General features: G+C 56.5%; 46 protein-coding genes, 3 tRNA genes and 1 pseudogene (1 of these 50 only partly in view). 23 read left to right on the top strand and 27 right to left on the bottom strand.

All coding sequences use genetic code 11. The annotated features are described in order from the left end of the window. Together HMPREF3039_RS12585 and HMPREF3039_RS12580 are read left to right on the top strand one after the other, a co-directional pair. Positions 1-1,400: the 3' portion of an efflux transporter outer membrane subunit gene (locus tag HMPREF3039_RS12585; RefSeq protein WP_067572531.1), read on the top strand. The gene continues 34 nt to the left of window position 1, outside the view; only the last 1,400 of its 1,434 coding nucleotides appear in the window; its start codon lies beyond the left edge, outside the window; the stop codon is at positions 1,398-1,400. Positions 1,401-2,102: 702 nt separating this feature from the next. Continuing rightward, the gene (locus tag HMPREF3039_RS12580) at positions 2,103-2,867 is read left to right on the top strand and encodes a PEP-CTERM sorting domain-containing protein (RefSeq protein WP_067572529.1); all 765 of its coding nucleotides are present in this window, start codon (positions 2,103-2,105) and stop codon (positions 2,865-2,867) included. A 92-nt stretch (positions 2,868-2,959) separates the two neighbouring features. On the opposite strand, the gene HMPREF3039_RS12575 is transcribed toward HMPREF3039_RS12580, so the two are convergent. Beyond that, positions 2,960-3,580 (bottom strand): hypothetical protein, encoded by a 621-nt coding sequence (locus tag HMPREF3039_RS12575; protein WP_067572527.1) that lies wholly within the window; start codon positions 3,578-3,580, stop codon positions 2,960-2,962. A 117-nt stretch (positions 3,581-3,697) separates the two neighbouring features. Further along, a complete protein-coding gene (locus HMPREF3039_RS12570; RefSeq protein WP_067572525.1) occupies positions 3,698-4,234 on the bottom strand; it encodes a YcxB family protein in 537 nt (178 codons plus the stop codon). Between the two features lie 220 nt (positions 4,235-4,454). On the opposite strand from HMPREF3039_RS12570, the gene HMPREF3039_RS12565 reads away from it, so the two are divergent. The 15 genes from HMPREF3039_RS12565 to dapF all read left to right on the top strand — a co-directional run bounded on the left by HMPREF3039_RS12565 (position 4,455) and on the right by dapF (position 24,201). Further along, complete coding sequence (locus HMPREF3039_RS12565; RefSeq protein ID WP_067572523.1) at positions 4,455-4,898, top strand: PTS sugar transporter subunit IIA; 444 nt, start codon at positions 4,455-4,457, stop codon at positions 4,896-4,898. After that, the gene (locus tag HMPREF3039_RS12560; RefSeq protein ID WP_067572521.1) at positions 4,895-6,685 is read left to right on the top strand and encodes a chloride channel protein; all 1,791 of its coding nucleotides are present in this window, start codon (positions 4,895-4,897) and stop codon (positions 6,683-6,685) included. Before HMPREF3039_RS12565 ends, HMPREF3039_RS12560 begins: the two co-directional genes overlap by 4 nt. Positions 6,686-6,821: 136 nt before the next feature. Continuing rightward, positions 6,822-7,832, top strand: a complete 1,011-nt coding sequence (locus tag HMPREF3039_RS12555) for a transposase (protein WP_067572519.1) — start codon at positions 6,822-6,824, stop codon at positions 7,830-7,832. A 105-nt stretch (positions 7,833-7,937) separates the two neighbouring features. Beyond that, positions 7,938-8,387, top strand: a complete 450-nt coding sequence (locus tag HMPREF3039_RS12550; protein WP_067572517.1) for a GNAT family N-acetyltransferase — start codon at positions 7,938-7,940, stop codon at positions 8,385-8,387. 323 nt (positions 8,388-8,710) lie between these two features. Further along, positions 8,711-10,066 carry an NADP-specific glutamate dehydrogenase gene (gdhA, locus tag HMPREF3039_RS12545; RefSeq protein ID WP_067572515.1) on the top strand — a complete coding sequence of 452 codons (1,356 nt, stop codon included), beginning with the start codon at positions 8,711-8,713 and terminating at the stop codon, positions 10,064-10,066. Positions 10,067-11,137: 1,071 nt separating this feature from the next. Beyond that, complete coding sequence (gene gadC, locus HMPREF3039_RS12540) at positions 11,138-12,586, top strand: glutamine/gamma-aminobutyrate antiporter GadC (RefSeq protein WP_147550226.1); 1,449 nt, start codon at positions 11,138-11,140, stop codon at positions 12,584-12,586. A gap of 28 nt (positions 12,587-12,614) precedes the next feature. Next, positions 12,615-13,556, top strand: a complete 942-nt coding sequence (glsA, locus tag HMPREF3039_RS12535; RefSeq protein ID WP_067572511.1) for a glutaminase A — start codon at positions 12,615-12,617, stop codon at positions 13,554-13,556. 479 nt (positions 13,557-14,035) lie between these two features. Beyond that, entirely contained in the window at positions 14,036-14,824 is a 789-nt protein-coding gene (locus HMPREF3039_RS13415; protein ID WP_082770273.1) for a PEP-CTERM sorting domain-containing protein, read from the top strand. 143 nt (positions 14,825-14,967) lie between these two features. Further along, on the top strand, positions 14,968-16,377 hold the full coding sequence (locus HMPREF3039_RS12525) for an alanine/glycine:cation symporter family protein (RefSeq protein ID WP_082770274.1): 1,410 nt from the start codon (positions 14,968-14,970) through the stop codon (positions 16,375-16,377). 88 nt (positions 16,378-16,465) lie between these two features. Further along, positions 16,466-16,541: transfer RNA gene (locus tag HMPREF3039_RS12520), tRNA-Glu, on the top strand. A 566-nt stretch (positions 16,542-17,107) separates the two neighbouring features. After that, positions 17,108-18,145: a hypothetical protein gene (locus HMPREF3039_RS12515; protein ID WP_067952173.1), complete on the top strand. Its 1,038-nt coding sequence runs from the start codon at positions 17,108-17,110 to the stop codon at positions 18,143-18,145. A 921-nt stretch (positions 18,146-19,066) separates the two neighbouring features. Beyond that, entirely contained in the window at positions 19,067-20,143 is a 1,077-nt protein-coding gene (gene prfA / locus HMPREF3039_RS12510; RefSeq protein ID WP_067572504.1) for a peptide chain release factor 1, read from the top strand. Between the two features lie 16 nt (positions 20,144-20,159). After that, complete coding sequence (gene prmC / locus HMPREF3039_RS12505; protein WP_067572503.1) at positions 20,160-21,080, top strand: peptide chain release factor N(5)-glutamine methyltransferase; 921 nt, start codon at positions 20,160-20,162, stop codon at positions 21,078-21,080. Positions 21,081-21,100: 20 nt separating this feature from the next. Continuing rightward, on the top strand, positions 21,101-23,317 hold the full coding sequence (gene priA, locus HMPREF3039_RS12500; RefSeq protein WP_067572501.1) for a replication restart helicase PriA: 2,217 nt from the start codon (positions 21,101-21,103) through the stop codon (positions 23,315-23,317). 59 nt (positions 23,318-23,376) lie between these two features. Next, positions 23,377-24,201 (top strand): diaminopimelate epimerase, encoded by an 825-nt coding sequence (gene dapF, locus HMPREF3039_RS12495; protein WP_067572499.1) that lies wholly within the window; start codon positions 23,377-23,379, stop codon positions 24,199-24,201. Positions 24,202-24,253: 52 nt separating this feature from the next. Here the strand turns inward: dapF and HMPREF3039_RS12490 are convergent, their stop codons facing one another. Beyond that, the gene (locus HMPREF3039_RS12490; RefSeq protein WP_147550197.1) at positions 24,254-24,883 is read right to left on the bottom strand and encodes a hypothetical protein; all 630 of its coding nucleotides are present in this window, start codon (positions 24,881-24,883) and stop codon (positions 24,254-24,256) included. Positions 24,884-25,230: 347 nt separating this feature from the next. Here HMPREF3039_RS12490 and HMPREF3039_RS13935 point away from each other — a divergent pair, with 347 nt between their 5' ends. The 5 genes from HMPREF3039_RS13935 to HMPREF3039_RS12465 all read left to right on the top strand — a co-directional run bounded on the left by HMPREF3039_RS13935 (position 25,231) and on the right by HMPREF3039_RS12465 (position 28,548). Further along, positions 25,231-25,479 (top strand): hypothetical protein, encoded by a 249-nt coding sequence (locus HMPREF3039_RS13935; protein ID WP_147550200.1) that lies wholly within the window; start codon positions 25,231-25,233, stop codon positions 25,477-25,479. Between the two features lie 172 nt (positions 25,480-25,651). Then, positions 25,652-25,726 (top strand) — tRNA-His (locus HMPREF3039_RS12480). A 61-nt stretch (positions 25,727-25,787) separates the two neighbouring features. Then, positions 25,788-26,459 (top strand): ubiquinone/menaquinone biosynthesis methyltransferase, encoded by a 672-nt coding sequence (locus tag HMPREF3039_RS12475; RefSeq protein ID WP_067572492.1) that lies wholly within the window; start codon positions 25,788-25,790, stop codon positions 26,457-26,459. Continuing rightward, complete coding sequence (locus HMPREF3039_RS12470) at positions 26,456-27,961, top strand: MATE family efflux transporter (protein ID WP_067572490.1); 1,506 nt, start codon at positions 26,456-26,458, stop codon at positions 27,959-27,961. Before HMPREF3039_RS12475 ends, HMPREF3039_RS12470 begins: the two co-directional genes overlap by 4 nt. A gap of 511 nt (positions 27,962-28,472) precedes the next feature. Beyond that, a tRNA-Ile gene (locus tag HMPREF3039_RS12465) sits at positions 28,473-28,548 on the top strand. A 733-nt stretch (positions 28,549-29,281) separates the two neighbouring features. On the opposite strand, the gene HMPREF3039_RS13930 is transcribed toward HMPREF3039_RS12465, so the two are convergent. The 3 genes from HMPREF3039_RS13930 to HMPREF3039_RS12455 form a co-directional block, all read right to left on the bottom strand. Beyond that, on the bottom strand, positions 29,282-29,713 hold the full coding sequence (locus HMPREF3039_RS13930) for a hypothetical protein (RefSeq protein WP_147550203.1): 432 nt from the start codon (positions 29,711-29,713) through the stop codon (positions 29,282-29,284). A gap of 152 nt (positions 29,714-29,865) precedes the next feature. Then, positions 29,866-30,387 carry a hypothetical protein gene (locus HMPREF3039_RS12460; RefSeq protein ID WP_067572488.1) on the bottom strand — a complete coding sequence of 174 codons (522 nt, stop codon included), beginning with the start codon at positions 30,385-30,387 and terminating at the stop codon, positions 29,866-29,868. Between the two features lie 340 nt (positions 30,388-30,727). Continuing rightward, positions 30,728-31,186 carry a hypothetical protein gene (locus HMPREF3039_RS12455; RefSeq protein ID WP_067572486.1) on the bottom strand — a complete coding sequence of 153 codons (459 nt, stop codon included), beginning with the start codon at positions 31,184-31,186 and terminating at the stop codon, positions 30,728-30,730. A gap of 807 nt (positions 31,187-31,993) precedes the next feature. Here HMPREF3039_RS12455 and HMPREF3039_RS12450 point away from each other — a divergent pair. Continuing rightward, positions 31,994-32,959 carry a retropepsin-like aspartic protease gene (locus HMPREF3039_RS12450; protein ID WP_067572618.1) on the top strand — a complete coding sequence of 322 codons (966 nt, stop codon included), beginning with the start codon at positions 31,994-31,996 and terminating at the stop codon, positions 32,957-32,959. A gap of 14 nt (positions 32,960-32,973) precedes the next feature. Here the strand turns inward: HMPREF3039_RS12450 and HMPREF3039_RS12445 are convergent, their stop codons facing one another. The 21 genes and pseudogenes from HMPREF3039_RS12445 to HMPREF3039_RS12350 all read right to left on the bottom strand — a co-directional run bounded on the left by HMPREF3039_RS12445 (position 32,974) and on the right by HMPREF3039_RS12350 (position 57,468). Further along, a complete protein-coding gene (locus tag HMPREF3039_RS12445; protein WP_167506815.1) occupies positions 32,974-34,041 on the bottom strand; it encodes a glycosyltransferase family 2 protein in 1,068 nt (355 codons plus the stop codon). Positions 34,042-34,046: 5 nt separating this feature from the next. Next, complete coding sequence (locus tag HMPREF3039_RS12440; RefSeq protein WP_067572482.1) at positions 34,047-35,216, bottom strand: glycosyltransferase family 4 protein; 1,170 nt, start codon at positions 35,214-35,216, stop codon at positions 34,047-34,049. A 7-nt stretch (positions 35,217-35,223) separates the two neighbouring features. Beyond that, positions 35,224-36,111, bottom strand: a complete 888-nt coding sequence (locus HMPREF3039_RS12435) for a glycosyltransferase family 2 protein (protein WP_197457197.1) — start codon at positions 36,109-36,111, stop codon at positions 35,224-35,226. A gap of 5 nt (positions 36,112-36,116) precedes the next feature. After that, positions 36,117-37,235 (bottom strand): glycosyltransferase, encoded by a 1,119-nt coding sequence (locus HMPREF3039_RS12430; protein ID WP_067572478.1) that lies wholly within the window; start codon positions 37,233-37,235, stop codon positions 36,117-36,119. Continuing rightward, a complete protein-coding gene (locus tag HMPREF3039_RS12425; RefSeq protein ID WP_067572476.1) occupies positions 37,232-38,272 on the bottom strand; it encodes a glycosyltransferase family 2 protein in 1,041 nt (346 codons plus the stop codon). The genes HMPREF3039_RS12430 and HMPREF3039_RS12425 overlap by 4 nt, the downstream gene beginning before the upstream one ends. Further along, on the bottom strand, positions 38,269-39,381 hold the full coding sequence (locus HMPREF3039_RS12420) for a glycosyltransferase family 4 protein (RefSeq protein WP_067572473.1): 1,113 nt from the start codon (positions 39,379-39,381) through the stop codon (positions 38,269-38,271). The genes HMPREF3039_RS12425 and HMPREF3039_RS12420 overlap by 4 nt, the downstream gene beginning before the upstream one ends. A 2-nt stretch (positions 39,382-39,383) precedes the next feature. Beyond that, a complete protein-coding gene (locus HMPREF3039_RS12415) occupies positions 39,384-40,571 on the bottom strand; it encodes a glycosyltransferase (RefSeq protein WP_197457198.1) in 1,188 nt (395 codons plus the stop codon). Further along, positions 40,568-42,082: a lipopolysaccharide biosynthesis protein gene (locus tag HMPREF3039_RS12410; RefSeq protein ID WP_067572469.1), complete on the bottom strand. Its 1,515-nt coding sequence runs from the start codon at positions 42,080-42,082 to the stop codon at positions 40,568-40,570. The genes HMPREF3039_RS12415 and HMPREF3039_RS12410 overlap by 4 nt, the downstream gene beginning before the upstream one ends. Continuing rightward, positions 42,079-43,269 (bottom strand): glycoside hydrolase family 88 protein, encoded by a 1,191-nt coding sequence (locus HMPREF3039_RS12405; RefSeq protein WP_067572467.1) that lies wholly within the window; start codon positions 43,267-43,269, stop codon positions 42,079-42,081. The genes HMPREF3039_RS12410 and HMPREF3039_RS12405 overlap by 4 nt, the downstream gene beginning before the upstream one ends. After that, a complete protein-coding gene (locus HMPREF3039_RS12400) occupies positions 43,266-44,435 on the bottom strand; it encodes a polysaccharide pyruvyl transferase family protein (RefSeq protein WP_067572465.1) in 1,170 nt (389 codons plus the stop codon). Before HMPREF3039_RS12400 ends, HMPREF3039_RS12405 begins: the two co-directional genes overlap by 4 nt. Then, the gene (locus HMPREF3039_RS12395; protein WP_067572463.1) at positions 44,428-45,453 is read right to left on the bottom strand and encodes a glycosyltransferase family 2 protein; all 1,026 of its coding nucleotides are present in this window, start codon (positions 45,451-45,453) and stop codon (positions 44,428-44,430) included. The genes HMPREF3039_RS12400 and HMPREF3039_RS12395 overlap by 8 nt, the downstream gene beginning before the upstream one ends. A 5-nt stretch (positions 45,454-45,458) precedes the next feature. Beyond that, positions 45,459-46,610: a glycosyltransferase gene (locus tag HMPREF3039_RS12390; RefSeq protein ID WP_067572461.1), complete on the bottom strand. Its 1,152-nt coding sequence runs from the start codon at positions 46,608-46,610 to the stop codon at positions 45,459-45,461. Further along, positions 46,607-47,761, bottom strand: coding sequence for a glycosyltransferase (locus tag HMPREF3039_RS12385; protein WP_067572460.1), 1,155 nt, complete (start codon positions 47,759-47,761; stop codon positions 46,607-46,609). The genes HMPREF3039_RS12390 and HMPREF3039_RS12385 overlap by 4 nt, the downstream gene beginning before the upstream one ends. Before the next feature lie 21 nt (positions 47,762-47,782). Beyond that, a complete protein-coding gene (locus HMPREF3039_RS12380) occupies positions 47,783-50,167 on the bottom strand; it encodes a GumC family protein (RefSeq protein ID WP_067572458.1) in 2,385 nt (794 codons plus the stop codon). A gap of 4 nt (positions 50,168-50,171) precedes the next feature. After that, positions 50,172-50,957 carry a polysaccharide biosynthesis/export family protein gene (locus tag HMPREF3039_RS12375; protein WP_067572456.1) on the bottom strand — a complete coding sequence of 262 codons (786 nt, stop codon included), beginning with the start codon at positions 50,955-50,957 and terminating at the stop codon, positions 50,172-50,174. Between the two features lie 32 nt (positions 50,958-50,989). Then, a complete protein-coding gene (locus tag HMPREF3039_RS12370; RefSeq protein WP_067572454.1) occupies positions 50,990-52,987 on the bottom strand; it encodes a UDP-N-acetylglucosamine 4,6-dehydratase family protein in 1,998 nt (665 codons plus the stop codon). Then, complete coding sequence (locus tag HMPREF3039_RS14620) at positions 52,984-54,102, bottom strand: aminotransferase class I/II-fold pyridoxal phosphate-dependent enzyme (RefSeq protein ID WP_067572616.1); 1,119 nt, start codon at positions 54,100-54,102, stop codon at positions 52,984-52,986. Before HMPREF3039_RS14620 ends, HMPREF3039_RS12370 begins: the two co-directional genes overlap by 4 nt. Before the next feature lie 435 nt (positions 54,103-54,537). Beyond that, positions 54,538-54,771: pseudogene (locus HMPREF3039_RS14615) on the bottom strand (serine acetyltransferase); the annotation flags it as partial. Next, a complete protein-coding gene (locus HMPREF3039_RS12360; RefSeq protein ID WP_269447943.1) occupies positions 54,768-55,349 on the bottom strand; it encodes a sugar transferase in 582 nt (193 codons plus the stop codon). The gene HMPREF3039_RS12360 and the pseudogene HMPREF3039_RS14615, both read right to left, overlap by 4 nt. Before the next feature lie 26 nt (positions 55,350-55,375). Further along, on the bottom strand, positions 55,376-56,497 hold the full coding sequence (locus HMPREF3039_RS12355) for a glycosyltransferase family 4 protein (protein WP_067572450.1): 1,122 nt from the start codon (positions 56,495-56,497) through the stop codon (positions 55,376-55,378). Beyond that, positions 56,494-57,468 (bottom strand): EpsG family protein, encoded by a 975-nt coding sequence (locus HMPREF3039_RS12350; protein ID WP_067952168.1) that lies wholly within the window; start codon positions 57,466-57,468, stop codon positions 56,494-56,496. Before HMPREF3039_RS12350 ends, HMPREF3039_RS12355 begins: the two co-directional genes overlap by 4 nt. Between the last annotated feature and the right edge of the window lie 203 nt (positions 57,469-57,671).

The following is a 57,671-nucleotide window of genomic DNA, read 5'->3' as shown; positions in this document are numbered from 1 at the left end:
TGCTCGGGACCGCCGTGACGGCTTCCTCATGCATGATGGGCCCCGACTTCAAGCCCGTGGACATGCCCATGCCCGCGGCATTCAGGGGCGCCGGAGCATCCACGGAGTCCATCGCGGACCTCCCCTGGTGGAAAGTATTCAAGAACAAGGACCTCCAAGACCTCCTGACGGACACCTACAACAACAACCGCGACCTCAAGGCCGCCATGGCGCGCGTGGAAAAGGCACGCCAGTACATCACTGTGACGGAAGCCCCGCTCTTCCCGTGGGCGGACTACGCCGGCGGCCTCAGCAAGGGGGCCAACTACACCAGCGGCAACATCGTGCAGACCACGGGCACCACGCTGACGCCCGGCATGATTGACGGCGGCATCTCCTGGGAACTGGACATCTGGGGCAAGACCCGCCGTCTGACGGAAGCGGCGCGCGCGGATTACCTGGCTTCCGAAGAAGGCCAGCGCGCCCTGATGCTCTCCCTGCTCCGCCAGGTGGCCGACTCCTATCTCCAGCTCCTCCAGCTGGACGAACAGCTCGCCATCGTGCAGAAGTCCGTGGAATCCTACTCCGAATGCCTCCGCCTGTTCGACGAACAGTTGGAAGGCCAGGTGGGCGACAAGCTCCAGGTATCTTCCGCCAAGGCCGCCCTGGCCTCTTCCCAGGCGCAGATTCCCGCCATTGAGGCGCAAATAGCCAATCTGGAAAACGCCGTCTCCGCCCTGGCGGGACGCGCTCCCGGCCACATCCGCCGCTCCGGAAGCCTCCGCGACATTTCCTACAACATCAAGGTTCCCGCCGGCATCCCGGCCTATATCCTTTCCAGAAGGCCCGACGTGCGCCAGAGCGAATACCAGCTCCGCGCCGCCAATGCCGACGTAGGAGCGGCCATTGCGGACTACTTCCCGACCATCTCCCTGACGGCTGCCGGAGGCATCGCCTCCAGCGACCTGCGCCATGTGCAGGGACGCCGAGGCGGCTGGGGCATTGGAGCCAACCTGACGGGGCCCCTCTTCCAGGCGGGCAGGCTCACAGCCTCTGAAAAGGCGGCCAAGGCGGAATTCCTGGCGGCCAAGAACGACTACGAACAGACCGTGCTCAATGCCCTGTCCGAAGTCTCCAGCACGCTGATCCAGCGCACCAAGCTCCGCGACATTACGGCCATCCAGTCCGAAGCCGTGGAAGCCTACCACACGGCCGTGAAGCTTTCCTTCGAACGCTACCGCACCGGCCTTTCCAACTACATTGAAGTGCTGTACGCCCAGCAGAACCTGTATCCGGCCCAGATCCAGCTCTCCCAGTACTACTATCAGCACGCCAGCACGCTGGTGTCCCTGTACACGGCACTGGGCGGCGGCTGGAACATGAGCCACAAGGCTATCATGGACGGCCCTTCCAGGCGATAAAAAAAGCCTGTCCCTCAAAATGGGGGATTCTTTGACTGTTCTTTCATCCCCCGGCAAGTACAACTTGCCGGGGATTTTTCTTTCCGGTAATGCGGAGAAACGAATTTTCCCTTCCTTTCCGATCCTGCCGGGCAGAACGGCCCCTTCCCCCTCTTTTCCGCTAAAGGCGCTTTATAATTCCGGGACAGGAACTCAATGAATTATCCCCTGCCATTTCCGCCGCATGATGCCGGGCGGCGGGGATTCTTTCTTCATCTCCTTCTTTTTTCCCTTTCCCAGCCCGGTTGCCGGGTATAAGGGCTCCATTCCGAAATTGATTTAAGGTTAATTCATTGAAATTTAAAATACTGATAAATTCTCCATCTTGTTTTTCAGGAATTAATTATCCATGGTTTTTATATTCCATAATTATGCACAACCCAATACAGTTCCTAATCTTACAGAGAATTTTCAATGCCGCGGCGAATTCTTAATCCGCCAACAATTAAAAATATTAACGGTGAATGAATTATTTATCATAAAATATTGATTTCCATGGAAATTTTACATATCTGGTCTTTTTTTTAAATTCATTTCCCTATGATTCTCTAGCCTTTATCACTGTTTACTGAAGCGGATGTTACAGGCGGATTAAGAATCCGATAAAAAAACGGATGTTCTCCTGCCCAGGAAACATTTTTCCAATCTGCTAGAGCAATCAATATGAAGACCAAATACCTGTTCCTCCTGGCCGCCATTCTGGGAAGCAGCCTGTGCTGCGGCGCTTCCATCAATGGTCTGAATCCTGCTTATTCAAAGGATTATACCATCTACGACGGAAGCGACGGAGATACTCTGAATGTCTCTTCTCCCACCACCGTTCCGGTGAGCGGAACCGCTTCATGGACCATGGCATTCACCATTTCCGGTCCGGAAGCCACCTCCGGAACGGATGTGGGCCTGCTATTCACCTATAACACCACCTCCAATTACAAGAACCTGGAAGGAATGGGCTTTCAGTTGACGGATTCCGGAGACCTTACGCTGTGCGTGGGAGGCTTTAACTACAACGGAGGCACCGCTGCCACCTCCCCCTGGAAAACGAATACCCTGTCCGGCTATTCCGCGGAACAGCCCCTTACCCTGTTTTACACTTACAGTAATGGAAATGTCACCATTTCCGCCATGCTGGGCAATGATACGTCTTCACTAACCACTCTTGCATCTTTGAACGGCACCGGCGTCAGGTTCGGCAGCGTCACCATGACCCAGCTCAACTTTTCCGCCAAGGACGGTTCCGGAACCACCTGGAGCGTCCCGAACGGGGTCACCGGGGAATATACCCTGAACAACTTTGACCTGTATATGGGAACCCTGACAGAAGACCAGATGAAGGAATACGCTCTGAGTGCCGTTCCGGAACCGGCCGCGGCCTCGCTCGGACTGCTGGGATTGGGCCTCCTGCTCGGCCGTCGCCGCCGCAGTTGAAACCGGGCAACGAGCCGCCTTTCCGGCAATGCGGACCCGGGATTGCCTGCCGGGACAATGCGGCAGAAGCATTGTCCCGCAAAACAGTAAAATCAGGAACGCCTTTTCTTAAACAACTCCAGGGCAAGCTGGGACCAGGTTTCCAGTTTATTAAACATATCCCCGGACAATTCTTCCGGAGTTACAAAGCGCAGATTGTCCAGGGCGGATTCATTGGCGCGCACCCGGTCCGTATCCAGTTCGAACAAATGGACGATGCCGAGGTGCACGGCGCCCACTTCATTGGAATCGTCGTTGATCACGCCGAGAACGCGCTGGGTGCAGCCGCCGTCGATGACGAGTTCCTCGCGGATTTCACGCTCCACGCCGGCCAGATAGGTGGAAACGTCGTCATGGCCGGACTGGCGGTCCACCGGATTGATGTGGCCACCTATGCCGATGGAGCCCTTGTCATGCAGGCGGGCCTCTCCTCCCGAACCGCCGCGGGTGTAGTGCAAAATGCGGCCCTGGTGGCAGAAGATGGCATAGGCGATGATCTGCTTGTGGGACGGATCGTTCTCCGCAGCTTCCCGGTCCATGAAGGAGGCTATTCCGGGCTTCATGAACGCGTCCAGATAATGTTCCCCGCCCTCGCGGTGTCCCTGGAAATAACCGGCTTCCTCAAAGACGGCGCGGGGAACCACCAGTACCTGTTCTCCATTGTAACGTGACATGGGCCTACCCTACCCGTTTTGCACCTCCGCTCAATCAAAAAGCCCGGAAAATGCGATTTTTCAGATGCTGCGCTTTACCCTTTTCCGCAGCTCCGGCATCCGTCCAGCGCCTCCCCATCAGTAAAGTTCCTTCACCTCCACCCCGTGATTGCGGAACCGGTTCATGATGCTTTCCATTTCCTCCGCGCTCATGATGTGCAGAGGGAGCCACAGCACCAGTTTTTTGCCGAACAGGAAGAGAAGGGCCTGGCGCGTCCTGCAGAGCGTCGTGAAGCGGTCATAGGGAATGTTCAGGGGGTCCACGCCTTCACTGGAAAAAGTCAGGTAGTCTTCATGGAAAACGTAGTCTTTTTCCTGATAATACAGCGGCACTTTCTTGTTGGCGGCCAGGGCGGCCTTCGCCAGAAAGGGGACGTAAAACCAGGACAGAATGATCGCCGCCAGGGCCCCGGCCAGGGAAAACCACGCGAACGGAGGCAGCGGGCGCAGGGAAAAGGAATACAGGGTCATCAGCACAAAAAAGCCGGTAATCGTCAGGTCCAGCGGCTTTTTCCATTTGGGGCGCACCGCATTGTACCACATCACCAGCACCTGGATGGCCAGTTTGTCGGACGGCACGGGTTTGACGAGTTTGATTACCTCCGAATCCTGCATAACGGCGGCAGGGTAGCCCTATTCCCGGAGAAGAGAAAGCCCAAAACACGCCGTTTCATGACGGAACCGCCCCAAAAGCCTTCCTGAAGCCGCCGGGCATGGCGCTTTTTTCCGTGACGGGACGCCGGACCGCCTTCCTTCCCCGTCCGCAGGCCAGAATTTCCTTGATAATCATGGCTCCCCTCCTAGAATAAAAAGCCAAAAGCCTTTAGCAGACCCGGTGGCAGACAATCTTCAAATTCACGTACGCACACTCCAGCCCGACACAACACAGGAACAGGCTCTGGAAACCCTGGTGGATTCCATGGCGGAAGTCCTTGATGAAAGGCAGTCCAGGCATATCAAGAATGCCGTGCTTCTGCGTGAAGAAACGCAAACCACCTATCTGGACCACGGGCTGGCGGTACCGCACGGCCGCACCACGGCCCTGGATTCCATGTACGTCTCCGTAGGCATCAGCCCGGAGGGCATCCGCTGGCCGGATGGCGCCCAGACCGCCCACCTCATTGTCATGCTGGGCGTCCCTACTGTCATGGTCACCGGTTACCTGACCACCATGCAGAAGCTGCTGCGCTGGCATAAAAACGCCCCGCTGGGCCCCCGAGGGGAATGGACGGGAGATGAAGCCGCCCTGCTGGCATCCCTTCAACAAGCCCTGCAATGACGAACGAGGAAGATCAGACCGCAGGCAAGACGCACATGTCCTGGTCCTGGCTCCGCATGGCGCTGAACCTGCGGGAGAAAATCAAGCTGGGAGACAAGCAGGTCATCTTCATCTGGGCGGCCCTTGTTGGCGCCCTGGGCGCCCTGACCGCCCTTCTTTTTGAAATGGGCGTGGAACTGGTGCAGGACCTGCTGACGGGCCGCCACGGCTACAGGCAAATACAGGCTTTCCAGGAAATGGCCTCCCAGGACTGGGCCTGGTGCGTTTTCGTTCCCGCGGCGGGGGGCCTGCTGGCCGGCCTCACCCTCCTGTTCACGCAGCGCTTCGTACCGGCCAAGGCCACGGAATACATGGAAGCCGTGGCTCTGGGCAACGGCTACGTGCCGCCCAAGCCCAGTCTCTTGCGTTCCCTTTCCGCCGTCTTTTCCATCGGGTCCGGCGCTTCCATAGGCCGTGAAGGCCCGCTGGTGCAGTCCGCCGCGGTGGTGGGGTCCGCCCTGGGACGCTTCTTTCACCTTTCCGCCCCGCGCCTGAGGCTGGTGGTGGCCTGCGCCGCCGCCTCCGGGATGTCCGCCGCCTTCCACACGCCGCTGGCCGGCGGCCTGTTCGTCAGCGAGATTGTACTGGGAGCGCTGACCATTGACTTCCTGGCCCCCCTCCTGGTCGCCAGTTGTGCGGGTTACTTCACGATGGGGCTTTTCCATGAACCGGCCCCCATCTACCAGCTCCAGCAGGAAGTTTCCCTGACGGGCAACCAGCACGTGCTCTGGTGCGTCCTGCTGGGGTGTCTGGCCTCCCTGCTGGCCAGTGTCTGGCTGCTGGTCCTGAAAAAATCCCGCCAATACCTGAACGGCAAAAGACACTGGCTGCCCGTGCGCCTGATGGCCGCCGGCATGCTGGTGGGCGTCATCGCCATCTTTTACCCGGAAATCGTAGGCAACGGGAAAAACATCATCACGGCGCTGATCCACTACGAGTTCGACACGACAAAGGCGGCCATCCTGCTGGCCCTGAAAATCTGCACCGTTGCCATCGTCTTCGGTGTCGGTACCGTGGGGGGGGCCCTGACGCCCAGCCTGACCATCGGCAGCGTCTTCGGCTTCCTGTTCAGCGCGGCGCTCACGCAAATGGGCGTGCCGGGGGAACACGCCATTGCCTATTCCCTGGTGGGCATGGCCGCCTTCTTCACCACGGCGGCCAACGCTCCCATCACCTCCCTGGTGCTGGTGGTGGAATTCACCATGGCCGGGCAGATGATGTTCCCCCTCATCATCGGCGTGCTGGTCTCCTACGGCACGGCGCGGCTGACCAAGGCCCAGTCCATGTACCACGATTCCCTGGCCTTCGGCCCCCGGAGCACCTTTGACAAGCCGCTCGCCCAGGTACAGCTTCAGGACGTGGCGCGCAAGGATCCGCCCGTAGTGCATCCGCTGGACAAATTCGGAACCATTGCCGCCATGCTCATCAAGAATCCCGCGCAGCCCATCTTCGTCACTTCCCCCGCCGGAAAATACCTGGGCAGCGTGGAAGCGGAAGACGTGGCGGCCTTCGCCCGCAACAAAGAACTGGCCCAGGCCGTGCTTGCGATGGATGTGCTGCGCAACGACATGCCCACCCTTCCCGCGGACATGCACCTGCCGGAAGCCCTGGGCATTTTCTCCCGCCCCCATTGCGGAGAATCCCTGGCCCTGGTGAATCCGGACAACGACCATCTTCTGGGCGTCGTCAACAAGACGGACCTCTATCTGGTGCTCTCCGAAATCATGCGGAGGGAAAAGCTCCAGTAGCCCGTGTAGCGCACATGCCGCCACTCCGCACGAGGCATGAAAATTCGATTTTCACCTCATCTTTTTTTACACGCAGGGGTCAGATTAAAAATCACAACAATCTTGCATTTCCGCCTCCATCCGCTACTCTTCCGGCATGAGCCGGACCCTGAGAATCGAATACCCCGGAGCGGTCTACCATGTGCAGAGCGAAGGCAACCGCGGAGACGCGATCTACCTGGACGATGAAGACAGGAAGACGTTTCTGAGGACCTTCCAGGAGTCTGCCAGAAGATGCGGCTGGACCGTTTACGCCTACGCGCTGATGGCCAACCATTACCACCTTCTCTTCCAGACTTCCAGGGCCAATCTGGTGGACGGCATGAAATGGCTGCAAACCGCCTATACCCAGCGTTTCAACGCGCGCCACCGCATGCGCGGCCACCTCTTTGCGGGCCGCTACCACGCGATGGTGGTGGAAGCGGACAACGCCCACTACTTTTCCACCATCATTGACTACATCCATTTGAATCCCGCGCGCTCCGGGCTGGCGCGCCGCCATACCTTCCTCTCCGGCTGCAAGTGGACCAGCCTCCCGGCGTGGCTGGACGCCCCTGCCAGGCGCCCCAAATGGATTCATCCGGAGCGCGGCCTCGTGTGCTTCGGCTGCACGGACACGGAAGAAGGGCGCCAGAAATACCTTAATCACCTGATGGGCCGTTTTGAAGCGGAACGCATGGACGAACGCTCCCTGATTCCCGTGGGGCATGTGGGTCCGGGAACCGTCCAGCGCGGCTGGTGCTACGGCTCCAGCGCCTTCCGGGCCAAACTGGTGAGCGAACTCCCCAGGCTGGCGCGCAGAAAACCCGTCACCACGGGTGTCCGGGCCTCTGAAATAGGGGAATACCAGGCGGAAATCATCGTTAAAAACGGCCTGAAAGCCTTCGGCCTGTCGGAAGAAGAATTGCTCACCACCCCGTACAGCCACCCTTCCAAGCTCGTCATTGCGCTGGCCGTGCGGCAAAGCACCATGGTACCCTACGCATGGATCAGCAACCGCCTGCACATGGGCATCCCCAAATCCATGGGAACCCTGCTCCACCGGGCCAGGAAAATGGCGGAAACGGACTTGAAAACCAGGGCCTGGATAGAACGGCTGACAGCCTGACCCGGCAGAACGCCCATACGGCAGGAAACTGCAGCAACGGACGGCTTTCAGGAGCAGATACTGGAACAGAATCATCATCAACTGTAATTCAAGGGAGGAAACGCAATGGAATATCGGCAGGCAAACGGGGAGGATCTGGAAAACTTCATGAATGTACGCATGGAATTTGCCTCGTCCATGGGAGAAATTCCAACCAGGGAACGCTTCCGTGAAGAGACGGAGGCCTATTTAAGGGAGCATCTGGGGAAAGATGATTTATTGATCTTTATTGCCGCGGACAAGGGACGGATGATCGCCACCTGCATGGCCTGTATTTTCATGACGGCTCCTCTCCCCTCCTGTCCCTCCGGAAAAATTGCAGTATTACTTAACGTCTATACTGTGAAGAACCATCGCAGGAAAGGCCATGCTGAAAAATTATTAAGGCTGACTTTGGAGGAACTCAAAAGGCGAGGCGTCCGGAAAGTCATTCTTGATCACACGGACGATGGATTTCCTTTATATAAAAAACTGGGCTTTGAAACAAGCGAACGCCACATGTCATTAAGGCTTTAAAACTGTCTGCCCTTCACGGTTCTTTCATGCCGGATGGAAAAGATGCAGAGGGAAAGCAGCGCGGCAAGGCCTATTTACGTCCGGCCCGGAACAAATCCCGGCGACTCCCTCCGCGTTCCATGATATCCAGACGCCATGAAACTCTCCAACAAGGGGTCAGATTAAAAATCACAACATGGAAAGATATTTTCTATTTTCCTGCTGACCCCTCCTGTTCATCAAAGAAAAAAAGATTGCTAGCCAGCGCCGCAGAATGATAAACGGAAGGCGCACGCGCGGAACCAGCCGCGCACGCAGCGTTAACCCAAATACAATACAGAGAGATGGCACAGACATATTCCCAGCGCGTACTCGACTTGGTCAGATCCAAGAACGGTCACGAAAAAGAATTCATCCAGGCTGTTCAGGAAGTGCTCAGCACGATCGAACCGGTTCTGGCCGCGAATTCCAAGTACGAAGATCACGCGATTCTGGAACGGATCGTTGAACCGGAAAGAACCATCCTGTTCCGCGTGCCGTGGATCGACGACCACGGGAAGGTCCAGGTGAACCGCGGATACCGCGTGGAATTCAACAGCGCCATCGGGCCGTACAAGGGCGGCCTCCGCTTCCATCCCAGCGTGAATCTGGGCATCCTCAAATTCCTGGGCTTTGAACAGGTTTTCAAAAACTCCCTCACCACTCTTCCCATGGGCGGCGGCAAGGGCGGCTCCGACTTCGACCCCAAGGGCAAGAGCGACAATGAAGTGATGCGCTTCTGCCAGAGCTTCATGACGGAGCTTCAGCGCCACATCGGTGCGGATACGGACGTTCCCGCCGGGGACATCGGCGTAGGCGGCCGCGAAATCGGCTACCTTTTCGGCCAGTACAAGAGAATCCGCAATGAATTCACCGGCGTTCTCACCGGCAAGAGCCTCAACTGGGGCGGTTCCCTGATCCGTCCGGAAGCGACCGGCTACGGCTGCGTTTACTTCGCTCAGAACATGCTGGCCACCCGCAACGACGACCTGCAAGGCAAGGTGTGCCTGGTGTCCGGCTCCGGCAACGTGGCCCAGTACACTGTTGAAAAGCTCAACGAGCTCGGCGCCAAGCCCGTTACCATGTCCGACTCCAACGGGTACATCTACGATCCGGACGGCATTTCCCCGGAAAAGCTCGCCTGGGTCATGGACCTCAAGAACACGCGCCGCGGCCGCATCTCCGAATACGTGAAGCAGTTCCCGAAGGCACAGTACTTTGAAGGCCAGCGTCCCTGGAGCGTCCCGTGCGACTGCGCCTTCCCCTCCGCCACGCAGAATGAAATCAACGGGGAAGACGCACGCACCCTCATCAAGAATGGCTGTACGCTGGTTGCCGAAGGCGCCAACATGCCCACGGATCTGGAAGGCATTGAAACCTACCTGTCTGCCAAAATCCTGTACGGTCCGGCCAAGGCAGCGAACGCCGGCGGCGTAGCCACCTCCGGTCTGGAAATGTCCCAGAACAGCCAGCGCCTGTCCTGGACGCGCGAGGAAGTGGACCACAAGCTCAAGAGCATCATGGCCAACATCCACGCCAACGCCCTGGCCCACGCCAAGGAATATTCCTCCGACAAGTCCTTCACCAACTACGTCACCGGCGCCAACATCGCCGGCTTCGTCAAGGTGGCCGACTCCATGATCGACCAGGGAGTGGTCTGATCCGGAAACGTTACACTTCCTGCTATAGTAAAACACACTGGAAAGCGCCGGGTACGCCCGGCGCTTTCTTATTCCCGTAAACCGCATTCCGCGGCACGGAGATACAACGGCCACAACAGACTGATGGCCCCATGAATCATTCCGGACCGGGAAATTTCCCCCTCTCCCTCCCCATTAATTCCCGCCCCGGCAACGATGCAAAAAATCCCGATAACAATCAGGAACCGGTACTTTCTGCGTACGGCGGCGGCACCTTCGCCAAAAAACAGTGATTCACTCCGGGACAGGCCTGTCCGGATACCTTGAAAAGCTTGCAAGCCGCGTCCGGATTTTTTTCACGGCGCCTTCAAGACATCTCCGCCTTCTCTCCGTGGCTCTTCAAAACCATCCTCTTTCCTCCGGCGGGAATTCTTACCGCTTGCAGGAGGTTTCATGGACGATTCCTTGTGCAATGTCTTCACGGGCTTTCCCGTCTTCCTTCGCATTTAAGAAGGCGGAGAAAAAAGGCCCTCTTTAAATTCGTGTATTCCCGAACGCGTGCGTACGGCACCGGAACAGCGAAGGCGGCCCCCCGTGTCCCCACAAGGTTCAGGGAAAAGATCATTCGCCCCTTCCCTTCCGTTCGGCAGAACAAAAGGTTTCCCGGCCTTCAACCGGATTCAGCCGTCCACCCCGGGACATTCTGTAAAAAGCCTTTTCCCATCCAGATCATTCAATGCAGGAACGGGGAAACGGGAACTCTGCCGCATCAATCGGCACATGTTCCTCCCCCCTGCCCTTGTCAGTCTTCACACACATGACGGAACTGTCTGGAATATGAATCTGTTTTCCAGATTCTTCCCCGTTCCGCCAGGGACTGTTAAGACAGACTCAATAGCGCAATCTGCTCCATATCTTCAACGAAAACCCGTGCCGGCTAGTCGTTCCCATAAGGCCGGTGCCTGGCAACAGCCCGACGCCTCCCGATTCTCAACCCGGAATAAACCAATGAATAATACGACTCAACCAGGGACTACCACAACCAGTCCCGCTGCTCCGAACAATGCCCCGGCGGTAAAATCCGCCATCCGGATGGGGGTATTCACCCTCGCCATGATCAACGTGTCCGCCATTGTCAGCCTACGAGGCATGCCGGCGGAAAGTACGTACGGACTCAGTTCCGTGTTTTATTACATCTTTGCCGCGGTCTTCTTTCTGGTTCCCGTCTCCCTGGTAGCGGCGGAACTCACCACCGGCTGGCCCCAAAAAGGCGGCGTTTACCGATGGGTGGGCGAAGCCTTCGGCAAGAAATGGGGCTTCCTGGCCATCTGGCTTCAATGGATTGAGAGCACCATCTGGTTCCCGACCGTACTGACTTTCGCGGCCGTATCCCTGGCGTTCATGGGCCCCAACCAGCGCTGGGACGAAGCCCTGGCCGCCAATAAATGGTACATCCTGATCATCGTGTTGTGCGTGTACTGGGCCGCTACGCTGCTCAACCTGCGCGGCATGAGAACGTCCGCCGGCGTTACCAAATGGGGGACCATGATCGGCACCATCATTCCGGGCGCCATTCTGATCCTGCTGGGACTCAGCTACTGGGCCGGAGGCAACCCCATCCTGCTGGACATGAGCTGGGACAAGCTGGTGCCGGACATGACCAACTTCAACAACCTGGTTCTGGCAGCCAGCATCTTCCTGTTCTATGCGGGGATGGAAATGTCCGCCGTACACGTCAAGGACGTAAACGATCCCGGCCGCAACTATCCGCTGGCCATTCTGATTTCCGCCATCATCACGGTGCTCATCTTCGTTCTGGGCACGCTGGCTATCGGGTTCATCATTCCCAACTCCCAGATCAACCTGGTCCAGAGCCTGCTGATCTCCTATGACAACTACTTCAACTTCTTTGGCCTGGGGTGGATGAACTGGATTATGGCACTGGCGCTGGCCGTGGGCGTTCTGGCCCAGGTGACCGCGTGGGTGGGAGGCCCCTCCAAAGGTCTTTACCAGGTGGGCCTGGCCGGCAACCTGCCGCCCGTCATGCAAAAGCGGAACAAGAATAACGTGCAGGAAGGTATCCTGATCATTCAGGGCTGCATCGTCACGCTGCTTTCCATCATGTTCGTGATCATGCCCTCCGTTCAGTCCGCCTACCAGATCATCTCCCAGCTCACCATCATCCTGTACCTCATCATGTACATGCTGATGTTCGCCTCCGGCATTTATCTCCGCTACAGCGAACCGAACACTCCCCGCACCTTCCGCATTCCCGGCGGTAAAACCTTCGGCATGTGGATTGTGGGCGGCCTCGGCTTCCTGGCCAGCCTGGCGGCCTTCCTGGTCAGCTTTATCCCGCCGAACCAAATCACCGTGGGCAGCAACGCCATGTACATCATTCTGCTGATTGTGGGCGCATTCATCTTCGCGGGCATCCCGTTCGTGATCCATGCCATGGCCAAACCCTCCTGGAAACGTCCCGTGGACCCGGAAGACGCCTTTGAACCCTTCGGCTGGGAAAAAACGAATCCGAACCGCTAGGCATCCACAACCAATAGGAGATACTCCCATGGACAACATTCCTTCCAAAGAACAAATACAAACGGCGCTGGACAATGCCTACGCATTTGCAAAAACCGTCCAGGGCGGCAAAAACGCTTCGTACATCCCTGCCCTGGCGCAGGTTCCTTCCGACCTGCTGGCCATTGCCGCCGTCACCGTCAATGGAGACGTGCTGACGGCGGGGTCCGCGGATACGCCCTTCGCCATTGAATCCATCTCCAAGGCCTTCAACCTGGCCTACGTGATGGACCTGATAGGCATGAAACAACTGCGGACAAAAATAGGGGCGGACCCCACCGGGGAGCCGTTCAACTCCGTCATGGCCATTGAACTGCATGGCGGCAAGCCGCTCAATCCGCTGGTCAATGCGGGAGCCATGGCTACCGTCAGCCTGGTCAACGGCGCGGACGCCGATGAAATCTGGGCAAACATGATGAACAACTTCAACAGTTTCGCCAACACGGCCCTGACGGTCAACCAGGAAATCTACAAGTCGGAAAGCGCCACCAACCAGCACAACCGCGGCATCGCGTGGCTGCTGGACAGCTACGGCTACTTCTACAACACGCCGCCGATGATCGTGGACCTGTACACCCGCATGTGCTCCCTCAACATCACCACCGCCCAGCTGGCCCTGATGGGCTCCTGCTACGCCAACGGAGGCGTCAATCCGGTCAGCAAAAAACGGGTGGTGAAGGAAGAAAACGTTCCGCCCATTCTGGCGGAAATGTGCATGTCCGGCCTCTATGACTCCACCGGAGACTGGATGTACAAGGCGGGACTGCCCGCCAAATCCGGTGTGGGAGGCGGCCTGGTGGCCGTATCCCCCGGCAAGATGGCCCTGGCGGCCTTCTCGCCGCCCCTGGACCCGGCGGGGAATACCGTCAGGGGGCAGGCAGCTCTTCAATCCATCATCAAGGAATTGAATTTGAACCTTTTCCGGAGTTGATTCCGGGATGAGAAGGTAAACCCGCGGAGCCAAAATCCGAAAGGATTCCCGCGGGTTTACTGTGTCCCGGCATTCACCTTTTCCCGGAAATTGATTCCTTATTTTTACGGTTTTTGACTGATGGCCCGGATTTGGAATCCGTAGTCAACCTTTAATTTCAAAAAAAGAGCGGGTTAGTACAACTGCAATGCCTCTCTCCCCCCCCTACTTGCCGTTCCGGAAACGGAAATATTCCAGCCTGCGTTATTAACGATATAACAAGAACGCTGAGGTCATTTTTTTCAGCATTTTTATTGTTCAAGATTTTGCAGCGATCAGAATTCTTTCAGAATGAAAATCTTGTATCCATATCTCCAAGCAGGGAAAATTTAATAATCCGTCTGAACAGGGAATATGAAAACAGCCGGGAAAACCGGGTTGCCCCTGCCACGAAAACCTTCCGGATTCCAAATCCGTTTTATTTCCCTTAGCATTTAATAATGCAAGTAAAAAACAGGATTATTCATCATCAAGCAAATCTACTTATGATCAAAAAATCATCTTTACTGGCCCTGGTTTTGGCGGCGGCTTCCTTTTCCCATGGGGCAACCACCGCCTATATTACATGGGACAACTCTGCCGATACAGACAAATGGACTGTTGCGGGAATCACCTCTTCCGGAACTGCTCTGTCCATGTTCGGAGAAAACGCTAAGGTAACAGTTACTGCCCAATATAATGCTGGTGGTGCATTCGCTATTGGAGGAGCCGGCACGGCCTGGAATGCCGGACTACCTGAAGATGCCATGATGAACGGGCAAGTGACTGAATCATTTGCCAGTGTGTATGCCAGAGATGGCTCTATTACAGTAAGTTTCACAGGACTGGAGAATGGAGTTTACAATTTGTCCAGCCTGATGGCGCGCGGCAATAACAACGTAGCCAATATGCTTGTTTCCGTCACGGCGGGAGGAGTGGAATATGGCAACAACGCTTCCTACGCTACCAATACGGGGACGGCCGCAAGCACCCCCGGAGACTGGACTTCCATGACGGTGGGGCAGCCTTCTTTTTCCGCGACAACCAATGCCGGGGCTTTGTATATGGACCTGACGAACATTCAGGTGACCGACGGCACCCTGACCTTGACAATTAACGGAACTCGTAACGGCAACGCCAACAATGCGGCCTTGACATGGATAGCTCTCCAACAGGTTCCGGAACCGGCCACCTGCGCTTTGTCCCTGCTGGGCTTCGGCACACTGCTGCTGAGGCGCCGGCGCTCATAAAAACTTCATTCAGGCTTCAAAACCGCAGAAGAATGTCTTCTGCGGTTTTTTCATTTTCCAGAGCCATCTTTTTCTTCAACCCATCTCCGTCAATCCATTAAAGAACTTGCCACAAGACAGTTTTTCCTTAGAGTTCCTGCGGTATGCTTGACGCTCTGCAAAATGCTTTCTTCCAAACCGGAGACATGCTCACCTCCCGGCTGTCCGCCTTCAGTTCCTTTCTGTGGGGATGGCCCCTGCTCATTCTGCTGCTGGGCACGCATCTGTACCTGACCGTCATTCTGCGTTTTCCGCAGCGCTACCTGCTCAAGGCCCTGAAACTGTACTTTGTGAAGGACCACACGGACAAGGGGGACATTTCCCCGTTCAGCTCCCTGATGGTGGCCCTGGCGGCCAACATCGGCGCGGGGAACATCATTGGTGTGGGAGTAGCCATTGCCGCTGGGGGACCCGGCGCCATCTTCTGGTGCTGGCTGACGGGGGTTCTGGGCATGGCTACACGCTACTCGGAAGGGCTGCTTGCCATCAAGTACCGTGTGGAAAACAAGGACGGCAACATGAGCGGCGGCCCGATGTTCGTGCTGGAACGCGGCATGAAATGCAAATGGCTGGGCGTACTCTTCGCCGTTTTCACGGCCATTGCCGCCTTTGGCATCGGCAACCTGACTCAGGGAAACGCCGCCGCGGAACAGCTTTATCACGCCTTCTCCATTCCTGCATGGGGAACGGCCACGGTGCTGACGGCACTGACGGCCCTGGTCATGCTGGGCGGCATCCGGGGGATCGCCCGTGTATGCGCCTTTTTCGTTCCGGTCATGGCGGTCCTGTACATTCTTGGATGCATGTATATTCTGATCGTCCAGGCGGACTACATTCTTCCCGCCATCCGGTACATTCTGGACTGCGCCTTCACGGGAGAAGCCGCCGCGGGCGGCGTCATGGGAGCCGCCGTCATGACCGCCATGAGAACCGGCGTGGCCCGGGGCCTGTTTTCCAATGAGGCCGGACTGGGTTCCGCCGCCATAGCCTCCGCTGCGGCCCAGAACCGCAACCCCGTCCGGCAGGCGCTCATTTCCTCCAGCGGCCCCTTCTGGGATACGGTGGTCATCTGCGCCCTGACGGGCATCGTGCTCACCACCAGCATCATCGCCCATCCGGACATTTCATGCAGCGACGGCTCGCGCCTCACCACGCTGGCATTCAGCAAAATCCCTTACATGGGCTCTCCCCTGCTGACGCTCAGCTTGGTTACCTTCGTCGTATCCACCATTCTCGGCTGGTCCTACTTTGGAGAAAAAGCCCTGGAATACCTGGGCGGCCTGAAACTGGTCAAACCCTACCGCGTCATCTGGGTGGCGGCCGTCTTTACGGGCTGCATCTCAAAAATAGACTTGGTCTGGGTCTTTGCGGACTGTGCCAACGGCCTGATGGCCCTGCCCAACCTCATTTCCCTGATTGCCCTTTCCGGCGTGCTGGTCCAGCAAACCCGGTACTATCTCTGGCAGCACAGGCTGGACGAATATGATGAATCCCACGTTCCGGAAGGAAAATAGCATAATTTTTTACTTCATGTTCAAATAATCCTTGCCTTTGGAACAGCGATGGTGTTTACTTCGCCGCGCAGTCCCTGCAAACCTAAAAGTCGCGTTCGTCTAGCGGTCTAGGACTCCCGCCTTTCACGCGGGCAACACGGGTTCGAGTCCCGTACGCGATGCCAGTTTTACCATATAAAAAGCCTTATCTTTATAAGGCTTTTTCTTTTTTAAGAGCAACTGCTTGCATTCATTTGCTAAAAGGGGCTGTAGAGAATACCCAGTCAAAAAGTGTACGGTATCCCCGGTCAATACTATCAAACGGTAAAACCAGACGAGGCGTATGTTCCAAACCCTGGACTGTTGACAATTCAGCAAAGCTGCGTCATGGTGCTCCATGTCTTGGATTCCCGGTACAGACAAACGTACAATCATGGTGCAAGTGGGGATTTTACTCCTGCCATCTGCCCGATACGGAGGGATTTGCACACTCCTGACGTTTTACGCATGATGATATTTTCGTGAAACAGGAGAAAACTTTTAACGAAGTGGATTATACCCAGCCTTTTATCCGGCGAATGGAAGGACACCCCTAAGCTTGACACGGCTGAAACCGTTCATCACCAGTCCATTGCCGGATAAAAGAGGAAGTACTCCAGGAAACTGTCAGCTCAGCTGTCCTGACCGAGAAAACGGTTAACACCCAGGGAAAATGCGGGCTTTTTACCACTCAGGATTATGGGAGTTTCCCATGGTAAACCACTTCACAAACAACCAGCAAAGAATAATCATGAATAAAATTACTTCTATCAATGGGATCCTCGTGGCGCCTCAAAACGACTTAAATGAACATGCCGAGAATGGTACCGTCCATATTACGGAAGAAGAGCGTACTGCGTGGAATGCGAAGCAAGACACACTTGTGGACGCCTCCGGCAATATGGCGCTTGCGGGAAACATGACGGCTCAGGGCGGTACGTTTTCCAATACCGTCAACGCCGACGGTGGCATCAATATTCCAATGGCACCATCCACTGACACGGAGGCCGCCAGATACAGGGAAGTTCGTCTGCTTCATGAGATGGAGTTTTCCGCGTTGAAAACCTATTTCAATTCTTCCAATCCTTTTTCCTGGGGAATACTTGTGGACCGGTTTTGGTGGGCTGCCGGGCGAGACAACATGCCGGCATGGACTGTGGTCACGGCTGATTTTAATATGCTCAACCTCGACCAGATCAATTCCTCTTACGACAGCTTGACCAGTTGTTACCTTCCGATTTCCTGCGGTTTGGGATATGGCCGGTGCTTTGATTCCATCGCCATAGGCAATACTTCTTTCAATGCGGATTACGCGAGCCTGGATGATGATCCCTTTGCCACGCCCGCAGGTTACATGCGATACTGGGTCGATATACAGATTGGCCGTCCGGCCAATGGCCAATGTGCCGTGTCTGTCCGTATGTCCTGGGTAGGTCGTTCCGGTACTGTTGTCAACACTTCTCACCATTGTTCCGTTCCTGACATCCTTGCCTTGCGGGGAGTGGCTTTATCCATGACGAGTAAGCATTCTGGTGTCTGGCTGGTTGGGTTTGATAAAAGCGCCGGGCGTCTTGTTTCCTACAAGATTCTACCGGAGACATTTACATTGGATTCTTATCACAGAGCAATGTCCAGCAGCAGGTTGTCACTGGCAAAGACGGCGGGACATTGCTCTGTAGGGGTGCACGCACCATGTTATTATGGAGGAACTATCGTAGGCGAATGGTGCGAACTGATCCAGAACAATTAACTAATTATGAATGAAAAACAAATACAAATCGTTTTTCTGCCTCTGGCGGAGGGGATGAACGCGTCTCACGATAACAGCTGTTTTTCCAGATGGAGAAGCTATACACATCCGCCTTTGCACCTAAAACGGTATAGATGATGATCAAGCTCCGGCGTCCATTGTATCCACGCGGCCGAGGTTAACCGAATCCTTGCAGGCGTGGATGCGGCTGGAACTCCGGAAAAGGGATAAATAAGCAGAGGAAGATGTCCCGGAACCGGGGACATCTCCTACAAACAGAACCATCCCGCGACCGACATGCCGCCTGTCATTCAAGCCCCCAGAAAGGAAGACCATATGTGCAGTAAAGCCCGCGTCTACCTGAACCTTTTAAGGGAATACAAGCCCGAACCGGTCATGTTCTCGGGCTTTATTGCCTGCGGGATCCTGTACTGCGATATGCGACTTATATGAATGCACAGACAAAAGTCCTCACGGAAACCAACATGCGGCTTTCACAACTTGAACAGCATGCCGGAAACTGAATATTGCCTCAGAGCAGACGATCAGAGGTATATAATAAAGAAAAGCAATGATCTGTTTTACCTTCATCTCTTGGTGATGTTTCCATATCCCCCCCGTATGATTTATTCCGTCCATCGGAAGCCATCTCTGAATCTTTTGGGAATAGGGAACGTTGAAAGCAATGTGTCTGCATCTATTTCTGTACCCGTGTTTGCGGGGTTTCTTATATCTTCCAGAACCCGCAGGTTCTGGAAGATATTTTTTCCTCATCATCGGAAGATGTGATTTTTCTTGATTCCGGCCACCATCTTCCGGGTCCGGAGGTTGCGTGCCCTATGGCGGCCATGTCTTACATCTTCCCGGATTTGACTTTTAGAAAGTCACGTTATCTTTTAGTATTCCGTACACGAAAACGCCATGGATTACACGCCTCTCATTGAAAAACGCCGCCAGCGCCTGGAAGAATTGGAAACGGTCATTGCAGAACCGGATTTTTTCAGCGACCAGAAAAAAGCGTCGGAGATCATGAGGGAACACCGGCGCCTGAAAGAACTGCTGGAAACCTGGGACGAGCTGAACGGTACGGAACAGCAATTGGCAGACAATCAGGAACTGGCGAAGACGGATGACCCGGAACTGGCGGAGCTGGCCGCCCTGGAGATTCCCGAACTGGAAGCCAGGCTGGAAAAATTGCGCAGCGACGTTCAATACAGCCTGCTGCCCCGGGACACCACGGAAGACCGCGACGCCATCATTGAAATCCGCGCCGGCACGGGCGGCGATGAAGCTTCCCTGTTCGCGGGCGACCTGCTCCGGATGTACCAGCGTTTTGCGGAAGAACGCGGCTGGCGCTTTGAACACATGGAAAGCAGCCCGTCCGACGTAGGCGGCTTCAAGGAAGTCGTCTGCCGCATTGCCGGGGACGAGGTGTTCCGCTACTTGAAATACGAAGGGGGCGTCCACCGGGTCCAGCGCGTGCCCTCTACGGAAACGCAGGGACGCATCCACACCTCCACCGCCACCGTGGCTGTCATGCCGGAGGCGGAAGAAGTGGACATAGAAATTCGCCCGGAGGACCTCCGCATTGAAGTATGCCGCTCCGGCGGCGCAGGCGGACAGCACGTGAACAAGACGGAATCCGCCGTGCAGATATGGCACATCCCCACGGGCGTCTATGTCCGGTGCGAAGAAGAGCGCAGCCAGATGAAAAACCGCGAAAAGGGCATGAAAATCCTGCGAGCCAAGCTGTTTGAAGCCAAAAAGCGCGAGGAGGCGGAAAAGTACTCTGCCGCGCGGCGCAGCCTGATCGGTTCCGGAGGCCGTGAAGAAAAAATCAGAACGTACAATTTCCCGCAGAACCGCCTGACGGACCACCGCATCGGCTACACGTCCCACAATCTGGACGGCATCCTGATGGGCCAGATGGAGGATCTGATCATGGCGCTGCAGCATGAAGAAATGCAGGAACGCCTGGCGGAAGCCGGCATGTCCTAATCCCCTTCCCCCTTTCATGAAAACCTTACTGGAAGTTTTGCAGTCCGGCACGGAGTATCTGGCACGCCAGGGCTGCGACGAGGCACGCGCCACCATGCAGCACCTGATGGCCCACGTTCTGCACTGCAACCGCACGGCTCTTTATTCTCAGTTTGACAGGCCTGTTGAGGAAGAGGAACTGGCCCCCCTCCGCCAGCTTTTGAAGCGCAAGGCCGCCGGAGAACCTCTGCAGCACCTGCTGGGAACCACGGAGTTTTTCCGCCGGGAGTTCCTGACGGACGCCCGCGCCCTGATCCCGCGGCCGGAAACGGAAGAATTGGTGGAAATGGTACTGAACAGGATTCCCGCCCGTCCCGTCCGCGTTCTGGACATGGGTACCGGGTCCGGAATCATCGGCATCACGCTGGCCCTGGAATTAAAGGACCGTGTACGGGAAGTCGTTCTGGCGGACATTTCCCCCAAGGCGCTGGATCTGGCCCTGGAAAACGCCATGAGGCTGGGAGCCAGGGTTTCCACCATCCAGACGGACCTGTTTGAAAACCTGCCTGCCACTCCGTCCGACGAAGAACGGCAGTCTGCGGAAGAACCGGAACAGAATACGGAAGAAGCCCCAGAACAGCCCCGGACCGCGCAGGAAACCCGCTTTGACGTCATTGTGGCCAACCTGCCCTATATTGCGGATGGCGAGGAACTTGCCCCGGAAGTGATGAGAGACCCGCACACGGCCCTGTTCGGCGGCCCCCAGGGGTGGGAAATCATTGAACGTTTTCTTTCCCAAGCCCGCGATTACCTGACAGAAAACGGATTCGTGGCCCTGGAAATAGGCCATGACCAGGCCGCCGCGGTCACCCGGATCATGGACGGCTGCGGCTACAACCACATGGAAGTGCTGAAGGATATGAGCGGCATTTCCCGTTTTCCCTTCGCTTACCGTTAATCTTTTTCATCTTTCATCCCATGCTGGCGGCGCGCATCCTGGTTGACGGTCAAAGCGACCTGGTGCTGGATTACGGCATTCCTCCGGAAGCCGGAAATGTCCGGCCCGGATGCCGCGTGCAGATTCCCCTGCGCAACAGAACGGCTACGGGAACCGTCCTCACCCTTTCCGAGCCGGACCCGGCGTGGCAGGACAGGCTCAAGCCTATTCTCAAGCTGATTGACCCGGAACCGCTGATTTCCCCAGTGATGATGGATCTGGCCGCATGGGCCGCCGACTATTATTCCGTCGCCCTGGACCAGATGATCCGCTGTTTGCTGCCGGAAACGGTCCGACAGGAAAACACGGCGGAGAAAATCCGCAAAATGGTGCATCTGGAAAAACAGCCCACCCGGGAAGAACTGGACGCACTATACCGCAAGGCTCCCCGCCAGGCTCAAATGCTGGATTATTTTTCAACGACGGAACAGAAGGCGGCGCCTCTGTCGGAATTCGGCCCCGGAGCCCTGAACGTCGCCCGCGGCCTGGCAGGCAAAGGCTTCATTTCCCTGCGGGAGGAATCCGTCCACCGGGACCCTACGACCGGGGAGCAATTCGCCCCCAGCCTGTCCATGAAGCTGAATCCCCAGCAGGAAAAAGCCCTGGAAGCCGTCACGGCCATGTGCCGTGCGGAAACCAAAAAGCCGGTGCTCCTGCAGGGCGTCACCGGATCCGGCAAGACGGAAGTTTACCTTCAGGCGGTCTCCCAAATCGTGCAGGAGGGGAAATCCGCCCTGATCATGGTGCCGGAAATCTCCCTGACGCCCCAGACCGTCCAGCGTTTCAAATCCCGCTTTGCGGACATGCCTTCCTCCGTGGCCGTACTTCACAGCCTGCTCTCCGACGGAGAGCGCTTTGACGAATGGCATGCCATCCGGTCCGGAAAGGCGCGTATCGTCGTCGGGCCCCGCTCCGCCGTCTTCGCTCCTCTCCAGAATCTGGGCCTGATTATTGTGGATGAAGAGCACGACGCCTCCTACAAGCAGGAAAGCTCACCCCGCTACCACGGCCGCGACCTGGCGGTCCTGCGCGCCCATCTGGAAGGCTGCGCCGTCGTCCTGGGGTCCGCCACGCCGTCCCTGGAAAGCATCCACAACGTCCAGACCGGAAAATACGTCCTGGCCAGGCTGACGGAACGCGCGGACGGCCAGCAGCTGCCGCTGATCCGCATTCTGGACATGAAAACGGAGGGTAAGAACAAAGCCGGCCCCAATGTGCTTTCGGAACGCCTCAGAATGTCCATCGACCGCCGCCTGGACAGGGGGGAGCAAGTGATCCTGCTGCTCAACCGCCGAGGATTCGCACGTTCCATCCAGTGCCCGGACTGCGGGCACGTCATCACGTGCATGCACTGTTCCCTTCCCCTCACCTACCACCGCACGGAAGACCGCCTGATGTGCCATTTGTGCGGTTTCAAGTCCCTGGTGCCCAGAACCTGCCCGGAATGCAAATCCGCCAGCATTCTTCTCCAGGGCTACGGCACCCAGAAAGTGGAGGAAATCCTGCGCCGCACCTTTCCTGCGGCGCGCATCACGCGCGTGGACGCAGACGTGGCGCGGAGAAAAAACGCCGTCAGAGACATCCTGAACCAGTTCCGGGCCCGTAAAATAGACATTCTGCTGGGAACCCAGATGATCGCCAAGGGCCTGGATTTTCCGGGCGTCACGTTGGTAGGTGTGCTCAATGCGGACCTGGGCCTTTACATTCCCGACCCACGGGCAGGCGAACGCACCTTCCAGCTCCTGACGCAGGTGGCGGGCCGCGCAGGCCGCGGCGACCTGTCCGGGGAAGTCATTATCCAGACGTTTACCCCGCAGTCCCCCTCCCTGCAATATGCACGGCATCATGATACGGACGGCTACGCAGCTCAGGAACTGGAAATGCGCCGTGCCTTCGATCTTCCACCCTTCACCCACATCGCCGTGCTGACGATCCGCTCCCAGCATGAAAACATGGCGGAATTCGCCACCCGCACGCTGGGAGCCAGGCTCCGCGGAATGCTGCCGCCGGACACGACGATGACGGACCCCATGCCCGCGCCCATTCCCCGCGCCCACGGCCAGTTCAGGTACCAGATCACAGTCAAGGGACCTTCCGCGCGCGCCATCTCCCGCGCCCTTAGAAAGCTGGTGCAGGAAGCCGGGCTGGGAGACGACCTGACGGCCGTCATTGACGTGGACGCCATGTCATTCATGTAAGCTGTCTTGCCAAAACAGGGGGGTGGGATTAGGATTTCCGCACAACGCAACTTACTGTTATGCTACTTCATTTCTACAAAATGACGGGCGCCGGCAATGACTTTGTCATGGTGGACAACCGCGACGAAAGCCTCTCTTCCGTGCTGGACAAGGAAACCATAGAAGCCCTGTGCGACCGCCGCTTCGGCATCGGCGCGGACGGCCTGATTGCCGTGGAGCCCTCCCAGGGAAAAGGCGGTGCGGTGCGCATGCGCTATTACAATTCCGACGGCGGAGAAGCGGAAATGTGCGGCAACGGAGCGCGCTGTTTCGGCAACTTTGCCGCAGCCCTGCTCCGCCATGACCGGACCAAGCCCCTTCCCTTCGAAACCATGGCGGGCATCGTCACCGCCTCCTTCAGGGAGGACGGCAATGTCACCGTCAACCTGACGGAACCGCATTCCCTCCAGCTTTTTGTGCTAAATGCAGACCACGTCGTCGGAACGGACGTTCATTTCCTGAACACCGGCGTCCCCCATGCCGTGGCTTTCCTGGACAGCCTGGAAGACGCGGACATCGTCAACATGGGAGCCTACCTGCGCTACCATGACTCTTTCTCTCCCAAGGGCACCAACGCCAACTTCGCAGAAGTGCTGTCTCCCCGCCACATCGCCATACGCACCTATGAACGGGGAGTGGAGGACGAAACGCTTGCCTGCGGCACCGGCATGACTGCCAGCGCCTTGATTCACGCCGTACTGACGGATGCGCCCTCCCCCATCAAAGTGGACGTAGCGGGTGGAGACACGCTGGAAGTCGGCTTCACACGCACGGGAGACCACTTCACCAACGTCACCCTCACCGGGCCGGCGGACCTTGTCTTTGAAGGGGACATTGAAGTCTAAACCACCTCCATTCAAGGAAACGGGCAGGGACGGAAGCAAACGTCCCCGCCTGTTATTTTTTCAGTAAAACGCATTCAGCCCTCTTGTAGCCTCCATAGCCGTTGCAGAATGCCTTGTACACGGCAGGCCCCATGTTCGTTTCACAATAATACTTCACGGTGATGCCGTCGCTTCCCTGCTCCATGCCCAGAAAACGGGAGGACAGCAGCATCAGGTTGTTCCGGTAATTCCACACGGCCATATCCCGCTTCATTTCCTCCTGGATTCTTTCACAGAGGTAATCCTGGGGCGGCGGAAACAAAACGGCGCACACGACGCCGATCACGCAAATACCAGGAATCACGCCCAAGGCGAGCACGGCATTGCATTTCCTCACCAAAGGCGCATGGGATTGAAACTTCCTTCTCAGGATGAAGAGGAGGAAATACCCCGTGAGCAGCATGATTGAAAAACTGGCATTCACATACTCGAACGCCAGACTCATGACGCCCAGGGCCACAAACCCCACGCCTTTCCATTTATTTTTTCCGGAAGGAAGACAAGTACACAAAAACACATATACGGTATAACCCAGCAGGCAAAGCAAAGGCACCAATATCCCCTTGAATATGCACTCCACCATGCAGTCCCACGGATACTCCCTGCTGGGGCAGCACGCCTCTTCAAGAAACATGCAGATCATGCTCAGGAGGACCAAGGCGACAAGAAGCAAATATTTTGTTTTTCTGGAATCAGTCAAAAACCATAATAAAACAATGCTGAACGGGAACAAATAATAGCCCATTCCTACAAACACAGTAGATAACAAAGGAATGTGAGGAAGAATGTTCATAGGCAATAATTATTGGAAGTTAGTTTGTTGCGAAACGTGAGAGCGTTGGAACAGCAGTAATAATAATTGGAAACAAAATAAATTCAAACAAACGTTTTCAAAAAATAAAGAAAAATTCCTTTTCATTTTTCCCAAAGCATTCACTTCCATTCGGAAGCTTGACAAAGCAGCTTCCCGAAATAGAAATTGACGTCATCATGAAACCACCGCTTCTGTTCACAGCCTCTGTCATCATGGCATTCCCTCTTCTTTCCCAATGCGTCCGCAAGCCGCTCCTGCCGGATTACGAACCCCTCTGTACCCACATGGTACCCGGAACGAGTCCGGCACAATCCCCCCTCTCCGCCCGGAACACAAAGGTGTACCGGGTCGGCCCCAGGGGAGGGATCTACCATGTCAACGAGCATAATAAAAAAGTTTACCTGAAAACCCCGTCAACACAATAAAACATCATTCCCCACTGTCATAGTTTTCCAAACGGGAAACAAATATTTATCCCAATCAAACAGCAATTTTCATCTTTGGAAGATTTTTCTCTAAAAACAATCGCCACACTTATTTTCTTCTTGCCAAAATGAATATGCGCGGGTAATGTTTGCCGCACCACAACACTACATGGTGTCGGTAGTTCAATGGTAGAGCCCCAGATTGTGATTCTGGTAGTTGCGGGTTCGAGCCCCGTCCGACACCCCATCCCTTTCCTGAAAAAGAGCACTTCCGGTGCTCTTTTTTACTTCACCCTCTCTTCGTTCGCATGCGCAATCCCGAATTCGTCAAAGCCGCCTTCTCCGCCATTGCAACGCGTTATGTAGCTACCAACCATATATTGAGCATGGGGGTGGACCTGCTGTGGCGGCAGCGTGTCGTTCAGCTGGTCTCGGAATGGAAGCCGGAACGCCTGCTGGATCTGGCCACCGGCACGGGCGACCTGGCCCTGGCCATCCTGCGCGCCATGCCGGAAATACGCCTGACGGGGTCCGACTTCTGCCAGCCCATGCTGGATGTAGCCGCCGAACGGGGACTGGCGAATCTGGTTTGCGCGGATGCCATGAACCTTCCCTTCCCCTCCGCTTCCTACGATGCCGTCACCGTAGCCTTCGGGCTGCGCAACATGGCCAGCTATCCGGACGCCCTGAAGGAAATGGGACGCATGCTGCGCCCCGGAGGGCACCTGCTCATCCTGGACTTTTCCCTGCCTGAAAACCTGCTGAAGCGCCCCTACCGTTTCTACCTGCACCGCATCCTTCCGCTCATCGCCGGATGGATGACCGGCCACCGCGAGGCCTACGACTACCTGGCCGACAGCATTGAAGCGTTCCCCAGCGGAGAAGATATGAAAAACCTGCTCCGGAACTGCGGGTACACCAATATCACGGCGGAGCCCCTCAACGGAGGCATCGCCAGCATTTACACGGCCCAGAAATGAGTGCGGGAGACGCAAGAGAAGGCATCATCCGCGGCCGGGCTTCCCGTGCGCGGCTGGGCGGCAAACTGGCCGGGCTTTCACTGCCCCGGCAGATAGCCGTCATTGCCTTCTGGCCCTTTCTGGAACAGCTTCTCAGCTTCTTCGTCACCTCGTCGGACCTTTTCATCGCCACCAAGATAGGGGTGGACGCCCAGGACACCATCAACATCTCCGACGGCATGGGAGCCGTCGTCTTCCTGATGTGGTTCGGCTTTGTGATCCAGGGTTCCATCATGATGGGGGCCACCGCCATCGTCTCCCGGATGACGGGGGCCAGGGACTACCCCCAGGCCCAGCACGGGCTGCACCAGGCCGCCATGCTCGGGCTGCTCGCCGGGATCATCTCCTGCGGGCTGCTCTTTGCATGCAGCGGATTCCTGGTCACCCACGTGCTGACCATGAATGAAGCCGCACGGGAATACGCCCTGCAATATGTGTATGTGGCCGCATTCGCGGCCCCCTTCAGCGGCGTGGTCTTTGCCGTCAACGCGGCGCTTCGCGGTTCCGGGGATACCCGGCTGCCCTTCTGGATCATGATGAACGTGGGCGTCCTCAATGTCATCTTCAGCGTCCTCTTCGTCTTTGCGGACGCCCCGCTGGGCGGCTGGCGCATCGGCGGCATCGCGGCGGGAACGGTCTGCGGCTACGGTATCAGCATGTGCCTGCTTCTCTTCATCATGCTGCGGCGCAGGAAAAAAATCTTCGCGGAACATCCCGGCCTGTCCCTGGAAGAACTGGTCAGGGAAAAGGGAGAACACTATGCGCCGCCTCTGTACCTCTCCTTCTCCCATCTCCGGCCAGACATGGGCATGCAGAAGCGCATTCTGAAAATCGGCCTCCCGCAGGCGGTGGAAGTATTCGGCATGTGGGGCATCCAGATGTTCTGCCTCTCCATCATCAGCGAGCTTCCCATCACGGGCGTGCTGGGCGTCCACAACATCGCCGTGCGCATTGAATCCCTCAGCTTCCTGCCCGGCTTCGCCATCGGCATGGCGGCCTCCACACTGGTGGGGCAGTACCTGGGTGCCAGGAATGCGCTGATGGCCCGCATCACCATCTGGAAATGCATGCGGTACGCCCTCATCTTCATGACGGGCCTGGGTGTGCTCTTCTGCGCCTTCCCCGCCCTCTTCATGCAGATATTCTCCAACGGAAACATGACGCTCATTGACACGGGCATCCCCGTCCTGCGCACCATGCTCCTGGTGGAACCCTTCTTTGCAGCCTGCATCGTGATGAAAATGTCCCTGCGCGGCGCTGGAGACACGCGGCGGGTCATGCTCGTCTCCTACGGCATCATGGGCTTCTTCCGCGTGGGCTGCACCTGGGCCTGGTTCAAGCTGGCCCCGGAAACCATGACGCTGTGGGGTATCTGGATGCTCTTCGCCTTTGAAATGGCCGTGCAATCCGTAATTCTTTATAAAATCGTCAAAGGACGGAGCTGGACGAAGCTGCAAGTGTAACCTCCTGTGCCCCTTTCTGCGTCCGTCTTTGCGACAGGAAAACGAGCCTGAGGGGAAAACACCATCTTCCCATTCCAATCCCGTCAATTTCTTCCCCGGCCTGATTTGCTACGGCCATCCGGTTCAACAAGCGGAGCAGCATCTTATCGGAATGACCTCTTTCCCCACAAACAGTCAATTTGCACGGAAGGAAGGAACATGACTTCCCGTCCTGCGGGCTATTAAAAGGCAAATCAGGAACACATAAAACAATTGTCCAGTTCCATGGAAAGATTCCCTGTTTCAATTTCGAAAAGAAAATCATCTGCGGATTTCATCCATCTGCAATGGGTTTCACAAGCCTTTCTTATTGCAGCAATCTCCCCTGAAAATAGGTACTCTGATGGGCGCATATCCTCCGTACCTGATTTTTAAGGGCATATCTTCTGCAAATCCAAAACGTTCATAACGGGATAAAAACTTTGCCTTTCCCGCCGGATTCTGCTAGTATTTTTGCACGTTGTTCTTCAACGGGCTCGTAGCTCAGCGGTTAGAGCAGGGGACTCATAATCCCTTGGTCGTAGGTTCGAACCCTACCGGGCCTACCAAAACAGAGCCTTACAAGTTAACTACTGGTAAGGCTTTTTCTTTCCCTTCCCACTTCCCTCAAAAATCGTTAAAAACGTGTAAAAACGCACCAAAACGTGAGGAAAATGGCACCACTTTGGTACCACCATTTTTGCTGCAGTGGAGGAAACCGCATAAGAAGAGGAGTCATTCCAGAATGACGAATAGCTGGCAGAAAAACTGGAAAGCAGGGAAGCTTCTCATCACTACTGCAGACTTTGTGGGCCACTAAGTCGTACAATAACATCTATGCAGAGGGTATGTGAATTGTATAAAACATCCGGTAGTGGAGAAATTTTTTATGCTCGCGATTCATCGAAATAAGTTGTCGGAGTTGCAGATGACAATTGACTGGAAGCTATAAAAATTAAAACTATTTCTATAAATCACACAATTTTAATAACTTCAGTAAATCTAAAAAAACTACTGAGGCGGCAAATATTCTTTTACCATGACATGGATTTTTCCCGGCAATCTGACTGATACAACAATGTTCTCCATGGCTTTTTCACCATTACGCCCATGGCTTTTTTATCTTTGTGAAAAACAAATTTCAGGAACGTTTCTCCGACAGAGGAACGGGCCTCATTCTACTTTTCCTTTTAAACAATCACATGATGAAGGGCGTTGTCCAGAGCAAGGGAATCCTTGCCCGCCATTAAACACGCTTGCCTAGGCGCATGCCAAGCTTAGATATAGCTCCATTAATAATAATTAAAAATCTTTTGGTTTCTCTTCAATAACAGGTCGATTATTTTTATGATACCTTTCTGATTCGTAAATTGTCTGAGGAACTAACTCCAGCATGTGTACATGCATTTCTATTCTGTGGGTTTTATTCCAGGATGCGAAATCAAATCTGAATTGATCGTTCATATTGCTTCCAAGAACTTTGTACTTCGTAAACAAAATAGAAAAATAATCATAGCCTTCATGCGTTCCATAGTAATATACAGAAGGAGGAGCTGTTTGCGTGACTAAAGGATATACCAGCTGAGAATGAGAAACTTCTTTAACATTTACAGAGCAACATGATTGCAGGATTATTAAAAAAATGATTATGAGTGAATACTTCCTGCTATTCTCTTTTTCATTAAAATTTCCCCTGGGTCTGTTTGGCGGTTTTATACTTTTGTCTATTTCCATAATTCCCATTCAGAGTCAGTATTCTTCATCCCCTGGCCAATGGAACTGGCCGTCCCCGAATAAGGATCAACGGGATGATTTTTCGATTACTCACCGTAGAGATACTCGATAAAAAACGACTTTATCAACTGTAAACTAATGAAATGCATTTCTTACCATCTGTCATGAGGGGAAATGGCTATTATTACTAAATATTTATCTTCTTGAAGTATTTTTTTATATAATACGAAAATCTCCCCAAACGGAAATGTCATCAATTTATGTTTATCTATTCCATTCTCTTTATCCAAGAATTTTTCCTGGATGTGTAACATACTATACGGAGTAAGATCCCCTTTTAAGAAATCATCATTTATCAATGAATAGATTTCAGGATTTTTTATTATTTCTTCATTAAAATCATTTTTTACTCCTAAGATATCCAGAATATCATCTGTACTTATGCCTGAATAAGAAACTCTTGCGTCCAGTCCGTCTTGTAATTTCAAGGCCTGCAGGTGAATGCAATCCGTCCATTGCTGATCAGTTTGGAAAATATAAATTATTCTTATTCTCCCCCGCATTGAAGTATGCAGCCTCCACGAATTTTGTGGAACACCCAGAGTATTCGCCATCATTTTTTCCCATGTATCGGGTTGAGGAGGGGATTTATCGCACCCACTGAGAATAATCATTAACAGAAGTATATAAATACTATTACATAAAATATTCATGCCAAATATTCATAGAGTTAATAATAGTTTTCTGTTCGTTCAATGTAAAATTACCCCAAACTTCAATTGGAAAAGACGCAGATGAATTACTTTGTCATGAACAATCGTTTCTAAAAACCGTTGTCACTCAATATTTCTTCCTGTGGGAATTACTCTCCCTTACATCGTATCAAGCTAAAAATACTCCTTCAGAAATCAATAAAATAATATAGATTTTTTAATTTCCGGTTCATGGATTTGTAAGAAAAAAGGTATATGTCAACGGTATCGAAAATCACTCAAATATATTTTGGGAGAACGGTTATTTCTTTTTGATAAAATCTCGGATGTTTTCGATGAAATATACTGTATCACTATCCGGAAAAACAAATACTTCTTTACTCTGCCTTTCAAAATACCCCATGCCACCGAAACATCCTTTGGGAGTGTTCACTGCACTGTATGTCAATTTTTCAAGATCATCTTTTTTTATGGCAAATGACATTTCAATCTCATGCTTGCTTGCAACATCTAAAATCATTTTAATGTCAGAAGTTTCATCATTATAATGATAAACTTTAAAATTTATTTTATCTCCACTGTTCATTGGCTTTAAAACAACATAACATTCAAACATATCTTCCATCTCTGTTATTTCTAAAGATATATAGGGGCTCTTTCCTGAAAGAACCAGGGATTTGGTTGTATCGACCAATATGGGAGAAGCTTCTACATTTACTGCAGCGAATGCCGCCAATAATAAAATAAATTTCATCATCATAATTTTTTAATGTATTCTTATATTCTGCCAAACGAACGGGAGATCCCATGATCTCAGCCGTTATTTTGTATCTTTTAACTATATATTAAACTTCCTTTTTTATAAAAATTCTCTTCCTGTTTAGTTTTAGATATCAACCAGCGCATCAAAGAAGATGAAACCAAAACCCATAATAACTCAGACATAACCCCAGAATTTTTCAGTTCAAGGCAGCCCATGGTTTAGGTGGTAAAGGTGAGTATGGTGAGGAGCCGGACGATTGGTCGTATCGGAAATAATCGCCCAAAAAATCGGAGTGTTCATAGGATACACAGGATTTGGGGTTAATGATTAACAAAAGAAACGAGGGTAGTTCCTGAGAATCACCCTTCCCGTACCATATGTCCGTATCCGATGTCAACGCAATTCACACGGATTTCCCATATTTATGTTAGGAAATAATAATCTCTATCATAATATTTATGTAACCAATTCATTTCCCTCATAAGCATCCATATGATCGCGGGGCTGGTTTTCCGAGTCATCTCCTGGGAGAGAAATTCAAAAATATCTTTTTTCTCTACAGTATAATAAATTTCCTATTTCCTACTTGCATCCTGTTTTCTCCCCTCTTCCAAAAAGATAATTTGCTGCAACCTTCAAATCATCTGGCATCTTTGAAGCTCCCTTTTTGCATTGTTGGGCCGGCCTTGATCGGTTATAAGGATGCACGCCCACGAGCAACCGTCCCAGGAGATTCTCTCAACGGGCATCTCTGGAAAATACACACTATTTGTCAACCAAACAAAACATACAGGGATGATACGCATGAAAAGATTGCTGCCGTTTTTTGCCGCTCTGCTGGGGCTTCTTCCCTGCGCGCTGAGCGCCAACATTCCCAGCGACAGCATTCCGTTCGAGCTCGGAACCGCCAGCCGCATTTACGTGCAATGCCGCGTCAACGACAGCCGGCCCCTGCTCTTTCTTTTTGATACCGGTGCCACTTCCATGGTCATCAACAGCAATTCCCTGGAAGGAATCCCGATGGAGTTCAATGAAACTATTGTGAATTACGGAGCCACGGGCTCCAATGAGGTCCGCAAAAGCGCGGAAAACAAATTTTCCGTCGGAAAGCAGTCTCTGTCCGGCGTCCCCTTCATCGCCATTCCCTATGCCCGTGACCAGTGGGACGGCGTTCTCGGCCTCTGGTTCATCCAGCGGCAGGTCACGGAAGTCAATTACACGGACCGGAAAATCTACCTGTATCCGCACGGTTCCTACACGCCGCCGCCGGACGCCATCCGCCTGAAGATGGAATACGTGATGGGAATCCCCGTAGTTCCCGCCCAGGGAACGGTCAACGGGAAGGTTTACCAGCTCCGCCTGTCGGTAGATACGGGTTCCGACCGCATTCTGGACCTCAATACCCCCTTTGTCAACAAGCATCGCCTCCTGGGCAGCCAGGTTCCGTTTTCCGTCTCCAGCATTTCCAGTTCCGATACCAATACGGGCAGGCTGGAAAACGTCATTTTCGACAGCATCCAGCTCGGCGCCTGCAAATTGCCGCGCATTCCCGGAGCGTTTTCCACCGTCACCAGCGGCATCCAGAGCATGCAAGAGATGGACGGAGTCATGGGCAACAACCTTTTGAAGCGCTTCAACCTCGTTTACGACTCCCAAAACGGCTACCTTTACCTGATTCCCAACAACCTGCTTTACACGCCGTTTTACGACTGCCTTCTCCAGCCACGAAAGACAGTGCCCCAGACGCCTGCCTGCACGGCAGGAAGATGAACCGGAATGCCCGCCTACCGGGAACTTCCGCGCAGGTTGATGATCCGGGTGCACAGCTCCACCAGCTTGTTTCCGGCGCGGGAATGCAGGAACCGGTAAAGGCCGAACAGGGCGCACCTCACGCGGAAGTCGTGCCCGCAGGCAATGTGTTTCAGGAGACGGAAAGGAGATTCCGGGGACTGGGCAAATTCTCGCCAGCCGTATTTGTCCAGCAGGGCGCGGACCGCATCCAGGGCTTCCTCTTTCTCCGCCGCCGTCTGGCGGAGCAGGTTGGACGAGAAAAGCTGGATGCTGCCGTTCAGCCAGTTCAGGACCGTTATCCTGGCTTTTTCCAGACAGCCCAATTCCCGGTAGGCAGCGGCGATCAGGTCCACACGCTCCAGAGCCGGATAGAACCCGGAACCCTTTTTGTCCGGGGCCTTGTACACGTTCACCAGAGAATCCGGACGAGTGGGGCGGTAGATGTACAGGCAGTCCGGGATTTTAACGATGTTCCGCACGTAGGGGTGAAGCAGGTTGTTGAACAGGGCATCGCTCCCCTGCCTCATTCCCTCCCGGAAGCGGAGGCCCGTCTTTTTCAGGAAATCCGCACGGTAAAGCTTGTCCCAGCACAATTCGCTGAACGTTCCCATGGACGCAAAGTCGTAATGGCTGCAATGCCATTCCGGGCATTGCAGGCCGTTGAGCATGCTCCACCGGACGGAGAGCGGCATGTCCCCGGCAATCGTGGCCCCCATGCAAACCAGCTCCGCGCCATACTGTTCCGCCGCCAGATACAGGCGCTGGAACATGACGGGAGAGACATAGTCGTCCGGGTCGGCAAACCCGATGTACTTTCCGCACGCGACATCCAGCCCGGCATTCCGGGCCGCCGCCACGCCCGCATTGGGCTGGTCGATGATGCGGATTCTTTCGTCCGCGGCTTCATATTCCCGCAGGATGTCCGGCGTTCCGTCCGTGGAGCCGTCATTGATGCAGATGATTTCTATGTCCCGGAGCGTCTGGGCGCAGACGGTATCCAGGCATTTTTTCATAAATCCGGCTACATTGTAGCACGGAATAATAATGGAAACGAGTGGCATGGTCATCAGGCAAGGTTTGTGTTTTCAGGATTTTTCAATGCATGGAACAGGTCCATCCAGGAACGGGCAATGGCGTCCAGCCCATAACGTCCGGCCTTCTTCCGGGCGGCGGCTCCCATGGCGCGCCTCAATTCGGGATGTTCAATCATCCGGATGACGGCCTCCGCCAGACGGCCCGTATCTCCGGGGGGGACCAGCAGGCCGTCTTTTTCCGGCTTGATCAGGTCCCGCGGCCCGCACGGGCATTCAAACGCCACGCAGGGCACGCCGCACGCCATCGCCTCCACCAGCACCATGCCGAATCCCTCAAAAAGGGAGGAAAACACCAGCATGGAGGATTGCAGCAGTTTTTCCTGCACATCAGGAGTGGCCCCGCGCAGAAACACCTGCCTTTCCAGCCCCTTTTCCTGGACCAGGCGTTCAAGGGATTCCTTTTCCGGGCCGTCCCCCCATATCTCCAGCTCCCATCCGGGATAGACGGCAGCCACTTTTTCCCATGCAGAAATCAGCAGGTCAAATCCCTTGACCGGGACAAGGCGCCCCACGGCAACCGCGCGGGGGCGGTCCAGGGAAGCAGCCCGTTCCGTCCGGCGGATGCACGGGTTCGGAATGACGTGCACGCCCTTCCTTCCCCTCCAGTTCGTCTCCATATCCTGCCGGGTAAGCACTACCGTGGCGTCATAGCTGCCCTGGCGTAGTGCGAATTCATAAAAATCGGAAACGGCGGCCATGATACGCGCCCTTATCCCGCCCTGAAGCCGCGCGTAATCTTTCCGGTAGGTGCCGGAGTAGTGGTATTCGCGCACGGTTTTCCACGGTCTGCCGCGGGAAATCCGGGGAATCATGAACTTTTCCGACTGCCCTACGGAAACGACGATGTCCGGTTCCAGTTCCCCAAGGGTTTTCCGTAGAGCCTCCGCATGGCGCCTGCGCCTGACAAGAATGCCCTTCATCACATACAGGAATCCCTTCCAGTCGTCCTCATAATAATTCACACCCAGGGTCGCCACCTTCACGCCCGGCGGCAATTCCGCCGCAGTCCGGCGGGCGTCGTTGGCCGCCACCAGAACGACTTCATTGCCCGGCACGGCGGCCAGGGCCGCGGCCTTGGCGCGCGTGACGGCCTGAATTCCTCCCGCCGCATCCAGATCATCCAGTACGTAGGCAATCTTCATATTCCGGTCATCCGTTGTTTCTGTTTTTCACGATAATCAGGCACATCAGCGCTATTCCGAAGGGCACGGCCGCCAGCGTCAGGAACGGACGCGGGGATTCCTGCAAAAAACGGGCATGGCGCGCCAGCAGGGAGGCGGACACGTAATGCACCGCCTCCATGAAGCGCCTGCGCCCGGAAGGCTGGCGCTTCATCCCCTCCTTCCGCAGAAAGGCAAATCCCCTGGGATTCCGCACGTACTGCCTGAACATGTTTTTCGAGGAGCCGTCCTCCCGGTATTCCACCAGGCACAGCACCCTGTTCATGGCCAGCAGGGGCGCCTCTTCGTCCGCCAGCATGTACTTGTAGCCCAGCCCCACATACTTTTCACCGGGAAACACGGGATAAGGCGGCAGCCGCTTCATCAGCGCGGTCCGGTACACGAGCTTCTTGTCCCCCCTGCCCCCCGCCGCATAGAATCCGGTCAGCGTCATCTCTCCGTCGTCCTCTTCAAAAGCCGTTCCGATGAGTTCTCCAGTCCGTACGTCGGCGTCCAGCCCCGCAATCCCGGCCAGCCGTTCGCTGCCACGCCGCTTCCAGAGTTCCAGAATGGAGGCCACGGCGTCTTCCGTCATCAGGTCGTCGGAATCCAGGCAGACGTTGAGTTCCGTGTCCATGAGCCCGTACGCGGCATTATGGGCCGTGTGCATGCCTCCGTTTTCCTGATAATGGTAGCGTATTTCCAGATGCCCTGCCCGTTGCCATTCACGCACCAAGTCTGCGGTTCCGTCCGACGATCCGTCGTCAATGACCAGCCAGACAAAGTCGCGGCAGGTCTGCCTCAGCAGGCTTTCATAACAGCGGCGCAGGCATTCCGCCCTGTTGAAGGTCGGCGTGAACACGGTCAACGTCTTCATTGTCTTCATGATTCACCTCCCTGTTCCAGATAGAATTCCTGAAGCTTTTGCGCATTGCCGGCAATGTCCAGCCCGGCTTGCCGGATGGCCGCCGCCGTATTGTTCCTCCGCCATCCGCGGGCCAGTTTCTCCATTCTCCGCGCCCAAACCGCGGGGGATTCCCTGAGGGACAGAAAGCTTACGTGGCCCGGCACCACCGCGGCATCTTCCGGAACCCGGTCGGAGGCCAGAACGGGCAGCCCCGCCGCCTGGGCCTCCAGCATGGCGATGCCGAACCCTTCAAACCACGACGGGAAAACGAAAACGTCCATTCCCTGCAGCAAATCCGGAATGTCGTCCCTGCCGCCCAGCAGACGGATGCGTCCTCCCCATTCCGCACGCTCCGCCTCCTCCCTGACCTGTTCCTCCTTTTCCCCGCCGCTTCCCGCCAGCACCAGAAGGGAATCCGGGTGCAGGCCCAGGAACGCCTGAAAAACGCGCAGCAGGAACTCATGGTTCTTGGGCCAGGAAAAGTTGCCCGTGTGGCCTGCCACCAGTTTTCCCTCCCAGCCCATTTCCCTCCTGACCCGCTCACGGGTTTCCGGAGAATAACTGAATTTTCCCGCATCAATGGCGTTCCGAACCACCACGGCATCCTTCATTCCCTTGCGGCCAAAGAGCCAGCGGCCGCACAATTCATTGCACGTGAAGCGGTGCGTCAGGTACGGGCGCATCAGATGCTTGAGCAGAAAACGGAACAGGGAATTTTTATCCATTCCCAGCGGGGAACTGTGCGCATGCGCCGCAATGAAGGGGATGTTCCGCGCGGCCGCTTCGCGGTACACCCAGTAGCCCAGCTCGGAGCAGTGCCCGTGAACCAGCCTGTATTCCGGATGTTCGTCAAAGAAGCGCGCCACCTCCCTCCTGTACGCGGCCAGACCGGACAGGGTGATGGGCGGCAGCCTGTAAATCCGGCCGCCCAGTTCCCGGATTTCCTCTTCATAAATGCCGGGGGTCTCCCGGTGAACCAGGAAATCGAACTGGAGCCTGCGACGGTCGATATGGCGGTAATAATTCATGACCATCGTTTCCGCGCCTCCGCGGTTCATGATGGTGAATACCATTAATACTCGTTGGGGGGTCATGTTGCCAGGATTCGCTTGATGATTCGCAGGAGCAGGTACAGGCCGGGAAAGAATCCCGACTTCGCCGCCAGAAAGAACGTTTTCCAATGGGCCGGGAGCGGCTTCAGGGGAAGCGTCCCGACCGCCGCACGGCACCAGTCCCGTTCCAGCAGGTTCCGGAGCATGGCGGCGTGCCGCAGCGGAGATCCCGGAGCATCACAGATGTTCAGCCCCAGAAAGATGACGGACAGGGCCATGCGGTTCCGAAGGGCCCTCTCAGCCTCCGGACACGCGCCATGTTTCCCCACATGTACATCCATGCGCCTGAAGAGCTCCTCCCACTGCGCCACCAGGTCCGGCTTGTACCTCCTGGTCAGCGCCCCGGAAGCCGTCTTCCGGTAATGGTAGAACGTGGAAGGAATATAGACGGCCCTCCGGGCCGCTCCGAACAGGGAAAGGTTGCAGAGAACGTCCTCCGCGGAACCGATGAGCGCGGTGTCCACAAACGCGGACTCCGCATCCCGGAACAGGGAACGCCTGTAAAGCTTGCCCCAGGCCGTTCCGTAGGAATCCATCCTTTCCGGCCGGGCCAGTTCCGCGCCGCCGGGGCCCAGCAGGCGGTTTCTCAGCCACGCCATGGCTTCCCCCTCAAAGACGCGTTCCTCCGGCCAGAACAAAACCGGGGACGAGACCGATTCATATTCCTTCACATAGCTCCAGAAAACAATGTCCGCATCCCGTTCCCGCATGGCTTTCACGGCGTCCGCACACGCATGTGCGTCCAGCCAGTCATCCGCATCCGCAAACATCACATATTCCCCGTCCGCCCGTTCCAGCCCGGCATTACGGGAGGCGGAAAGTCCGGAATTTTCACGGGCGACAACCTCCACCCGGCTGTCCCTGCGGCGGAAGTCTTCCAGAATGGCCCCGGTGCCGTCCGTGGAGCCGTCATTCACGCAGACAACCCGGATATCCCGGTACGTCTGGTTCAGGATGCTTTCCAGGCAGCGGGACACGTAAGCTTCCGCATTGTACACGGGAACGATGACGGAAATCATGCCCGTCCCCCCTTTCCTTCCTCCAGAACCCGGCCGTACATCCTGTTCCACTGCTCCGCCACCGTTTTAGCCGCGTAACGCCTCACATGTTCCCGTGCCTTCGCCGCCAGGGCGCCACGCAGCACTTCATCCCCCATCAGGCGCTCCAGGGCATTCGCCAGTCCGGGAATATTGTTTTTCTCCACCAGCAGCCCGTCTTCTTCATGGCTGATGATGTCTGCGGGACCGCAGGGGCAGTCAAAGGCCACGCACGGCACGCCGCACGCCATGGCCTCCACCATCATCATGCCGAATCCCTCATATTTGGAAGACATCGCACAGATGGAGGCTCCCAGGTACGCCGCCATGATTTCCCTCGTGGGCGGATGCAGCACGAAGCTTTCTTCCAGCCCCGCCGACCGAATCGCCGTTCTCAGCCCGCCCCCGTCGCGCTCTGCGCCGAACAGGTCCAGCCTCCAGTCCGGAAATTTCCCGTGCACCCTTTTCCAGGCCTCCAGCAAGGCCCCATAGTTTTTCTGGGGAGAGATTTTGCCCACGGCAATCACCCGCTTTTCCTTCCCGGAAGACGGAACGGACGGATAAAAGGGAAGAGGGTTGGGAATGACCTCCACATTGCGCATATTCCATTCCGCCCTGTTTCCGGAGGCAGGCACCACGAAGCGGGCAAAGCGGCCCCCCAGGAAACGCATGGCGGCAAATTCCATCTTCATGAAAACGGAAGGGCTCCCGCCCTCCGTCTGAATCATCCGGGAGACATGGCGTTCATAGATGACCGGACGCCGCCCGGACAGCAGAAGGGGAATCCAGAATCCCTTGAACCCGTCGTCGCACACGTCCACCACATCGGGATTCACGGCACGCACCGTTTTCCGGATGCCCCGCGCCCAGGCCGCCAGCCGTGCCAGGGCGGTTCCCTCCATCGCAACGTGATGAACACGGATTCCCGGGTGAAAATCGTAAAAGGGCTCCGCACCCCGTTCATTCAGGGTCATGATATGGATTTCGTCCCCGTATTCTTCCGCAAGCAGGCGCGTCCGGACGGACAGAACCCGTTCCAGCCCTCCCGGCCCGGTGATGCCGTTGGCAATGTATAAAATGCGTCTTCCCATGTTCAGACCAGCGCCTCCAGTTTCAGGATTTCATCACGGTTGCCGTAGTCCCGCGCGCGGCATGCCGCCGCCAGGCTTTCCAGGCGGGCGGGATCATGCAGCAGGGAGAACAGGGCCTGCGCGGCACCCTCTTCATCGTTCGGGACAATGACTCCGTCCACGCCGTCCTCCAGATGGCCGGAAGCCGTGGGAAAACGCGTGATGGCTACGGGACGCCCCAGAATCTGCGCCTCCCTCACCGCCACGGCCTTCCCTTCATAGCGGGACGGCTGCACATACAGGCCGCAGGCGGCCATATAAGGATAGGGGTTGGCCTTTTTTCCCAGGATAACGACGTGTTCCTCCATCCCATGCGCGGCAATCTCCCGCCGCAGGGAGGCCTCGTCCCCGTAGCCTGCCAGATACCACCGCAGGCCTTTCATCCCCATCTCCACCAGGCGGGCGGCTATCCTGACGGCGCGGTCCATGCCCTTGGCATGGGAAAACCTTCCCACCGTGCACAGGCACGGGGAGCCTTCCATCACGGCGGAAACGTCTTCCAGCGCAGCCTGTTCCCGCACCCCCCGTGGGGAAACGATGTTCTCCATCAGCAGCAGCCTGTCTTCCAGCTCCGGAAACCGGGACAGAAAACCCTTCCCCGCCTCCGGGGAAATGGAGACGATGCGGTCGTAACTGCTCCATACCGGGAGTTCGCATTCCGCATTGATGCCGATGGAGGAATAGTCCGTATGAATCCAGGCAACTTTCCTGCGGGCCAGCACCTTGTCCCTGACGATGCGGTGGGGCGTCAGGAAACTGACCGCCAAATCGTACATTCCCAGCTTTTTCAGGGAAGGCAGGAAAGGGGCCGCAGCCGCGGCGGCGTCATCGAACACGGCATAATTTTCCAGCCCGTTCAGCCTTTTTCCAAACCGCGCGGACCGCCATTTGGCCCACAGCCGGGCGCAGAAAATTCCCAGCCTGCCTTCCGCCAGAATATCCTTCAGGGGCCGGGACAGCGCCCGGTAGGCCGGGAGCTCCGGCAGCAGGTTCACTTTTTCCGGAATCAGCGGCATCAAATCCCCGGAATGCCTGTAAACGAACAGGTCAACCCGGAAACGGGAGGTGTCCAGCGCCTCCAGCAACCCCAGCAGGGCACGCTCCGCGCCCCCCAGTTCCATGTATTGAATAGCTATGAAAATACGCTTCATCTGCATGCCAGCCTGCGCACGTGAATCAACAGTCCCCGGAAGGGCGCCGTCCTGAACAGGACGGCTGTGCAGAGCCCTAGGGGAACGACGACGGAAATGGCCCCCCACAGGAACAGGTCGGCCAGCGGGGAGGCAAACCAGGACCGGGAACAGAGGGGATAGGTGAGGGCGTAGCCCGCCGCCGCAAGCAGCACGTATTGCCCGTACGCCAGGAAGTATTTCCTCAAGGGCTGGTGGAACACATGCCTGTACACCAGCCGCGGGAACTGCCAGACGCCGATGGAAAGAAGGCTGAGCGTGGCCGCCAGCAGAACGCCCGCTATCCCCCACCACTGCACCAGTGTCACGGCCAGGACGACGTTGATCACCCCCTGGAGAAGCGGGGAATAGCGGTCCTGGTGGAAGATGCCCGCCTTGGTCTTGAACACCATGGCGGAGCGGCGCATGCCCACCACGAAGAAATTCAGGATAATCACGAAGGAAACGGCCCCAGGCAGAATGTACCCGTCCCCCAGCCACCAGCCGATGAAGGGATTCAGCGTGTTCAGCAGGACGACGGAAGCCACGCCGGACACCAGGAAGTTGATCAGGAAAACCCTTTTGAAGATTTCATACACGTGCGCCCTGTCCTCGCTGGCGATCAGGTTGCCCACGCTTTCCGCCATGCTGTTGATCACCTGCATGATGAAGGTGGAAATCGTCCCGACCACGAGCATGTAGTTGGAATAAAAGCCCACCGCCGCCAGCCCCACGAAGCTGGAAATGACGATGTTGCTGGTGGAATGCATGAAGTAGCCCCCCACGCTGTGCAGGAAAAGCGCCTTGACGTTGACGACGATCTGGCTCTTCGTCACGGCGTCCACCGCATGGGCCATGCGGCTTTTCACATAGGGGTAAAGCGCGTCCACCTTCCGCACCATGGCCACATTGAATCCCGCCAGAAACAGGGATTCCACCACCAGGTACAGGATGTAGTTGCCCGTATAGTACAGGATGCCCAGCTTGGACAGGTTCAGGCCCACCTGGTAAACAAAATTGATGGTCCCCAGCCGGTAGTTTTTCTGGTCCGCGTTGATCAGGGAATTCTTGTACGCCGTCAGGTACGGCAGGATGGAATTGAAGACGAAGATGAAGTAAACCAGCGTCAGGTAGTCCAGATGGTCCCCGTTCCTGATGAAGCACCCCAGGAAGGGGTACAGGCACAGGCACAGGAAGAACACGGCCGCCGCAATGAGGCGGTACACCTTGCGGTAGAATTGAAGCAGGGCGAGAATACGGGGCTGGTCGTTTTCAGCCAGAGGCTTGTAAAGATGGAACACCACACTGGTTCCAAAGCCGGATTCCAGCAGGGTGACCGCCGCCAGGATGTTGGTCAGCAGCCCGTTGAGGCCCAGGTATTCCACGCCGATTTCATTGACGAAAAGCTTGCGCGTCACGAATCCCAGCAGGGTCATCGTGACCATCAGGCTGACGGTTACCAGAAAGTTTTTGCCGGAATTCAGCGTTCTCATCCTTCCCCTTCCTCCCTGTTGAGTTCCACGCTCAGGCGCAGAGCCATTCCCTGGGCGAAGGGCATGAGGCCCCAGACGTCCGAATACATGCCGATTCCCTTGGTATCCCCCTGGCACATGTCCAGCGCTCCGCCGCGGCGCGTCACCCCCATCAGGGTCTTTTCCGCCCCAAAGGCGGCATCCAGAAAACAGGACTCCCCGGAAATATGGTAGGCTGTCAGCATCAGCAGGCCCATCAGGGCGGTTCCGGAAGATTCAAAGACGGATTCCGGCCTGGCGACCATCCACCCGAATCCGCCGTTCCGCTTGCGGAGGGGCAGAAGTTCGCGGGACAGGGACAAAATGCGCTTCGCCATCCCGGCCGCCTCCGGGCGTCCGTGGGCTTCCATCAGGCGGTACAGTTCGCACAACCCCAGCGCATACCAGCCGATGCCGCGCGACCAGTCGTACAGCCCCAGGGGATAGCCGCGGTCCATCTCAAACCCGTGGGCCGGAAAAGAGGACCCGGCCAGAAGGGCCGCATCGTATTCCTCCACCTGCCTTGCCGCAAGGTTCCAGTCTTCCTCCCGCCCCGTGCGCGCCGCGCAGGCCGCCGCCAATGGGCAGGCCAGGCCGATGGTGTCCACGTAGCGGACGGCGGACTGCCCGCGCCTGTAAGCCAGCGTACCCGCCTCCGTCTTCAGGGATTCCAGAAAAGCCAAGGATTTTTCCACCAGCCGCTCCTCCACGCCGCATCCGGCTTCCAGCACGGCATAATCCAGCAGCATCCTGTCCACTTCCCATGTCCCGGGATTTTCCCGCTCCAGATAGTTCACGACCAGTTCATGCCTGCCGAGGACGCCCCGCAGTTTTTCCCTCAAATTCCCGTCATTCCGGTCTCCGGCATAGGCATTCAGGCCCAGGGACAGCCCGGCAAGCTGCCAGCCCTGAATGGCGGCGTCCGCATACGCTCCCCGCAGCATGTCCCAGAGGACAAGCCTTCCCTGGTCCTTCTTGGGGACCGGGGGCATGCGCTTCATCCATGCCGCGGCCTTCCGGGCCAAGGCATCCTGCCATGCGCGGCGGTCCCGCCAGCGGCCGATGCGGATACGGCCCGTCCAGGTTCCCAGGAAACGCCACGCGTCCACACAGGCCGCCGCTGCCGCAACAACCGCCGCTACGGAAAGAATGGAAACATAAAGAGTCATGACCGTTTCACCAGGGATTCAAATTCTTTCCGGCAGCCGCGCAGCCGTTCCAGATACGCGGGAAGCACTTTCCCGTATGCCTCCTTGATTTCCTTTTCCCTTTCCATCATCCGGACAAAGGCGTTCCGCAACTCATCCGGGCCGTCCAGCGACTGCACCGGAACCACGTGCCCTTCCTCCGTTCCGAACAGGTCGCGGGCAATCCCGCGCGCCTTGACGGAATACCCCGCCACCAGCGCGGGAACGCCCGTGGAATAAGCGGCGATGGACGCATGCGTACGGGCGGCCACCAGGAACCGGCACCTGGAAATATACCCCTTCAAATCCCCGCAGGGGGCGTCTTCAATCATGACCACCCTGCCCGTATGGCGGAAACGCCCGTGCAGTTCCGCCAGAGGCCTGCGGTCGTCATTTCCGGCCCACACCACATGGGGAATCAGCGCCACGTTCATTTCCGTATTTTCCAGCAGCCATTCGACAAGCCGGGAATAATTTTCCATCACGGCTCCGGGCCTCCCCTCGTGCCCGATGACCATGGGGCTGACATTGATTCCGGCCATGTTCCCCTCCTTCCAGCCCTCCGGAACTTCCACCTCGTTGGCCGGCAGGGCAAACGCCGGGTCCGGATACAGAACCACGCGGGAAAGGCCGCATTCCCGCAGGGCGTCGTACGTGAGGGACTCCCGCGCCACAATCAGGTCAAACGCCCCGAGGTCCTCCAGCATCCTGCCCTCCATGTCCTCCCTTTCCAGGGAACAGCCCCACAGAACCACGGGAACGCCGGCCTTCCGGAGCAATTCGTTCTGGAGGTAGATATGGACGGGTTCCCCGTAGCAGTAATTGTCCCCTCCGCCGCACAGGGCCAGGTCCGCATCCCCAGCCTCCTTCACAATGCCGCCGAAGGCAATCCGGTCAAACGCGTCCTTCACCCCCAGTACGTGCAGCCGCATCCACGCCGCAGCCCAGGCTGGGGAAAGCCTCCGGATGGGGCGCCGTTCCGGCAGAACGCGCACCAGGCGGTCCAGGCCGTACCGGACGTCCTGCCCGCAGGCGGAGGAAACAAGGCTGCCCTTTTCAGGACGCAGCAGCAGCATGGTGGACCTGACAATCGCCTCGCACCCGTGATTGCCGCTGCCGCCGTGAGGATATAGAAGAATTTTACGCATGGCCGTCTGATGATTTTTTCCCGGCGTACGCCCCTTCCAGGAGCAGGAACAGGCAGAAGGGGAGACGAAGAAAGAGGCAGACTTTCATCCATTCCGGACAGGGAAATGCGCCGGGATGGGCGCGCAGCAACGCGTTTTCCGGAACTTTCAGAATACTGCGGACGGCCTTGAAGCGGTCCTTCACGCCGCGGCACTCCTTGAAACGGTAAATTTCAAACAGGGAATCATACACCATTCCCCACCACCGGGACGCCAGGTAATTCTCCACGAGGCCGCCCTGAAGCCCCTGGTCGCGGAAATATTGCCGGACCATCCTGAACTGCCCGGCAATCCATTCAAATTTTTCCGGAACGAACCGTGTGGACAGAGTGCCCTTTTCCGCCCTGCGGTAGAAATAAACAGCCTTGTCCACCGTCCTCAGCCGCCTGATGTGCTTCAGGTAGGCCATGTTGAATTCCAGGTCCTCCCCGTAGGAGACGCCTTCCGGAAAGCGGATGGAATACCTGTCCACCAGCTCCCTGCGGTACAGCTTGGCAACGGGCCCGAAAAGCAGGAAGGTACGGAACAGGCGCACCCACTCCTCCTCCCTTCCGGGGACGGCCTCCAGTTCCACCGGCACGGGCACCGTAAGCACGTCCTTTCCGCCGGCACGCACGGAACGCAGCCCGGCGACGGCCAGATCGCATTCCCCGTCTTCCACGGCGGCGGCCAGAGTCCGCAGGCACGCGGGCTCCACCCGGTCATCCCCGTCAACAAAGCACAGCCACGAGCCCTCCGTTTCTTCAATGCCGCGGTTCCTCGCCGCGGATACGCCCCTGTTCCTCCCCATGTGAACCGCATGGATCCTCTCATGCCGGGTGGCCAGGGCATCGCACAGGATGCCGCTCCCGTCCGTGGAACCGTCATCCACCAGGCAGACGTCAAAATCCGTCAGGGTCTGCCGAAGGACGGAATCCACACATTCTTCCAGAAAATGCCCGGCATTGAAAACAGGAATGATAACGGAGACAAAAGACATGCGATTCAATGGGTTGTTTCAAAAAGCCCTTCCAGGGCACTCATCCGTCCGTCCAGATCAAAACGGCTGCCTCCGCGGAGAGCCCGTTTGCCATACTCCCGGCGGTCGGCCCTTCCCGTCAGGATATCTTCCAGAGCGCGGAGCAGGTCCTGCGTATTATTGCCGGCAACCAGCCCGAATTCCCCGTCCCCCAATTGCTCCCGGACGCCGGAACACAGGGTGGAAACCACGGGAATACCGAGAACCAGGCTTTCCGAAATGACGGTGGAATGCCCCTCGCTGCGGGAAGAACATACCATCCAGTCCGCCGCCCGCATATAGGGATACGGATTTTCCCGATGGCCCAGGAATGTGATCCTGTCCTGCAAGCCCCACTCCCCGGCCAGGGCCTTCAGCTTCCGGCCCTCCGGCCCTTCTCCCAGAATCCAGAGATGGAAGGAGAACCCCGCCTGCGCCAGATGGCGGCACGCTTCCGCCAGACGGTCGAATCCCTTCTGGCGGACAAGACGGCCGGAGGCACAGAAAAGCATCTTCCCCTCCGGACGCTGCGGCACGAATTCCGCGGATTTTTCCCTGATGGCCTGCGCATCGATCGGATTGTAAAGAACCCTGGCATCGCGCAGGGGACCGGCCAGGGCCACCACGGATTCCCGAACATCACGGGAAACGGAAACCACCGTATCAAACCGCCGGTAGGCCCGTTTTTCCTCTTCCGCATTCCTGTAGGCCGGCAGCGTCCAGTGGTTGGCGGCGAGGTCGATATGCACCCATGCCAGCTTCCGGCTGTCCGGATTGGGGGAGCCGCTGGCAATCCTGGTGGCGTAACCTTCAATGAAGGCCGCCTCCACATCATAGGTTCCGCGGACAAACATGCGGTAAAAGACCGACGGAGGGCAATGCCTGTAAACCAGCAGCTTCAGCTTGTTCCCCGCCTTGACTTTCAGGCGCGTCCAAAACCCGTCCCCCTTCCGCAGGGAATCAAGCAGAAAGCGGAAGGCAATGTTCCGGGGATAACCGGGCGGCACGTCCTCCTTTTTCAGGCAATAGACGGAAATATCCCACCCGCGCCCTTCCCAGCGGTTCAGCAGGGTTTGCAGGACTTTTTCCGCGCCACCGCCCGTCAGGCTGTTGACGAAAAACACGATTCTTTTTTTCATCTCTCCACCCCTTCCAGCAGACGTTCCACCTCCCGGACGGCGCCCGCGTAGGCCACCTGCCGGCCTCCCAAAGCCGCCTTTTCCCGCCATTCCGCACACGATTCCCTGCCGGACACGAAGTCTTCCAGCGCACGGGCCAGCGCCTCGTCGTCATTATCCACCATGCGGCCAAACCTGCCCATTCCCAGTTGTTCCTCGATGCCGGAGCATTCCACCGCCAGAACGGGTACGCCCAGAATGAGGGCTTCCGTCACGACGGTACTCATTCCCTCGCTGCGGGAACTGCACACGAACAGGTCCGCCCCCGCCATCCACGGGTAGGGATTTTCCATAAAACCGGGCATCAGCAGGGATTCCGAAACTCCCAGCCCGGCAGCCAGCCGTTCCAGACCGCTTCTGAGACTTCCTTCTCCAAGAAGAACCAATTCCGCTGCCCGGCCCCGCTCCTTCAGCCGGGCAAGAGCGCGGACAAGCCTGTCAAATCCCTTCTGTTCCTCCAGCCGCCCGGCGGAAACAATCCTGAAACACTTTTTTCCAGGCACTTCCGCCACGGCGGCGGCTTTGGCCAGCACCTCGTCCCGGTCCACCGGATTGTGCAGGACGACGGAGCCGGGATGCGTTCCGAAACGCCTTTCAAAAGCCTCCTTCACCGTCCGCGACACATGCGCCACCGCGTAAAAACGGCCATAAGCCCTTTTTTCCTCGTCCAGCGACCGGAATACCACCCCTTGTGTCCAGGGCCTGGCTTCCAGGTCCACATGCACCCAGGCTATTTTCCTGGTCTTCCCGGCCTTTCCGCGCTTTCCCGCAGGCGCGGCCGCCAGCAGGCGGGTAGGCAGGCCTTCCGTAAAGGCCGCCTCCACATCGTAATCCCCGGCAATGAACCATTTGTAAATCCACCCGGCGGGCAAAAAACGGTACACCAGCGCGTACTTCAACCGGTAAAGCCAGCCCCGGCCGCCCACGATGAAGCGGTAGCGGGCGTGCTTCCGCACTTCATCCCGGTACTGTCCGCAGTCCACGACGGCGCACACCGTGACGTCGAATTTGTCCCGGTCCAATCCGCGCACCAGGCCGGAAAGGACTTTTTCAGCCCCTCCCCCCGCGAGGGATTCCACCAGAAACAAAACGTTGAGACGCGAACCGGACATGAGGATGGTTTTCAGGCAGGGTCATTTTCCCGGACACGGGGAGGAAGTGTCAAAACTCCTGTACATGGCATATTTCCGGGAGGGACGGGAACGGTTCTCCACATCGCACAGGACGATGCCCATGCGCTTCAATTCCCCGCTCTTCCACGTCTTTTGCAGGGAGGACAGGTCGCGCTTCTTCACGCATCCGGCCCGCATGACGTACAGCGTGGCGTCCGCCAGCCTGGCGGCGATGCGCGCATCCGCCAGGGAGGCGTAGGGAACGCAGTCCATGAAGATGAAGTCGTAGTGCTCCTTCAATTCCTTCATCAGCTCCCGGACACGGTCATGCAGCAGAAGCCGGGACGGATGGTCCGGCAGGGTTCCGGCAAAGAGATAGTCCAAATGATCGGAAACGGAGGATTTCTCCAGCAGGGAGCGCCATCCGCCTTCCCCGACGCGGTCCAGGTCCCCTGTTCCGGGCTTCCCTTCCCCTCCCAGCAGGGAGCTGAGCGTTCCCTTCCTCAGGTCCATGTCCATCAGGAGGACCTTCTTTCCGGCCACGGCAAGGGACAGGGCCAGATTGACGGCCAGATAGGTCTTCCCCTCTCCGGGGCATGAAGACGTCAGCAGAATGCTGAAACCGCCGGGGCCGTTTTCATCCGCCAGGGAGACCAGGCGTTCGGCAAGAAGAGGGAAGCTTTCCGACAATTCCGAAGGCTCTTCCAGATTCACCACGATTTCCTGGTTTTTCAGCTTCCTGGGCTTGCGTGGGAGCACTCCGTAAACAGGAATGTCCGTCAGGGATTCTATTTCCTCCCTGCGCTTCACGCGGGAATCCATCATGGCGGCAATCACGCATCCCAGAACGGGAACGGCCAGCCCCACGAGGAAACCCACCAGCAGAATCTTGGGCACGTTGGGGGCCAGGGGGCCGTCCCCTCCGCGCACGGCGTCCACAATTCTGGCATTGTCCTCCGTGGCCGCCAGGGCCAGGGAATTTTCCTCCCGCTTGTTGAGCAGGAAAATGTACAGGGATTCCCGCACGCGCTGTTCCCGGGCAATCTGGTTGACGGCGCGCTCCTTCCCGGAAACGGCCCGGATATGCGCCCGGGTTCCTTCATGCTGTTCCTCCACATTTTTCTTTTTGACCAGCAATGAGGTGTAATAGTTATTCACAGAGCGTTTCAGGGCATCCTTGAGGGAAGCCAGATTCGCCTCCAGTTCGCGGACAATCGGGTTGTTGTCGCCGGCATTCACTTTCAGGCTCGTCTTCTTCAGCAGGGTATCGTTAAAAACGCCGATCTGGTCGCGGATGCCCATGTCCGCGATCTTTGAGTTGATAGGCACCAGCCGGGAATCGAATTCGGCTTCCTTTTCCAGATATTCCTTCAGGTACTCGATGGACTTGATTTCAAGAGTCAGTTCCCGCAGGTCCTTCTTGTCGTTGAGGCTGTTTTCATACTCTTCCGTCAGGGCGGTGGACAAGTCTGTCAGGATATTGCTCTCCTTCTTCAAATTCTCTATGGCCAGATCATTTTCCCCCATTTCCTCATTGATCACGCCCAGACGTTCTTCAATGAACTTGTCCGTGTTCATTCCCCTCTTCTTCTTTTCATCCAGGGATGCTTCATTGTAAAACCGGACAAGGTTGTGGAGAACGTTTTCCGCCTTCACCGGATTGTTGCAGCGCACGGAAATGTTGATCAGGTTGGTCTTTCCGCTGGCCTTGTTGACGGTCAGGCCTCCGATCAAAGCAATGGCGGCATTTTTGATAAAGGTCTTCCTGACAATGACGGGAGCGTCCAGGCTCCGCGAGTCAAACCGGGGCGTCTTCTCCACCGTGAACGTATGGGAACAGAATTCAATTTCCCGGCCGAAGACGCCCGTTTCCCGTTCGGGGCGGGAGTCGTTCACACCGCTTTCCAGACGGAATTCCGTATCGGAAACCGGAATCACCCGGAATCCGGCTTCCGCGGGATTCCCCCGTTCGCTGAAATGGACGGCAATGGGGGAGCGGTCGTAGATTTCCTCTTTCCGGAATCCGGATTTTTTCCAGTAGGTGACGTCCAGTTTCAGCTTCCTGACCACTTCCTCCATCAGGGAATAGGAGGAAAGGAGGAATATTTCATTGTCCAGGTTGGTGGAAGCCGTGTTGACAATCCCGTTGGAGGTGGCCAGCACCGTCGTGGCTACGGATTCCTTGGGGTAGTCATTCTTGATGAGCACGGTCGTCGCCTTTCCATAGACGAAGGGAAGCCGCGCCGCATACAAATAGGCCAGCGGAAGGCAGATACACAGGGAAAGCAGGCACCAGTACCAGTTCCGGATAATGCGGGCCAGAAGTGCCCTGGGACTGGGAAAAAGGGAGACGGACGCACCGCCTTCCGTCTCCAGGGAGTCCGGCTTGGGGGAGGAAGATTTCATCTGATTAAATGCAGAAGGCAAGGATTACCATGGCAATGGAGGTGCCGGAGATCAGGTAGGGATAAATCTGGAGCTGTTCGCTCCGGGTGTTTATCTTTCTGTCAGAGGGCGTCACATAAATCACATCATTCTGCTGGATGTAATAGTAGGGGGAGTGGAACAGGTCGCTGTTCCGCAGGTCCACCTTGGAGGCGATGCGCTGCCCGTGGTCCTCCCGGATGATGTAAATGTCCCGGTTGCCGTCCATGTTCAGGTCGCCGGCCTTGCTCAGGGCCTCCAGCAGCGTCAGCCGTTCCCCCTTGATTTCATAATTCCCAGGTTTGGAGACTTCCCCAAGAACGGAAAACTTGAAATTCATCAGGCGCACGCTCACCGCGGGGTCCTTGATATAGCCTTCCTTGATGATCAGCCCTTCAATGTCGCCGGCAAGCTGGGTGCACGTCTTGCCGACCGCCCTGATTCTTCCCAGAACGGGAAAGACGATGTCTCCGTCCGTATTCACAAAGTAGCCGCGTTCGTCATCCCTGGGGCTGGATACGCTGCCGCTGTCCTTGTTGAACATCTGCGCGAGCGCGGGATTCTTGCTGCTGACGGAAATAAACAGCCTGTCGTCCTTCTTGATGATGATCTTGTATTCCTTGTTGATGGCCGAGGCCTGGTCCAGAACCAGGTTCTGGACGTAGTTGACTTCTTCGGGATGGACGCATGCGGAAAGCGCAAGCAGCAGGGAGGCTGCCGCCAGAAGGCGGTTCCATGGGGCGGGAGAGCGGAATAAATGGAGGTATTTCATTGGATGCAGGTATTTTATTGAATTGTAAAAAGTTACTGGAAAAGGGGGAAGGAGGTCTCAACGCTGTCATACAGCTGGTAGGGGGAGTTGTTGCTCTTGTATTCCGGAATCAATTGCTTCATCAGGCGGACCGTTTCTTCCAGATTGTTGGCTTCCGCCTGGAACACCAAGGAATCCATTCTCTGCTTCAAATTGGTCAGATCATATTTCTGAGTCTGGAAAATACGGATGCGCTGGTGGGCGGTTTCCCGGGTTCCTTCGTAACCTGTAAGCAATTCTTCGTAAAGTTTTTCACCCGGCCTCAAGCCGGTGATTTTAATGGGGATATCCTTCATGGGGGAAAGGCCGGAAAGGCGGATCATCTTTTTAGCCAAATCCATGATTTTTACCTGCTTCCCCATGTCAAACACGAATACGTCACCTCCGCCGCCCATGGCGTTTGCCTGTAAAATCAACCGGCACGCTTCGGGAATGGTCATGAAATAACGAATGATTTCAGGATGCGTCACCGTGACGGGCCCCCCTCTCTTGATCTGCTCCTTGAACAGGGGAATGACGGAACCGGCGCTTCCCAGCACGTTGCCGAAACGGGTGGTAATGAAGACGGTAGGCAATTCCTCTTCCTCCTTCAGCATGGCCTCGTTCAGGCTTTGGACAAATATTTCCGCGAGGCGTTTGGTAGCTCCCATCACGCTGGTGGGATTCACCGCCTTGTCCGTGGAAACCATGACAAAACGCTTGGCCTTGTATTTGACAGCCAGGGATGCGGCATGCATCGTTCCCTTGACGTTGTTGACCACGGCCGTACACGGGTTTTCCTCCATCAGGGGGACGTGCTTGTAGGCGGCCGCATGGAAGATCAGGTCCGGGCGGTACTGCCGCATGCAAATGTCCAGCTGCCGCCGGTGGGAAACGTTCGTAATGGATGTGGCAAGCGGTACACCGGGAAACGTTCTTTCTATTTCCTGCCGGATCAGCCAGAGCGGCGTTTCCGCGTGGTCCAGCAGGACGATTTTGCGGGGAGCAAAGCGGCATATCTGCCGGACCAGCTCACTGCCGATGGAACCCGCCGCTCCCGTTATCATCACCACCATGTCCTTGATGCCTTGGGAAATCAGCTCTTCATCAATTCCGATTTCCTGTCTCGACAATAAATCTTCAATTTGTACCTCCCCTACGGAAAAACCGGAGAATTCATGGAATGAAGACAGCATATCGTGGGAAACGAGCAGTTGGAACCCTTTTTCCAGGCAGATGTCCGCCAGTTTCTTCTTCCCTAGAAAATTCTCTTTTCCCACAAAGACGATCGTGGACGCCTGGAAAAACGCCATGGCTTCATCCACATCGAACTCCTGCTGCACAAAGCGCACGGGTATTCCATTGATTTTCCGCCTATCCGTCTTGGGCTCCGAACTCAACAGCCCCACCACCTCAAATTCGTCGTTTTTCAGGATTCTGAGCAGCTGGACCTTTTGAACGCAGGCATCCAGCTTGCCGGCCAGCACCACTCTCTTGCGCGAGGTTGCTTTCAGGGAGGAAACGGAGACATTGGATTTGGAGCTTTCCAGCCATTTCCTGCCGCCGATGCATGCGATGCGGTAGCCGACCAATCCCAGGCTGGTCATCAGAAAATTGAGGAGCAGGCAGGCAAAGTGCACCCGGTAATAGTCAGTCCAGACGGAAAAATAAGCCACGCAGGTAAGGAAGCAGGACAGGAAAATGGCGTACATCAGCTTCAACAGATCCCTCATGGTCGTAAAGCGGATCATGGTCTTGTAAACTCCGACACGCCAGAACACGAGGGCCGTAATCACCATATCAATGGCAGAAACATAGGGAAGGTTGGGCACCAGCCAGCTGCCCCTGTAAAGAAAACGGCAATAATCGCAGGCAATCAGCGTAATCAATGACGACAAAATCCAGTCCACCAGGAATACGGCTTTTGCATCCGCATTCAGCAGAAAATGCCGCACGTGGTAGAAAAAACGGGCGACAACATGGTAGTCCTTGTTGGTAGGAGCAGAGTTCATAAGTTGCAAATAATGTTGATGATCAGTTCCATATCCTCACTGGTCAGCGCGGTTCCAGAGGGAAGGCACAGCCCCTGCTCAAACAGGCGGTCCGACACGCCGGCGCCATAAAACGGGCAGGAACGGAACACGGGCTGCAAATGCATGGGCTTCCAGAGGGGGCGGCTTTCCACGCCCGCTTTCTGCAGGGCCAGCCGCAGCGTTTCCCGGTCAAAACGGGCTTCTTCCGGATTGACCAGTACGCAGGTCAGCCAATGGTTGGAACGGTAATGGGAGGACGGATTCTCCAGCAGGGACAGCCCCGGAATGCCGGAAAGCCGGTTCCGGTACTGCTCATGAATGCCGCGCCTCTTTTCCAGAAATGCGGGAAGGGAAAGCATCTGGCCGCGGCCTATGCCCGCGCACACGTTGCTGAGGCGGTAGTTGTAGCCGATGTGGGAATGTTCGTAATGCGGCGCCTGGTCCCGCGCCTGGGTGGCGTAAAACTTGACCCTGTTCCGGGATTCCTCGTCCGGGCAGCACAGGGCGCCCCCGCCGGAGGTGGTGATGATCTTGTTCCCGTTGAAAGAAAAAACGCCGTAAGTGCCGAACACGCCGCACTTTCTCCCCCGGTACTCGGAGCCCAGCGCTTCCGCGGCGTCCTCCAGCACGGGAATGCCGTATTTCCCGGCGACCGCCATGATTTCCTCCATGCTGGCCGGCATTCCGTAAAGGTCCACGGGAATGATGGCGCGGGGAGCGCGCCCGGTCTGCCGGATGCGGTCCCGGATGGCTTCCTCCAGAAATTCGGGAGACATGTTCCATGTCTTTTCCTCACTGTCCACAAACACGGGAGAAGCCCCCTGGTAAACAATGGGATTCGCGGACGCCGCAAACGTCATGGACTGGCAGAGCACTTCATCCCCGGGCCCTACGCCCAGCATCACCAGCCCCAGATGCAGGGCGGAGGTTCCGGAGGCCAGGGCCACGACATGCCGCTCGCCCAGGTATTCTTCAAGCTCCCGTTCAAAAGCGTCCACGTTCGGCCCTACCGTCGTAACCCATTTGGACTCAAAAGCTTCCCGCACAAACCGCTCTTCCGCCTCTCCCGTCTGCGCCAGGGACAGCCAGATCACGGACTTTTTCTCCGGAGCGGGACGCGCGGATTTTTTAAGCACGGCAGGGCACCCCACATAGGTTCCCTCTTCCAGCGCGTCCCTGACGAGCGTCGAGTTGGCGCCCAGCACCACATGATTTTCCACCCTCCGGCAGGGAAGCACAACGGAAGCGGCCCCCAGGAAATTGGAATCCCCCAGCATGACGCCCCCGGAAACCTTGCATCCGTTGGCCACCACGTTCCAATGGCCCAGGGCGACGTCATGCCCGATCAGGGAACCGCAGCTGAACAGGTTGAAATCCCCCATGTCCACATGGCAGCTGAAGACATGGCCGAAGCTGATGACATTGCCCTTCCCCATGGAAACACTGCCGCGGTCATAAAACTTCACGTCCGGCGCAACGATGTTCGGAAAATCCAGCAGGGCGTTGTCCAGCCGTCCGGAAATGCGCTTGAGCGCATCCGGGGAGGCGATCGCAAGCACGACGGACAAAGGCTCCTTCCATGCGTTCAGGTCTTCAACGGTGCCCAGCACCCGGCCGTATTCGTTTTCCGTGCCCGCCGGCACCTTGTCGTCAAAGAAGCCTATCAAATTCCATGCGGACGACGCTTCATTGATCGCCCGGAGACAGCAGGCCGTCTCCCTGCCGAATCCTCCGGCGCCTACAATAGCTATGTTCTTTTTCATTTTCCGGAACCCGTGAATTTTTCCATGGTGGCGCATCCTGCCGCGCTGATGCCCTGCCGCCGGACCACTTTGGCCAGCGTTAAAAAGATAATGCGCATATCCAGCGGGAAACTCAAATGGTCCACATACCAGACATCCAGCTCAAACTTGCGTTCCCAGCCGATGGCATTGCGCCCGTTCACCTGGGCCCATCCCGTAATGCCGGGCCGCACGTCGTGGCGGCGCGCCTGCTCCGCCGTGTACAGGGGGAGGTATTCCGGCAGCAGAGGACGGGGGCCGATGAAGCTCATTTGCCCCGCCAGAACGTTGAACAACTGGGGCAATTCATCCAGAGACAGGGAACGCACCAGGGCCCCCGCGCGCGTCAGGCGCTGTTCGTCCGGAAGCAGTTCTCCGTGGGAATCACGGGCATCCGTCATGGTCTTGAATTTGACAATGCGGAACAGCCTGCCGCCACGCCCCGGACGGGTCTGGCGGAAAAACGGTGTCCCCCGGTTGGCCAGGGCCAGCAGCAGCGCCAGCAGCAGGAACGGAGCGGACAGCAGCACCAGGGCCGCCAGCGCGAGAGAAAAGTCCATAAGACGCTTGAGGCCATTCCCGTATGTCATGATATCCTCCCGTAAAAATTGAGCAGGGCATCCCATACCATCCGGCAGGAATATTTCCCCCTTACATTTTCCGCTGCTTTCGCGCCCATTTGCCGCCGCCGTTCCGGATCATCCCGGAGGGAGGCCATGGCCCGGCGCAGCGCCTCCCCGTCCCGTGCGGGCACCAGCAGGCCGTTCACGCCGTTTTCTATAATTTCATTGCACCCGCACACATCCGCGGCGATGGAAGGCAGCCCCATGGCCCCTGCCTGAAGAAGAGAGTTGGGAAATCCCTCCCTGTAGCTGGGCAGAACAAAAACGTCCGCGGCTTCCAGCCAGGGCCGGATGTCCTCCTGAAAGCCGGGCAGGAACACTCCGGGCATCTCCAAATCGTCCGCGACATAGCCTTCCAGGCCGCCCACCAGCGCCAGAAAGACCGGAGCTTTCCCTCGCTCCCGGTCCCCGCGCAATGCGGAAAACGCGGCAAGCAATTCCCGGATGCCCTTGTCTTCCGTGATTCTGCCGATAAAGACAAACAGGACGGCTCCTTCGGGAAGACCGAGACGCCCCCTTTCCCCCTCCCGGCGGCCGGACTGCCGGAAATGCTCCAGATCAACGCCGTTGATATTGCCGTAGGCCAGGACTTCCAGGGGCTTCCCCGTCACCTTTTCCGCAATCAGAAGCTGTCTGACTCCTTCCCCTTCCGGGATAACATGGGTGGCGAACAGGCAGGTCAGGCGGTCCATCTGCCTGAGCAGGAATTTAAACGCGCCTTTCCTGTAGGGGAAAATCAGCCCGGTGAACGTATGCACCCGCACGGGAACCCGGGCCAGGGCGGCGGCGGCCATGCTTAAAAGGCCTGCCTTGGGGGTCACGGAGTGCACGCCCCAGGGGCGTTCCCTGCGGAACAGGGCAAATAAACGCCACAGGCTCTTCACATCCTTCCACAGGGAAATCGTCCGCTCTATTTCAAGCTCCACGGTCTCCACGCCTTCGCGCCGGCGGATGCGCGCATGCTCCACACCGGGGGAGGCCACGGCCAGAACGTCGAAATGCCCGTTCAGGTACTTCAACTGTCCCCTGAGCAGCAGGTCCAGGGACATGGGAACCGCCGCAATCCTGATGAGCTTCTTTCTCATGCGTTGTAAATATTCATGTAGAAGGTAAACGCGTAAATCAGCGGGAAAAAGCAGGCCAGCTTCCTTTCCTGATCCGTCCAGAACCTGTGCTTGAAGAAGGGATAAATGAATACGAATCCCATCAGGAACCAGGAGAGCTGCGCGAACCTGTTGCTGAACGCCGCATACATGCAGAGAATCCAGAACGCATTCGCCGCGATGTAGATATTGAGCAGCCACGTATACATGACATCCCGGTACTCCTGCCTGAAGATGAAATAACAGCCCGTCACGATGGGAAGCGCGCTGTAAAGGAGGAAATCCCAGCGGAAACCCGTACTGCTGAAAAAGGGGCTGGCCGCCTTCACCTCCTCCGCGGAACTGATGTAGAGGGTCAGGCGCGGATCGTCAAACAGGCCGGAGGAGGCAATCATTTCCCCAATGGCCGGACCGGCCAGAATAACCGCCACAATGCAGGCCAGCCACGCCGCCACGTAATACCGCGTATCCGTCAGGAACCAGGCGCAGGCTCCGGCGCCGATGAGGAGCGCCATGGACTTGTGCAGGCTGACGGCAAGAAGGGAGAAAAGCACCAGGTACTTGAGGTTATCCCGGAAGGACAGGCCCAGAATCATCACGGAGGCGGCCATGCCGTTGCGGATTCCGTTGACTCCGTAAACCCAGAAGGTGAACATGGCGCAAGCCGTCAGAAAGGGGATGAACCATTTCCCCCCGAAAATCCTGTAGCTGGCCAACGCCAGAGCACCCACGTACACCGCAGAACAGGAAAGAAAATAGTCGTGGACATTCCCGTACTGCACCCAAGCATGCAGAATGACGGCAAACAGCCATTCCCCGCGCAGGGACGCCGCCTGGGCCATCCAGTTGCCGCTTTCCTCCGTCTGAAGCGTCTGGAACTCCGCGGCGTAATTGATGGTATCCCCGAATTCCGGGCTGACCGGACGTGCGCCCATGTACAGGATCAGGGCCATTACAAAGACAAATCCTGTGAAATTATTTATTTTTACCGTGGAACCCGAATAAATCACTCCGGTTCCCGACTGATATACAGCGACCGCCATTAATAAAAGAATGATCCAGTTAAACAGGGCAGTGTACAAAGAAACTGGAATAAACTCAAAACACATACACAAAATAAAGGCCCGTACCTAAATATTACCGGATTATCAGTCCG

This window comes from Akkermansia sp. KLE1798 (genome assembly GCF_001580195.1).
Lineage (GTDB): Bacteria > Verrucomicrobiota > Verrucomicrobiia > Verrucomicrobiales > Akkermansiaceae > Akkermansia > Akkermansia biwaensis.
The sequence above is the reverse complement of the archived record's forward strand: the minus strand, read 5'-3'. Positions and strand labels throughout refer to the sequence as shown.

Coding starts and splice junctions, on each gene's coding strand:
- HMPREF3039_RS12580 (WP_067572529.1), top strand. CDS start 2,103: ATGAAGACCAAATACCTGTTCCTCCTGGCCGCCATTCTGGGAAGCAGC.
- HMPREF3039_RS12575 (WP_067572527.1), bottom strand. CDS start 3,580: ATGTCACGTTACAATGGAGAACAGGTACTGGTGGTTCCCCGCGCCGTC.
- HMPREF3039_RS12570 (WP_067572525.1), bottom strand. CDS start 4,234: ATGCAGGATTCGGAGGTAATCAAACTCGTCAAACCCGTGCCGTCCGAC.
- HMPREF3039_RS12560 (WP_067572521.1), top strand. CDS start 4,895: ATGACGAACGAGGAAGATCAGACCGCAGGCAAGACGCACATGTCCTGG.
- HMPREF3039_RS12555 (WP_067572519.1), top strand. CDS start 6,822: ATGAGCCGGACCCTGAGAATCGAATACCCCGGAGCGGTCTACCATGTG.
- HMPREF3039_RS12550 (WP_067572517.1), top strand. CDS start 7,938: ATGGAATATCGGCAGGCAAACGGGGAGGATCTGGAAAACTTCATGAAT.
- gdhA (WP_067572515.1), top strand. CDS start 8,711: ATGGCACAGACATATTCCCAGCGCGTACTCGACTTGGTCAGATCCAAG.
- gadC (WP_147550226.1), top strand. CDS start 11,138: ATGGGGGTATTCACCCTCGCCATGATCAACGTGTCCGCCATTGTCAGC.
- glsA (WP_067572511.1), top strand. CDS start 12,615: ATGGACAACATTCCTTCCAAAGAACAAATACAAACGGCGCTGGACAAT.
- HMPREF3039_RS13415 (WP_082770273.1), top strand. CDS start 14,036: ATGCAAGTAAAAAACAGGATTATTCATCATCAAGCAAATCTACTTATG.
- HMPREF3039_RS12525 (WP_082770274.1), top strand. CDS start 14,968: ATGCTTGACGCTCTGCAAAATGCTTTCTTCCAAACCGGAGACATGCTC.
- HMPREF3039_RS12515 (WP_067952173.1), top strand. CDS start 17,108: ATGGTAAACCACTTCACAAACAACCAGCAAAGAATAATCATGAATAAA.
- prfA (WP_067572504.1), top strand. CDS start 19,067: ATGGATTACACGCCTCTCATTGAAAAACGCCGCCAGCGCCTGGAAGAA.
- prmC (WP_067572503.1), top strand. CDS start 20,160: ATGAAAACCTTACTGGAAGTTTTGCAGTCCGGCACGGAGTATCTGGCA.
- priA (WP_067572501.1), top strand. CDS start 21,101: ATGCTGGCGGCGCGCATCCTGGTTGACGGTCAAAGCGACCTGGTGCTG.
- dapF (WP_067572499.1), top strand. CDS start 23,377: ATGCTACTTCATTTCTACAAAATGACGGGCGCCGGCAATGACTTTGTC.
- HMPREF3039_RS12490 (WP_147550197.1), bottom strand. CDS start 24,883: ATGATCTGCATGTTTCTTGAAGAGGCGTGCTGCCCCAGCAGGGAGTAT.
- HMPREF3039_RS13935 (WP_147550200.1), top strand. CDS start 25,231: ATGAAACCACCGCTTCTGTTCACAGCCTCTGTCATCATGGCATTCCCT.
- HMPREF3039_RS12475 (WP_067572492.1), top strand. CDS start 25,788: ATGCGCAATCCCGAATTCGTCAAAGCCGCCTTCTCCGCCATTGCAACG.
- HMPREF3039_RS12470 (WP_067572490.1), top strand. CDS start 26,456: ATGAGTGCGGGAGACGCAAGAGAAGGCATCATCCGCGGCCGGGCTTCC.
- HMPREF3039_RS13930 (WP_147550203.1), bottom strand. CDS start 29,713: ATGGAAATAGACAAAAGTATAAAACCGCCAAACAGACCCAGGGGAAAT.
- HMPREF3039_RS12460 (WP_067572488.1), bottom strand. CDS start 30,387: ATGATTATTCTCAGTGGGTGCGATAAATCCCCTCCTCAACCCGATACA.
- HMPREF3039_RS12455 (WP_067572486.1), bottom strand. CDS start 31,186: ATGATGATGAAATTTATTTTATTATTGGCGGCATTCGCTGCAGTAAAT.
- HMPREF3039_RS12450 (WP_067572618.1), top strand. CDS start 31,994: ATGAAAAGATTGCTGCCGTTTTTTGCCGCTCTGCTGGGGCTTCTTCCC.
- HMPREF3039_RS12445 (WP_167506815.1), bottom strand. CDS start 34,041: ATGCCACTCGTTTCCATTATTATTCCGTGCTACAATGTAGCCGGATTT.
- HMPREF3039_RS12440 (WP_067572482.1), bottom strand. CDS start 35,216: ATGAAGATTGCCTACGTACTGGATGATCTGGATGCGGCGGGAGGAATT.
- HMPREF3039_RS12435 (WP_197457197.1), bottom strand. CDS start 36,111: ATGAAGACGTTGACCGTGTTCACGCCGACCTTCAACAGGGCGGAATGC.
- HMPREF3039_RS12430 (WP_067572478.1), bottom strand. CDS start 37,235: ATGACCCCCCAACGAGTATTAATGGTATTCACCATCATGAACCGCGGA.
- HMPREF3039_RS12425 (WP_067572476.1), bottom strand. CDS start 38,272: ATGATTTCCGTCATCGTTCCCGTGTACAATGCGGAAGCTTACGTGTCC.
- HMPREF3039_RS12420 (WP_067572473.1), bottom strand. CDS start 39,381: ATGGGAAGACGCATTTTATACATTGCCAACGGCATCACCGGGCCGGGA.
- HMPREF3039_RS12415 (WP_197457198.1), bottom strand. CDS start 40,571: ATGAAGCGTATTTTCATAGCTATTCAATACATGGAACTGGGGGGCGCG.
- HMPREF3039_RS12410 (WP_067572469.1), bottom strand. CDS start 42,082: ATGAGAACGCTGAATTCCGGCAAAAACTTTCTGGTAACCGTCAGCCTG.
- HMPREF3039_RS12405 (WP_067572467.1), bottom strand. CDS start 43,269: ATGACTCTTTATGTTTCCATTCTTTCCGTAGCGGCGGTTGTTGCGGCA.
- HMPREF3039_RS12400 (WP_067572465.1), bottom strand. CDS start 44,435: ATGCGTAAAATTCTTCTATATCCTCACGGCGGCAGCGGCAATCACGGG.
- HMPREF3039_RS12395 (WP_067572463.1), bottom strand. CDS start 45,453: ATGTCTTTTGTCTCCGTTATCATTCCTGTTTTCAATGCCGGGCATTTT.
- HMPREF3039_RS12390 (WP_067572461.1), bottom strand. CDS start 46,610: ATGAAAAAAAGAATCGTGTTTTTCGTCAACAGCCTGACGGGCGGTGGC.
- HMPREF3039_RS12385 (WP_067572460.1), bottom strand. CDS start 47,761: ATGTCCGGTTCGCGTCTCAACGTTTTGTTTCTGGTGGAATCCCTCGCG.
- HMPREF3039_RS12380 (WP_067572458.1), bottom strand. CDS start 50,167: ATGAAATCTTCCTCCCCCAAGCCGGACTCCCTGGAGACGGAAGGCGGT.
- HMPREF3039_RS12375 (WP_067572456.1), bottom strand. CDS start 50,957: ATGAAATACCTCCATTTATTCCGCTCTCCCGCCCCATGGAACCGCCTT.
- HMPREF3039_RS12370 (WP_067572454.1), bottom strand. CDS start 52,987: ATGAACTCTGCTCCTACCAACAAGGACTACCATGTTGTCGCCCGTTTT.
- HMPREF3039_RS12360 (WP_269447943.1), bottom strand. CDS start 55,349: ATGGACTTTTCTCTCGCGCTGGCGGCCCTGGTGCTGCTGTCCGCTCCG.
- HMPREF3039_RS12355 (WP_067572450.1), bottom strand. CDS start 56,497: ATGAGAAAGAAGCTCATCAGGATTGCGGCGGTTCCCATGTCCCTGGAC.
- HMPREF3039_RS12350 (WP_067952168.1), bottom strand. CDS start 57,468: ATGGCCCTGATCCTGTACATGGGCGCACGTCCGGTCAGCCCGGAATTC.